The organism is Shimazuella sp. NTD250 (assembly GCF_059510375.1).
Window position 1 is genome coordinate 1 of record NZ_JCAJZS010000005.1, and the last position, 56,930, is coordinate 56,930.

Sequence of the window (56,930 nt, forward strand, 5' to 3'; positions counted from 1 at the left end):
AATAAGGCGTGAAATCATGAAATGAACAGAAGAAAAGCCTTTTTACCGGTTATGATATGGGCATAGTGGTATATTAGGGTATCATTCTAGGTTATTTAGTTTTTTTGATTTTCAAATATCATTGTCCAAGTATTCGTTTGTTTTAACCTCCGAATTAGGAGCAATAAAAAGAGATTAGGAGATGTATAAATATGAGCTCTTCGAAAAAAAGAGAGCAATATGCCATACGATGTTATCAGGATAAAGATATGGCAGCTTGCCTTTCGCTATTCGACAGTAATGTGCCTACATATTTTGCTTCTATGGAACGTAAAGATTTTGTAGCATTTCTTAATGATTTGAAATTCCCGTATTTTGTTATGGAAAATAGGAAAGGTAAAATTGTCGCTTGTGGTGGTTATGCAGTTGATAGAAAAGATCGAACTATTGCTATACTTTGTTGGGGAATGGTTCATCAGGAGCTTCACCACGGTGGACTCGGCCGACAACTTCTTGTTGATCGTTTGAGGCGAATTGTAGCAGAGCAACAATTTTCTGTTGTGATGATTGAGACATCGCAACATAGCTGCGGATTTTTCGAACGATTTGGGTTTACTGTGAAGGAGATCGACCAAGACGGATTCGCACCGAACATAGATCTTGTTAAAATGGAACTTAAGCTTGTCGACGAAGTAACCTTAAAAAGGTAGAAGCACTTATACAAAATTTTCATTATTTTATTAATGGGGTATTTGTACGGTATGCCAAACTAACTTCTGATAACGTTCTATTATAATTGGTATTAATTGAGGTAAACCATATCTTCCAGTTATAAATTTTCCGATCTGAATGAAGGAGAAGCACAGGACTTTCTTTCTCTAGAAAGAATAGTAAGAATGCAATAAAATTTCATTGAAAGTGCACAGGAGGAGTAATTATGTCAGATTGGTTTAAAGCAAAAGAAGATATTAAACCTTCTAATCCGAAATCAAATTGGGCAAAAGGACCAAAAGGAGATTACGATGGTGTTCCACGACAGTATCTAGAAGCTAAGCCTGACAAAGGTTTAGAACCACCACGAAAGAATCCATGGGATAAATAAACTATCAAGACACGATCTTCTAATCGTGTCTTGATTCAATCTTTAGACAGCTATCCTTACTATTTATCGTATTCTAGAAGAGAAGTAAGGAAAAAAGTCGAGGTGTTTTAAGTATGGTGTATGTAGCGCTGCTTCGAGGGATTAATGTTGGTGGGAAAAATAAAATTGATATGAAAATGCTTAAGAAAGCTTTTGAAGAAGTGGGTATGACCTCTGTTTTAACTTATATCAATTCTGGTAACATTATTTTCACAGCAGAAGAGGTATCAAAAACCAAAATAACACACATTTTAGAGGAAGCCATACATACAAACTTTGGTCTATCTATCAAAGTTTTGGTTCTCCATTTAGATGATATGAAAAGAATCATGCAAGCTCTTCCGGACTCTTGGAAGAACGACCAACTGATGAAAAGTGATGTACTGTTTTTATGGGAAGATATGGATGATGAATCTGTGATAAAACACCTGACTATCAAACCTAAAATTGATACCGTCATATATGTTCTAGGAGCAATTCTATGGTCCATTGACAAAAAGAATGTTACCAAAAGTGGTATGAGCAAAATCATTGGAACCAAGTTATATAAGAGAATGACAGTAAGGAATGTAAATACAACTCGCAAAATTTATGAACTAATGCTAGCTAAAGAGCTCGAAGGAGAACAATGAAATACGCTATAGGAAAAGCGTATTTCTACTTAAGTTGTCGATACGGTTCATTAACAAGATTTATAGATTTGTGATTGATCAAGTCTATTCTATTAACGTTTGTGTGTTAATAAGGAAAAACACTACCATAGGGAGTTTAATACTTTACTGCGTTCAGCATTATTGAGCTTTGTTTGAATAAAATACTTTGTTGTAAAGCAAACTTAAAGCTTGATCAATTTCATCCAAATCTTTTTGGGAGGCGCCTTTTAAGCGATTTAATAACTTAGATTCCACTTTTTGGAAGACTTCCTCCATGAGCACTTCCCCTTTTTGAGACAGACAGATATATTGTTTTCGTCGATCTTCTGATACAGATGTTTTTTTGCATAATTTTTTTTCCTCTATTTTTTTTAATTCACGACTTGTATTTGGCATAGACATCTGAAGGCAATCACTAAGTTGACTAAGCGTTACGGGAGAGCTAGCTGCTATATATTCGAGCATTTTGAATTGAACAGGGGTGAGCTCGTCAGGCTTAACATCTTTTGTGATTTCATCGGTTACTTGATGAACAGATATTAAAAAATCCACAAATCTATAAGTAAATAATTTTTTATCCATCGTTTCACCTCACTCCACAGAATAGCAGAGTGATTATCAAAAGACAATTATCATTTGACAACTAAATGTGGAGATGCTACGATTTATTTATCAAATGACAAGTAATGAGGTGAAGAAATGAAAACACTAGTGATATTTACTCACCCTAATCACCAAAGTCTTTGTTATTCATTTTTGCAAAAAGTCATCCAAGGAAGCAGTGAAAATCCGAATATAACAGAAATAAAAGTGCTGGATTTGTATGAGGAAAAGTTTAATCCCGTTTTGATTTTTAATGAGAAAAAAAGGCGAAGGGATATGCATAAAGATCCGCAACTAGAAAAGTATCGGGAACAAATAATTTGGGCCGAAAAAATTGTATTCATATACCCGATTTGGTGGGGAAGGCCTCCAGCTATGCTTTTAGGATACATAGATCAGATGTTTGCTTCGAATTTTGCTTATAAAGATAAAGGAGGGCTTCTCCCGGAAGGACTATTAAAAGGAAAGTCTGTTGTATGTATTTCTACTATGTTAGGACCAACATACTATCCTTTGTTTTGGCTAAATAATGCACATAAAGTGTTGATGAAGAAAGCTTTGTTTCGTTTTGTTGGTATAAAAAAAGTCAAGTTTTTTGAATTCGGAAATATGGAGAGTCCAAAAGGAAAACAAAAAGAAAAATTAAATAAAATACACCATTATTTTAAGACAACTGCCTGTTAAAAATCACACCGATGTAACTTTAATCATTAATAACCGAAGATTACTAGAGTGTAAGAATTCTTATCATATTTTAGTCCAAAGCAAAACTAGAATCCATTTTCAAAGGAAAAATCAATGCTTAATATAAATGATTACGTAAAAGATATGATGGTATATATCCCCAAAGGAGAAACACGTTTACGAGATTATCGAAACGAGCAAAAGTGGATTAGTTCCAATTATAAATTTGCAATGCCTGGTATTCGGAAAAATTTAAAAGAAGTTATATGGGATGTAGCGATAGAGCCATTCTATCTTGCCAAATATACAGTAACGGAAGAACTTTATGCAGCAATTATGGGAAAAGAGTTAATCAAAAATGCAGAAGTTCGGAAACCAGTTGTTCGTGTTTCGTGGTACGATGCAGTGAGTTTTTGTAATTTACTCTCTGATGCTTTGGGTTATGATAAGTTTTATGATTCTGACAATAAAAGCAATGAGATTATTTGTAATAGTGGTGCGAACGGTTTCCGTTTACCGACAGATGCTGAATGGCAATATGCATGTAAAGCAAATTCAAAAGGATATCGATATGGTGATATAGATGAAATAGCTTGGTATAAAGGTAATTCGAGTGAAAGACGCCATGAAGTAGGCGAGAAAATGCCTAATGAATGGGGCCTGAACGATATGATCGGGAATGTTTGGGAATGGTGTTGGGATTTATATGACCTAGAGACTTTTGGTAATTATCGGATCATTCGAGGAGGGAGTTGGGCTGAAGAAGAGCGAGGTTGTGGAGCCACTTGTCGTCGAAAGAGTATGCCTGATTTTTATACCGATGATATTGGATTTAGAATTGCTAGATCTTGAAAGCCAAATACATGCTTCCAACGGAACTGATACTTTTAATGAACTACACTCTATTTTTCCTAGTCTCTCTTTGTAGGGCGAAATCCTCAACAATTAAGTTAATTGCTCTATCATCATAATTAACTACCCCAAGTAGTAATAATTGACAAACTATTGTTTATGATATAGAGTAAATACATTATTTTGAACGGAAGGGTGAACCGACTAAATGATTAACTAATCCTATTTCGAAAGCAATTAATTGAAGGTTTAACTAGCAGTTTTTTTGGCTGAATTCCTTCAATCATGTTTTCAGAATAGGATTGGTATTCTATAGTTGAACCCAAAAATTGCTGTTATTTGGTGTTTTTCTATTATGCCTCCTATTCTGAAATGGAATAGGGGCTTTTTTTGTCCCTCAAATTAAGGGAATGGGAATGATGGTATGTTATTGATGGAAGCAATTCAACTGAAACATTATATAAAAGATCGTTTATTATTTGAGGTAGAATATTTACAGATTCGTACAAAGGATAGAATTGGGCTAGTAGGTTCAAATGGGAGTGGAAAGACTACATTATTAAATATATTAGCCCAAAAAATAGATCCTGAAGAAGGAAAAGTGAATACACAAGCGCAGTGTGATCTTTTACCACAATTTAAAAATACAGCTACTATAAAGAGTGGTGGCGAAGTTACTCAAGAATATATCAATAAAGCAATTAGTAAGGCTCCAGAAATTTTATTGGCGGATGAACCAACTACAAACTTAGACACCGTACACATCGAATGGCTGGAGAAAAAATTAATGCAATGGAAAGGTGCCTTTGTCGTAGTTTCGCATGATCGTGCATTTTTGGATAATATCTGCACGATAATATGGGAAGTGAATGATAAACAGGTAAAAGTATATAAAGGAAACTTCCGTAACTATGAAGATCAAAAGAAACTGGAGATTCAACAAAAGCAATTGGCATATGAAAAATACGAAACAAAGAAAAAACAGCTAGAAGAAGCATTAAAATCAAAGGAGCAAAGAGCGGAAAGAGCAACAAAAGCTCCCAAAAAAGTAAGTTCTATAGAAGCAAAAAAAACAAAACCATATTTTGCAAAAAAACAAAAGAAATTGCAAAAGACTGCCAGTGCAATAGAAACTCGCCTCGAAAAGTTGGAAAAAGTAGAAAAACCAAAAAAAGATATCCCATTAAGAATGGATATACCAAATGAAGATGTATTTCGTGATCGTGTCATTATTCGTGTAGAGGATGTGATCGGTCGTGTTTCTGGTCGACTCCTTTGGGAGAAAACAAATTTCCATATTCGTGGGGGAGAAAAACTTGCAATCATTGGGGCGAACGGAACAGGAAAAACAACACTTGTAAAAAAGATGATTCATCAAGAGGAAGGCATATTCCTATCTCCATCTGTCAAAATCGGATATTTTAGTCAGAATTTAAATATTGTAGACAAACATCAGTCTATTCTCGAGAACGTCAGCTCCACTTCACATCGAGATGAGTCCTTTATTCGAACTGTACTCGCGCGACTGCATTTCTATCGAAATGATGTACATAAGACGGTAGAAGTATTGAGTGGTGGAGAAAGTGTTAAGGTAGCATTAGCAAAATTATTTTTAAGTCCTATCAACACACTTGTTTTAGATGAACCTACAAATTTTCTGGATATCGAAGCTACTAGTGCTTTAGAATCATTGTTAAAAGAATACAATGGTAGTGTGATTTTTGTTTCGCATGATCGTCGTTTTATCGAAAATCTTGCGACTAGAATATTAGCGATTGAATATAAAAGCATCACTTTGTTCGATGGTAGTTATAAACAGTACAAGGAACAATCGCAATCTAAAAACCAACATAACGATGAAGATCAAAAGCTTTTACTCGAAACAAAAATCACAGAAGTTTTGAGTAGATTAAGTATGGAACCCTCCGCAGAATTAGAAAAAGAATTCCAACTGCTTCTCCAAGAAAAACGAAATTTGAGGAAATGACGAGAATTAATCGTACTTTCGATTTGGCTGGAAACAAAAGAAGATAACAGATGCAGAAGCCTTGAAAAAATAGAAATGAAGTGAAACTCTTTTTACAGAAAGTACTTCGCCCTCATCTGGTATTCGAATTACCAACGTTGAACGAAAAGATTCATAATTAAGGTTGTTCATTTGGGATAACAGACAAACATTCCTATTAACAAATTTAATTGTCTAAGGAGGAATTTTAGTGGCAAAAGCTTCTTTTGCTCTTGAACCTAGTCCAATCTATGTATCGGATGAGTTACTATCTGATCTTCAAAAACGTTTAAAGTATACCAGATGGCCGCTTGATACTGGTAATGATGACTGGTTTTATGGCGTTAATAGGAATTATCTAGAGGAATTAGTAGACTATTGGATAAATCAGTTTGATTGGCGGAAATCCGAAAGTGCGATCAATGCTTACGAGCACTATAAAGTAAATGTGAACGGAGTTCCTGTGCACTTTATGCGTAAACCAGGCACGGGTCCCAATCCCGTACCATTGATTTTATCCCATGGTTGGCCATGGACTTTTTGGCATTGGTCCAAAGTCATTGATCCACTTGCGAACCCTGGTGCATTTGGAAGTGATCCAGCTGAAGCATTTGACGTGATTGTTCCCTCACTTCCTGGCTACGGATTTTCGTCGCCACTTCCTAGCAACCCAGACATGAACTTTTGGAAAATCGCCGATCTCTGGCATACCCTTATGACTGATATTCTTGGTTATGATAAATATGCAGCAGGAGGATGTGATGTAGGAGCGCTTGTAACGGGGCAACTGGGACACAAATATAGTGATAGTCTCTACGCAATACACATCGGATCTGCCCTTAAATTGAATTTTTTTAATGAGGATGATGGATGGAATTTTGCTAGAGGCCGTATCCTTCCGGACAACATTTCTCAAAAAATGAAAGAGAAGATTTTGGAGCTTGATCGTAAATTTGCATCCCATCTAGCCGTACATGTTCTTGATCCTAGCACACTTGCCTATGGATTGAGTGACTCCCCAGTTGGAATGCTTGCATGGATTTTGGAGAGATGGATCAAATGGAGTAATAATAACGGAAACGTTGAGAATGTTTTTTCGAAGGACGACATCCTCACCCATGCAAGCATCTTTTGGGTAAACAATACCATTGAAACGTCCATACGAGTCTATGCGAATAATAATCGCTATCCATGGACACCTGCTCATAATCGCTGGCCTGTTATTGAGGCACCCACTGGTATAACTTTCGTGGGTTATGAAAATCCGCCTGGTATCACGACTGAAAATCGCGTACAGAATTTTCTCGACAGCGATCGTGCTCCCTGGTATAACCATGTCAACATTACAACTCACGAACATGGTGGACACTTTATCCCTTGGAAAATTCCAGATAAGTGGGTTGAGGACTTACGACGAACTTTTCGTGGACGTCGGTGAGTCCTAGTGTCAGTTTTAACTAATCAACAGACAACTTTAGTGGAAAAAAAACCAGACTCCATGTTGCCATGTCCTTTCATGATGTTCGGGTTTTCGAGAGATTATGAGACTATAATAAAGCCCTTCTATAGGATAGTTTACCATGAATTTAGACTATTGTTATAAAGGATCGGAGATATGGTAACCAGATGAACGGACAATAGGTTTTGATAGTAAGGGTGAAGTGTGGGTTTAATTCGGATTTTTAATTGCGAAAAATTTGATTAATATTTGTTGATTTCCTGCTATTACCCCTCAAATCTAACAAAGTATATGTAAAGATACCGATGGAACTCATTTATTTGTTGAGAAAAGGATGGGGGTTTCATCTAGCGATCGTCTCCAGATCAGATGATCCTTTCCTGGACCCCAAAAGTCCTTGAGCGCAATATTTGGTGTTCCAAATTTATTCTTCCAAATTTTCTGTGCATGTGAATATCCACTATCCAAACAAAATTCTTGGATTCCTCTACTGAGTAATGTAAGTAACATCGAATGAAAAAGAGTACTGCCGATACCTTTTCTCTGATAATTTGGGTGTACGAATACAGTTGCGATTTCTATTAGTTTTTCCCATGATTCATCTGTGTGTTTTGTGATTATGTTGTTAGGAGAGCCGCATTCGACGGTGCCGACAATTTTACTAGAGGTTTGATCGATTGCAATTAAAAAATAACAGATTTCTCCATTACTAGAGAGATCCAATTGTAAGTGATGTTGTTTGCTTCGCACCTCTGTTGCGATATCCTCATCCCAATCAGATAATCCCTCTTTGGTAAATGTATCATGAATGACTTCATCAAAAAATGAATGTAACTCTTTTACATCATTCAAATGTGGTCTTCGAATCTCTACTTTTTGCATATTTTTCTCCCTCTAAAAAAGCGAACCGTGAGAACGGCTCGCTTTTTGTGTGTATGGATACGTCCTAGCATGTTTAAAATGACGTCTTTTGCCATTGTTTCGTTACTTCTCTTATCCTATCAAGTTGTTCCCAATATGCTCGAAGTGCCGCTTCACCTTCATGTGTGATCTGAATAGTGGTTTGCGGGATTTTTTTTCGGATGTAGTTTTTATTGATGAGAAGGTACTCTGCTCTTTCCAATTTGGAGAGATGACTAGATAGATTTCCTTTGGTTAAGCCTGTGAGTTCTTGGAGAAATAAGAACTCTGCCATGGAGCAAGCTTCCAAAGCACTCATAATGGCTAAACGGGCAGGCTCATGAATGAGTTTATTTAATTTGGCCATCTCTTGAAAAGGCATCATCGCAATTCTACCTCCTTAAACTAGTTTGCAGATCAAATCGGAAAAAAATACCGGTTCTTTGGTATAATTAATTATCCTTATTTTTCATCTTCATCTACAAATTTAATGCGGGATAGATGATCATGCATCTGACCACGTATTCCTTGCAAATATATTTCTCTTAATTCTTTTTGTTCTTGTATTTCATCTTCAGACAAGCCAATATCCTTTTTTTTGTTTGCTAGGTAATTAATACGTGCAATTAATTCAGGTGTTATCACGAATATACACTCCTTCAGTTAGAGTGTAACAGAAGTACAGCAGGAAGGGAACGAAAAAATGAATGCCATTATTTATACCCGAGTGAGTACCAAAAAAGATACACAAGAGTCTAGCTTAGCTCGACAACAAGAGGAACTTAAGAGTTGGGCCCAAGAATTAAAGATGAATGTTCTTCAAGTTATTGAAGAGCAGCATAGTGGATATGATTTGAATAGAGAAGGATTATATCAGATGTTAGAGATAATGAAAAAGAGCAAAGTAGATGCTATTCTAGTACAAGACGATACACGTCTGGGTAGAGGAGAAGCAAAGCTTGCAGTTATCCATCAATTACATCGAGCAGGCTGTCGAATATATTGCAAGCTTCACGGAGGAGAATTAGCGCTTGATGCTGGTGAATCTACTGTATTACATATCATATCAAAAGTAGAAGAGTTGCAGCGTAAAATGATGAATCAAAAAATTAGTTGGGGAATGAAGCGAGCTGTAAAGGAAAAAGGATATAATCCAGCTAAAAACCTTAAAAATCAAGGTCTAGGCGGTAGAGAGAAAAAAGAGATTCCAATCGAACAGATTGTAGCTTTAAAGCAAAAAAAGCTTACATACGAAGAGATTTCCGCTACATTAAAAGGTTTTGGCTATGAAGTTTCCAGGGCAACTGTACATAGAAGATATAAAGAATGGTTAGCTGAACAGGAGGAATTACAGAATGGATGACAATATTTATCAGACATTTACAGAAGCATTTGGACCTCCTAGTTTTGAACAAAAGGTCCAAAATCATATGCGTTATTATCTTAATCGGTATTCAGATGAGATCATTCAAGATCGATTAGGAAGTATTTTTGGAGTAAAAAGAGGGTTATCTCGAGAGCCAAAAGTTCTTTTCGCTAGTCATTTAGATGAAGTAGGCTTCATGGTTGTTCAAATATCGAAAAAAGGATTTATTCGATTTCAAACATTGGGAGGCTGGAGTCCGACTGTTTTGCCGGCGCAACGCGTAGAGATTATGACACAATCTGGAAAATGCATTACAGGGGTAATAGGTTCTGTTCCACCTCATCTCTTATCAGAAGAGAAAAAAGGAAAAGGGATAGATATGGAATCGATGTTTATTGATATTGGAGCACGTTCTGATGAAGAGGTAAAAGAGTGGGGAGTCTCTATAGGTAATCCTATTGTTCCAATTAGTCCGTATACTCCTTTATTGGGAGGAAGACGGATACTTGCTAAAGCATGGGATAATCGTTTTGGCTGCGGATTGATTATTGAATTATTGCGGGCTCTAAATGGCACAAGATTACCAAATACACTATATGCAGGTGCAACAGTACAAGAAGAAGCAGGTCTAAGGGGGGCTGTTACTTCAGCGAATTTGATTAGACCCGATGTATTTTTCGCAGTTGATGTTGGTCCAGCAGGGGACACACCAGGAATTTCAGATGCATTTGGAGAAATTGGAAAGGGTGTATTGATTCGTATCCTTGATCGATCCATGATTACGCATCCGCAAGTTCGTGATTTTTTACTCGATATTGCAGAATCTGAACAAATTCCTTACCAATTTTTTATTTCCAAAGGAGCAACAGACGCAGGAGTAGTTCATTTGTCTGGTGAAGGAGTTCCTTCAGCTGCGATTGGTATATGTGGTAGATATATTCATTCTCATGCAACGATTGTAGATCGAGAAGACATAGAAGCAGCAGAAGTATTTGCAAAGGCAATAGCAAAAAAGTTAGATAAAAGCACAATAGATTCATTTCTTCGATATTAGTTAAAGCCGTTCCTCTCTGGGAGGAACGCAAAGTTATTTAGATCATTACCCGACATTTAGGACATTGGTTTATAGGCTGGTAATTAATATTGATTTCGTGCCAACGTTTGCAATTCGAGCAATATTTTCTAATTTCTCTTGGGCTAAATGGTTTGTAGTTGGGATCGACCTCTCCATGATTCGGCATTTACCCACCACTCCTTTTATTGAATTATTCTCACTCCCTATTATTATAATGAAAAAGAAAGCACAGGCAAAGGAAGAAAGGTTGATCAATTATGAAAGTCTTGGTTATTAACGGTAGTTCTCGAAAAAAAGGGAACTCTGAGTATTTGACAGAAGTGTTATTAAAAGATATCCCTCACTCCACATTATTTTTGAGGGATCATCGTATTAATCCCATTATTGATCAGAGACATGAGGAAAACGGATTCGATGCAGTTGATGATGAGTATGATCAAGTTTTAAAACAAGTCTTAGAACAGGATATCCTACTTTTTGCAACGCCTCTTTATTGGTATGGAATGTCTGGTCTCATGAAAAATTTTGTTGATCGTTGGTCACAGAGTTTGCGTGATAAAACAATGGATTTCCGTGGAGAAATGGCTAAAAAGCAAGCATTTGTATTAATTGTTGGGGGAGACCGCATACATATCAAAGCGTTACCTTTGGTTCAACAATTTCAATACATTTTTGATTTTATGAACATGTCTATGATTGGATATTTGATTGGGCAAGGTACAAAACCAGAAGAAGTTCAAAATGACCGGCGTGCACTTGAGAATGCAGCTACATGGAATAGAAAAATTCAAGAGATGTTGTGAAAAATTGAAAGAGTAGCTGTGAAGCTACTCTTTCAATTTTGGAAACTCATTTTCTTTATTTGTTTTTATATCCATTCATGAGAAAAAAATAAGAGGATTAGGTTATTTGCTTGGCAGTTCAGCATATCCGGTTATGAGCAAACAAGTATCCGTCTTTGGATACCATGGTATCAACGGCACAGTCGGTTTTGCTGATCCTGATCATGATCTTTCCTTTGCATTAACAAAAAATTCTCTAGAATGGAATCCCAAAGAAGATCCTATCGAACTACGAATTGCAAGATTGTAAGAACTGCCTTATGGATTTGGGAGGATTTGCATATTCTTCCGAAAAGGTATCTGAAGAAGTACATTCTAAACTTTCTTAGATAGTACTTCTTCAAATTATACTTAGTTGCAAAAAATGATATGCTTATTATCCTAATCCCAATATTCAGTTGTTCATTTGCAATTCTAATTCCAATCTTCTTAATAGAAGTTCTTGTTGGATTTCTTTATTTTTTTCATGTTTGATTAAATGATAGAGGATTTTGTGTTCTAATCTCTTGAGGTCATAGGTCTTAGTTAGTTCCCAAGTCCTGCGATAAACCTGCATGGCTTTTTCTAAGTTGTTTTCGATAAGTATTTTACCTTGTAAAAACAAAGCTTTTGTTAGTTTGTACATATCTTTGTGTTGTTCTGCATTGTTTATTGCTCTTTGGATTTCCGTCTCTGCTTTTTTGTACAAACCAATTTTTGCATAAAGCCTAGCGAGGCTTATATGTGCTTCTGTAATGATGGTTTTGGATTCTAGATTATTTTTAGACAGCAATGCTATCTCGTAGGCTTTTTCGCTGAAATCATATAGATCTCTTACATAGGCAATATCACCTAATTGAACCCACAACTCAAACCCAATGTCAACGAGAGAATTAGAAGTAGTTATTTCAATTGCTTCTTCTAGTATATTTGTTGCTTCATCATATCTACCTCTATACTTTAGCAGGACTGCCATCAGCTTGTAGACTCTTGTCTTGGTTGAAACATTTTCTATTCTGAATCTATTCTCCCAAATCTCATCAAGGGTATAGCCCGATTCCTTTATTCTTCCAAGCTTAAGAAGGAAATGAGCTTTATTGTATATTAAATCATCCTTTACATATTTTCTTTTTCCATTTAGATGAAATGCTTTTTTTCCTTCTTCGGAATATTCCAGTGCAAGGTTAAAATTATTTTCTTTATCTGCGATCAAGCTTAAATCTAAATAAGCAGAAGCTAGGATATTTAAATGCATGTCGATATAGTCGTGATCTTTAGCGTTTATTACTTCATTGTAATGCTGACTTGCCTTTTCTAATTTTCCTCGTTGCAAATAATATTTTCCTTTTAGGTAAATAATGGTTGTCTGAGAATGAAGATAGTTAGCTGCTTCTTTGAAACGTGCTAAAGAATAGACATTTTGTCTAATCATGGATTCAATACCATGAAAAACAAGATCTTGTGTTGCTTGATCTTGCTTTAGTTTTTTAAGCATGCTTGGTATATCCTTAGTTTGAATGTTTAGAATGGAAAATAGCTGTTCTAATTTTTCTTTTCCAAGCGTGCTTTGTCCCCGTTCAAACTTTGATAGCGTACTGGATGAAGCTACTGCTGATAAATCTTTGAGGTTTAATCCTAATTCCTGTCTAGTTTTGCGTACTAGATAACCGATAAAGTAATCCGATATTTCCATAAATATTCCTCACTAATGTAAATCTAATCATTTTCACATTAAAATTGTAAAAGTTAATTTTTCGCAGGATAGTTAACAAAAGAATCTTTCTACTAATTGATCATACATTTATAATTGAAGTTGTTTCATTTACATTATATAGTGACAATTAAGTAGGTGGCACGTCATATTATATCAGATATTTTGGTAGAATTTGGAGTAAGATTATAAATTTTCTGTTCATACATTTTTAATAACTATACTTTAGAACACAAATACTTAAAAGGAATTGTACTGTAAAAAACAGATAGACTGTTTAAATATATTTTTGTGAATAGATAATAACTCGGGAAAGTAGAAGGAGAGTGCACTATGCAGGAAAGATATAAGAAATGGGTAGAAATCTGGAATTCTGCACATGAGAAAATTCTTCCTGTGTTACCGAAGGAGAATATTTATCCACTTACCATTCAACATCCTGCAACTGTTAAGGAAGTAGAACAAATAGAAGAACAGCTGGGCTATGCATTACCTGCGACTTTTCGACATACACTTCTTCATTTTTCTAAGGGAGTTGATCTTTATTGGAATATGTATGAAGAGGTAGAAGATACGATTCCTGAAGAGTTTGAAGGTATAAGTTCAGGAACCATTCGCTGGGGTATCGATGATTTTAATTTAGAGGATTTAGAATCTCGTGCTGAAAAAATGGATGCCAGAGGAAATGACTATAATGAATATCAATCAGCTATGGAAATAATCTGGCGTGTAACTGGTTCGGGTAATCCAGATGATTATGAAAAATCCACCAAGGAATCTGAGGAAAATTGGAAAAATAGTAAACAATATCGTTCTTCCTTACATAATAAATTAAAGTTTATGTCCGTGGATAATGGAGATGTTATTGCATTTGATTTGCTTACAGAAGGGGAACCACCTGTTGTGTACTGGGATCACGAAACAGAAGAGGTGACTTATCTCTCAGATTCCTTTCATGTCTTTATTGATCAAATAACTTCGCTTTATTGCATTGGCAATGAAAGCTGGCAATATGGTCCTTTCCTAACAGATGAAGGTATAGATGGGGAAGGGGAAACTGCGGAAAAGTGGAGGAAATGGTTTCAATTTTTTGTATCTAAAACAAATGATTGATGTTTGTAGTCTGAAAAATGTGAAGGTAACAAAGAATAACAGGCCCATAACAATTTATTCACTTTTCACTCAAATGTATACCCTTCTGAAGCTAGGGATGTCAGGTAACACACTCCTGTCAACCAACATCCCAACCTACTCTGTTGAAAGCTTTATATTCAATTACAGGCTACATTCATTTATTAACTGGCTAACTCTTGATTTATTTTCTTCGCTTTTGAACGCGGTAGTGTTAAAGAAACGATTAATCCAACTAGCATTCCTATTGCTGTTAAGTAAAAAGTAGTTCGTCCTCCTGAGGCTAGAGCGGATATTAATGCTTCTCCAGCCTTTCCCTGAGTCCCAATATTAGCAATCGCAATTAAGATAGCCATACCTACAGCATTTCCGATGTTTAAAGCAGTTCAAGCCATTGCGGAAGCAACTCTCATTGAAGCAACAATCCACATACAGGTCCAAGTGATCCCTTGACCGATTCTTGAAATGATAAGACCAGGTAAGATTGACCAATAACTACTATCTTGATAACCGCCAATTGACAGCAATATGGTTCCTACGATTCCAATAATAAACCCAATCAATCAAAGTAAATAGCTTGTTTTTTAGCTAATGATTTCACTATAGATCTCTAAGGTCTATAGGCTTTTTTTGTCGAATAAAAAGAGAAACACAAAACAGGGGAAAGAAGGAAGAAATCAACTCGACTAATTGCAATGGCAGACTTAGTTCCTGAAGATCATTGGTCCGAAATGACACGTACATGTCCTTCAGAACCTTTGCCTTATTTCGGTAGTCGGTAGATTTTTGATGTTTAATTTTAGCAAAAAAAGGAAATATTTCATTTGAAAAGTGTTTTGTTCATTCGTAGGGAGGTGTTGGGTTGTCCTCTAAAAAATTACTGTGGTTAGCTGGACTTGGTTTTTTATTTGATTCGATGGATGTTGGTATACTGTCCTTTATCATCGCAGCAATAAAATCAGAATGGAGTTTAAGTGCCAATGAGATCGGTTGGATTGGTAGTATTAATTCTATTGGAATGGCAATCGGAGCATTTGTTTTTGGATTATTAGCGGATCGAATTGGTCGAAAAGCAGTTTTTATGATTACCTTGCTTTTATTTTCTGTAGCTAGTGGATTAACAGCACTTACCACAACTTTGTGGTCGTTTTTGGTTTTTCGTTTTTTTATAGGACTAGGCTTAGGTGGAGAGCTACCGGTTGCAACTACCTTGGTATCTGAATCAGTATCGCTAGAAAAAAGAGGGAGAATGGTAGTACTTCTGGAAAGCTTTTGGGCAGTGGGTTGGCTGGTAGCAGCAGTCATTTCTTACTTTGTGATTCCTAAATATGGGTGGCAAGTGGCAATGATTCTAACTGCACTGCCCGCTTTTTATGTATTTTACTTACGGAGTCAATTGACTGATGAATCTACTATCACCTCACCAAAAAGACTAGGTATTTGGGAAAGCATTCGTAAAGTTTGGGCGAATCCATATCGAAAACAAACAATAGTGTTATGGGTATTGTGGTTTTGTGTCGTTTTCTCTTACTATGGATTGTTTTTGTGGTTACCAAGTGTATTGGTATTAAAGGGTTTCACATTAATTAAAAGTTTTCAGTATGTCTTGATCATGACACTAGCACAGCTTCCAGGATATTTAACAGTTGCTTTGCTAATTGAAAAAATTGGTAGAAAACCAGTATTAGTTGCGTTTTTAATTGGTACAGCAGTTAGTGCATATTTTTTTGGAAACGCAGATACACAATATACATTGCTTATTTCCGGAGTTTTCTTATCTTACTTCCATTTAGGGGTATGGGGTGCAACATATGCATATACACCAGAACAGTACCCAGATGACATTCGAGCGACAGGTGCTGGAATGGCTGCATCTTTTGGTCGAATTGGAGGTGTTTTAGGTCCCTTGCTGATTGGTTATTTAGTAGCTGAAAATACAAGTGTTTCTAACATATTCATTCTTTTTAGTATTGCAATCATTGTCTCAGTGTTGACGGTTTTCACATGGGGGAAAGAAAGTAAACCAGAATCAATCAGTAGTAAATAGTACCAAATGTATTTTATTGACTGTAAACCAAATGATTTTATATAATCCGATATGCAACCAAATGGTTTTATTTCTAGGAGGATAATCATGACAAAAACTACACTACCTGCTATAACAAAATCTGTCTTATATGATGCACCAATTGAAAAAGTTTGGGATGTAGTATCTACTGCTGAAGGTCTAGCTTCTTGGTTTATGCCAAATGATTTTCAAGCTATCGCAGGACATACATTTTATTTACAATCCCCATTTGGTCCATCACCATGTAGAGTTTTAGAAATTGATCCACCTAACAAACTAACTTTTGCTTGGGATGAAGATGGATGGGTGGTTTCATTTGAATTAAAAGAGGTATCAGGAAAGACGGAATTCACCTTAACTCATGATGGATGGAAAGGTGCAGATGAGATTGTTCCAAAAGCTAACCAAAAGCATTCCGTTATCCGTAAAACGATGGGTGAAGGTTGGGATGCACTCGTTGAGTCCAATCTTCGTAAAGTAGTAGAAGAATAATGTCAGTAGCATCAAAGTATGATGTTTTTCAAGCAATTGCAGATCCCACGAGAAGAAAACTTTTGCAGATTCTCTCCAAACAAGAAATGCCCATTGCAGAAATAAGTAAGCATTTTCCCATGAGTAGAACAGCAGTTTCGAAACACCTTACTATCTTATCAGAAGCTCAATTGGTTAAGGGCGAAAAAAAGGGAAGAGAAAAGAGATATACGTTACATGTTGAACCATTGGTGGAGTTGACGAATTGGTTATCTTATTTTGATCAGTTTTGGGATAACAAATTAAATATGCTCAAATATATAGTAGAGAAAAAAGAAGACTGATTTTGGTCTTCTTTTTTTATATGAAATCCTATGGATATACAGTTTTTACAACAAAATTTATTCCTCCACTCTATCGAAATCTTGCTATCCTATTGTTAAGTTCTTACAAACAGATATACGAAACAGTATAATGGGATTGACTAGGAGGTATCCTTATGAATCAAGCTATTTTTGAATCCGTTTATGATACCGTTGTGCAGCGAGATACCAAATATGATGGAATTTATTATACGGCAATTAAAACAACAAGGATTGTTTGTAGACCATCCTGTAAATCCAGAACTCCAAAGAAAGAAAATGTACTATTGTTCCAAAGTGTGGAAGATGCAATAAAAGCAGGCTTTCGCCCTTGTAAAAGATGCAGACCTGAACAACTAGGTAATTTAGGGCCAGATGCCTGCATTGCTTATGATGTGAAACGAATTATTTTAGAATCCTATGCAAAATCCGTTACCTTAGAATACTTATCCCGAAAAATGGTTATCAGTCCTTATCACTTGCAACGAGTTTTCAAACATGTGACTGGAATGACTCCAGCTAAGTTTCTTCAAGAAACAAGAATAAAAAAAGCAAAGCAGCTTTTGCAGAAAAGTGACTTCTCTATAATAAAGATTTCAAAGTTAGTAGGATTTCAAAGCCCGTCGCACTTTTCTATGGTTTTCAAAAGATATACAGACATGTCACCTAACCATTATCGAGAACTCGCAAAGAAAGAAGGGGAAAGTATTGTATTCTAACTCTAAAAAAACAAATGTATATTGGGGAGAAGTAGTCACTCCCTTTTTCCAAAACCGCAAGTTTTATCTAGCAGCAACGGAGAAAGGGTTGTGCAGGGTTCTATGGCCAAGCGAATCATTGGATGATCTAGAAGCTTGGGTTAATAAAATTATTCCTGATGCCAATTTGCAGGAAGGACAACAGGAGGTTTCAGAATATGTGCAACAATTAAAAGATTACTTCCATGGAAAGCGGAAAAACTTTAACCTTCCATTAGATTTGCGTGGTACGGCATTTCGGATCAAGGTATGGAAAGCTCTTGAACAAATTCCACATGGTGAAACTAGAAGTTATGCGGATATAGCTGAAGCTATTGGAAACTCGAAAGCTTTAAGGGCAGTAGGCACAGCCAATGGAACAAATCCCATACCGATTGTAGTACCTTGTCATCGGGTGATAGGAAAAAACAAAACGCTCACTGGATTTGGAGGAGGTCTAGAAATTAAAAAAAGATTACTTCATCTGGAGGGATACGATGACTATATCGACAAAGGGCATTTACGCTTCCAATTTTAGACAAGAGCAGGACTGTGTGTATATCCCACTACCAAAGGAATTTAGTTTTGATGAAGTACTTCGATATTTATCGCGATCATCAATCGAAGTACTCCATTATGTATTTGATAAAAAGGTTTTAAAATTATTAGATATAGAAGGACAATTGATTTTAATAGAAGTAAGCCAACCGAACTCTGAAGAATTGCAAATTCGTTTTGTGGATCAGCACCCAAAGACGGAACAAGAGTTTGTTCTCCTGGTGAACTATATAAAAGATTGGTTAGATTTAGATACACCGCTTCATTTGTTTTATGAACTAGCCACTGGAGATGCCATTTTAGAAAATCTAGTGACTCAATATAATGGACTTCGTATTGTCGGGATTCCTGATTTGTTTGAAGCTCTTAGTTGGGCTGTTATTGGACAGCAAATTAATCTTACATTTGCTTACACGTTAAAAAGAAGATTTGTGGAGAACTTTGGAACACCTTATGAGTGGAATGGGAGAAAGTATTGGAAGTTTCCGAGTCCTGGTGACATTAAGCACGATACAATTGAGCAGTTACGTAAGTTACAATTCACACAGAAAAAAGCTGAGTATATCGTCGGAATCGCAAAAGAGATAGAAGAAGGGAATTTGTCAAAAGAAAATCTACTACTTGATTTAAAGAAAGCAGAACAAAAATTATTATCGATTCGTGGGATTGGCCCATGGACTGCTCATTATGCCATGATGCGTTGTTTTCGGAGCCCATCTGCTTTTCCAGTAGCAGATGTAGGTCTCCACAATGCCTTGAAAAATATTCTTCAACGAAAAGAAAAGCCGAAAATAAACGAGATTCATAGCCTTTTTATTCCTTGGAAAAACTGGGAGTCCTATGCCGTATTCTATCTTTGGAGAAGTTTAGATGATTTGTAGATCATTCTTTTTCTATTAGAAGCAGTATAGGTCTATAGAAGGGTTCGTTTTATTGAAACAAAAAACAAGAGGGACGATAAGGTCCTCTTGTTTTTTGTTTTTTTACTCGCTAACCCCTACAGCGTCATATGCTTTACTTACTGATGTTACTTCTTTGGAGTTCGCTCCATAAAGGTCTTTAGCTGATTGAATAGCCGCATCACGCATATCGATAAATTGAGAAGTAGGTGTTAGATAATTTGTAAGTGCACGGTAGTAGATTGCTTTTGTTTTAGCTCTTCCAATACCCTCTACTGTAACACCGTATTGAGTTCCGCCGGCTGCGATCAAATAGGCAGCCTTGTTATTTATTCCGCTATTAATATGAACGCCACCATTATCTTGCCAGCCTAAGTATCGATCATCATAGTTGTCAGGTTGATTGTATTTGGTTGGGTCTGCCATGGAACGGAGGGCATCCCCAGGTTTATTTGGCGTATAGATATCTTCACCAAGTAACCAGTCATCGGAATCTACCATTACACCCATAATGTCTGAAATCGACTCATTTAATGCTCCAGGTTCATTTTGATATTCTAAATTGGCGGTATATTGAGTTACTGCATGAGTGAGTTCGTGTGCAATAACATCTAATCCTCCTGCTAGAGAAATAAATGTTTTTCCATCTCCATCACCATAAATCATTTTTTCTCCATCCCAAGCTGCATTATTCCATTTGTCACCCACATGAACATATGACTTGATAGCACTTCCTTTGCCATCAAAGCTGTTTCTACCGAAGCTGTTTTTGTAGAAATTATAGGTTACTTCTGCATATGCATGTGCATCCACTGATGAAGGATCTGAAAAAGTTTTGGTTTTACTAGAAACTAATTTACCTGTAATAACAGGTGAGTTTTCATTTTCATGTTCTGCATCATAAGTGGAAATGTTGCGAATTTGATCTTTGAGATAGTATAAATTACCGTCCTTTGTGATCTCAAAGGTTTTTTTATCTCCTTTTACACCATTTCCTTCTCCATTGATTTCGTGAAGAATATTGATTTTATCCAAAACTTTCCCACTTTTTGCATCAATGAAATATTGCCAAATTGTTGGTTGAGGAGATAAGTAAGCAAGCTTGATCACATAGGCATAAGTAAATGATTTACGGTAAGGAAAAACTACTAGTTGGGAAGTAGGTTGGTACAAATATTGTTTTACTGGCTTGGTTTGTTTTTTTGCGATGGAGATTGCTGTAGAAGTGGAGATATGCTTGATATGTTGAAAAGCTGGAAGGTTAATATTTGGAATTACTTGACCCATGTAGTTAGTAACGATATTTGCACGATTGAAATGTACGGTTTGTTCTGATCCATATACCGGAATACCTAAATGTACTTGTTGCAAACGATAATGAGACATTCCTAAATTATCTGTATTTTTGCTCTCTAATTGAAAGTTATCTTGGGCTTGATTGGCAAATTTCAAGAGATTTTTTCTTGCATTTAAGTAATCCCATATCAATTCATTAGGAGCTATTGTTCGTTTGGATGATGACCAATTTTCCTCTATAAAGGAAGCTGTTTTATAAACTGGATGATAACGGACACTTAGATTTTCCTTTGCAGTTGCAAAATCAGACCAGGAAGTAAGTGTCAAAGTAGCAGCTAGACAAGCAGATAGTGAAGCAGAAAACCAGCGAATTTTCATTCATTCAACTCCTGATAAATTGTATTTTTTTTACAGATAAAGTATAATCGATTTTAAAAAAGATTTCCAATGATTTTATTTCGCATGTTTATATTTATAAAAATAAGAAAAAAGATGCTAGCTTCCACTAGCATCTTAATGGGGTGTATTCATTTTACACTGATTCAGTTGTTTTACTTTCCGCTGCAGGCTTGGATGCTTTAAATCCAATAAATAATGCTAAAAGGGCCGCTAAGAAGTGTACGACTTCAATGGTTGGAGTAACGGATACTAGACCGAAGATGTCTGTGGTGAATAAACCAAGTACCGCAACAGCTGCATAAACGATGCCGAAGATGATGGAAACAGTTTTGCTCCATTGGAAACTCCCGCTAACGGCTAAGAAGATAACTCCAGTGAGTAGATGAATGATGTTATGCATCGCTGTTAAATGAAGTAAATCGTGGATAGGACCAGTTGTCGGTAAAAAGAAACCAGCAACTCCTAACAAAAGAAATATTACCCCAAAAACACGCAAAAATCCTTGTACCATACAACAGACACCTCACTTAAATAATAGATAATAAAATCAAACACAGTTAGATTTTACCATATAATATACGCTGTTAACAAATTTTTTATAATATTCTATTTATTAATGTTTTTAATAAATGAAGAAATAGATTCAGTTTATTCTATAGTAAGGGAGCCGTGGTACATTCCCATCCCGCATGTAAAGGTTATTTTTCCTAATTTATCTGGAGTAAAGGATATAACATTATCACCCTTTTTTAATTCTTTGTTTATTCCCAAATCTCGAATCAAAAGATAAGAAAGACAGCCAGATTCAGTTGTTTTTTTGAAATGAAGTTTTGTAAGGACTCCAACTTTGAGCGAAATGCTAGAAGGCGAGTATCCATTCTCGTTCACTTGTACGGTTGCTTCTTGATATCCTTTTTTTTGAATGCCTTTTATTTCTTGGGTTGCAAGCAGAGGTGTTTCTGCACTGGATTGGATAATGGCAAGAATCGTTAAGACCAAACAAATAGGAAGAAACACATACCATGTAAGATTAATTTTTTTGAAGCAGAAGAAGGTATGCTTTGTTGAATTAGTTGGTAAACAAGGATGATTATAAATACATAGAGCAAAAGAAAAAAACCGATAAACACATTAGGATGACTATTTGTTACCATCAATCCAGTCATCGGACCCATTAATCCTCCCATGATCCCAGCTAACACTCCATCTAACTGTGCCAATATTCCAAATGGGAAACCTATGATATATCCAGTAAATATTCCAACTACCATCATGTAAATAGTGGTAATGGTTGGATCGCTCACAACTCTTAACGATATGGTTATTCCGATAGTAAGAGCAACCATCATCGCTACAGTCATCGCAATCATCATCCCATTCATAGGAGGTATGTATTTTCTCCATATATACACTTGGTAGCCAATAAAAGCAGCAATTATCAATACAATACATATAATTAAAGCGATAATCATTTATCTACCTCCATTTTTATTTATCTATTTCATTTCGACCATTCAGTTGGATAAACCTATTTGTATATACAAGTATTGGAAAATGTATAGGCGTTACACAACGGCCTCTAAATGTTACAATACAGTTAACAAATAAATACATTTCTCCAAAGGGGGATCTCCATGCCGAAATTTATTTGTGTACAATGTGGAACCCAGTATGCTGACTCTGTAACGGAACCTCTTAAATGCTTGGTCTGCGAAGACGAAAGGCAGTATGTAAGGTGGGATGGACAAGCATGGACTACACTTGCTGTCATGCAAAATGACGGATTTGAAGTGGTTCCTTATGAGGAAGAACCTGGTTTATGGGGATTGGAATTAAATCGTTCCTTCGGAATAGGACAACGAGCTTTGTTGGTTCCAGGTGATAAAGGGAATATTTTATGGGACTGTATTCCTTATATTAACGATCGTGCCATTCAAATAGTAGAAGATTTAGGTGGGCTAGAAGCTATTGCTATTTCTCATCCTCACTATTATTCTACCATGGTAGAATGGGCAGATGCTTTTAATGTTCCGATTTATTTGCATGCATCCGATGTGGATTGGATCATGCGCCCCAGTGATAAAATCTCCCTTTGGGAAGGAGAAACTTTTCCGCTAACCCCTGATTTGGATTTGATCCATCTTGGTGGGCACTTTGATGGAGCTACAGTACTTTTATGGAAACAAGGCGCAGAAGGAAGAGGAAGTTTATTAACCGGAGATGTTATACAAGTTAACAGTGACCGCCATTATCTTAGTTTTATGTACAGTTATCCTAATCATATTCCTCTTTCCTGTAATACCATAAAAAGAATTGTAACCAAGTTAGAAACATATGAATTTGATCGAATCCATGGGGCTTGGAGAGAAAGATTTATTTGGGAAAATGCAAAAGAGAGATTAAAAGCCTCAGCTAAACGATATAAAAAATACTTAGAAGCCTAACTCCACAAGTGCTCCTGATAAGGGGGCACTTGTCTATTTTTATAGTTGATTGCTTTTGTTCATGTTCTATTCATAAATTCCCTTTATAGTAGCCAATAGAACGAGCGAAAGGAACGATAATATGGAAAATGTAAGTGTTTCGGCAAATGCGTATATACCTCCTCGAAGTAATCGCATTTTAGTAATGATCGGACTGATGTTAGGTTTGATTTTTTCTGAGCTGGATGAAACGGTTGTTAATACAGCATTGCCAACCATTATTCGTGATTTAGGAGGGTTGCCCTTATATGGTTGGGTTGCTGGCGTGTATATGCTATCCATGTCAGCGTTTATGCCCATTCTTGGTAAGTTGTCCGATTTATTTGGTCGAAGAAAGATTTATCTACTAGCGATGCTTTTGTTTATAAGTGGTTCAATCATATGCGGTTTATCGCATTCGATGACGTTATTATTAATAGGCCGAGGCATTCAAGGGATGGGGGCAGGGGGGTTAATGCCGCTTGCGATGACAATCTCAAGTGATTTATTTCCGATTGAACAGAGGGCAAAGCTCCAAGGGTTCATGGGACCGATTATGTTTATCCCGATGTTGTTAGGCCCGATGATGGGAGGATTCTTTGTTGATCAAATGAATTGGAATTGGATATTTTTTATCAATATTCCGGTAGGTGTTTTAGCAGCTGTATTACTTTTGATTGGTTTAAAAGAAACCACGCAAACAAAAAAAGTAATTATCGATTGGGCTGGGGCGTTTTTGCTTATGGCTTCGATAGTGACATTGTTAATTACACCTGTATTGGTTGAAAATCAAGGATTTACTTGGGGTTCTCCAGTTATACTCGGCTTGATTTTCCTTGGGATCGTCTTAATTGGTATATTTATTTGGGTAGAATCAAAAGTGAAAGAACCAATTATCCCATTGCATTTATTTAAAAACAGAAATATCTTAGTGTTGTCATTAATTGTGTTTGCCGTTGGCGTAGGGCTGATGGGATCTTTTTCATCATTCCCTTATTATGCACAACATGTACTAGGGTTAACACCCACGAATGCTGGTTACTTATCACTACCATTAATGGTAGGTGCAGTCGTTTCGTCTATCATTTGTGGTTTCTTATTGACAAAAGTTCGATATCGTGAATTGATGGCAATAGGATTCATTTTACCTGTTGTTGGTTTTTACTTATTTACTCATATTAATATTTCCACTACTGTAGTTCATATTATTCTTTTCTTCTTGATTACCGGCCTAGGTTTGGGAGTCTTATTTGGTGGAGATAATTTAATTGTTCAAGAATCAGTAGAAGAGAAATATAAAGGAGTAGCATTAGCGACTGTTCCCTTGTTTCAGACCATTGGCGCGACAGTAGGGGTAAGTGTATTTGGGACTTTGTTATCCTCGTCTCTGACAACTCATTTAGATGGCATTGGACATGGTTTAACGAATATAGGCAACATTGCCTCTGGGCAAATTCCATCTAACTTGTCTCCTGATATACTGATCCTGATCAAGACAGCAATCATTGGCGCATTCCAGCATATTTATCTATATGCATTCATTCTCTCTATACTTGTATTTGTTTTGTGTTGGTTCTTAAAGAAAGAAGTACTATTGTCTGAAAAGAAATCGATAAATGAATAGTGAGTATATACAACAGCCGAGTGACTAGTACTGGGCTGTTTATGCTTTTGAATACAATTGTATTTGATTTACCAAAAAGAGGGAGTGGTTGATTTCTCTTGAATAAAAAACATCCAAACATATGATTCTATGAATTTACAAATAGTCAAGAGTGCTAATCACTACTAGGCTAATGCGCTTAATTTATTCTTATTAGATTTCGTTTTTTTCTTTTATTTCTCAATACTATAGTTAACTTTTTCTAAAGAGATGAAATAGGAGGGTTACATGGACATCGAGATGAGTCCAATCTCCTTTGTTTTCTCCCGAATTAACGTTACAAAATGTTAATTTTGTAACGTTGTAGCTCGTGGAATAGATACTGATCCGATTTTTTTGTTATTATTTGCTTTTGTCCTATTATTATTGATGCTTTTTCATCCGAAAGAAGTTCATAACCATGTGTTTCAATATCTGAAATAAATCGATCAAAGATAACAACCTTACATCCTCTCTATTCTTGGCGGAAGAGTGTTTTCCGCTTGATAAAAAACAACCCTAGTAAGAACCTAAGGTTGTTTCGTTTACATCTCATAGTAGATATTTTGCCAGATTTCTAGCTAATCGCAGTTGCATTCATCTTTTCCAGTTTTGGGACATTTCGAACGAATCATCTCATTCACCCCCTGAGTGGGAAATGGAAACACTCAGATGATTTCTCATCTTTTTTATTATACAAAAAAATAAAAATCGCATATACCTATGTTTTTGAAAAAAATCAAAATTAGCTCTTCCTATGCTTTTTTACCTTTCTTGTGGTAAAATGTTGAATGATTTATTTGCATGGAAAGGGAGAAAAATCATGAGTACACTCACAACAACAGAGAAATACCAAGTGTTGTTATATTATAAATATGTTCATATCGAAGATCACGAGACATTCACTAAACGGCATCTAGCTTTTTGTAAAGAATTGAACCTAAAAGGCAGAGTGTTGATCGCTTACGAAGGGATAAATGGTACTGTCTCTGGCACTAAAGAAGATACAGACAAATATATGGATTTCATGCATCAGCATCCTCTATTTCACGATATGAAATTTAAGATTGATGAACATGATGATCATGCTTTTAAAAAGCTTTCAGTCAGACTTCGTAAAGAAGTAGTAACTTGGAGATTGGATCAAGAAGTTGATCCGAGTGAAATCACAGGGAAACATTTGTCCCCGAAAGAGTTTAATGAGCATTTGAAACGTGATGATGTGATCATCATTGACGGAAGAAATGAATTTGAGTATGATCTTGGTCATTTCCGTGGTGCCATCCGACCTGATGTAAACACAACGAGAGAGCTTCCGGAATGGGTTCGCGATAACCTCAATGAATACAAAGATAAAAAAATCATAACCTATTGCACAGGTGGAATTAGGTGCGAAAAACTGACTAGTTTTCTCATTTCTGAAGGCTTTGAGGATGTATCTCAACTGGATGGAGGCATTATTACGTATGGCAAAGATCCTGAAGTAAAAGGAGAATTATTCGATGGGAAATGCTATGTATTTGATGAGCGGATTTCTGTTCCGGTCAATCAGGTAGCACCTACTGTCATCGGAAAATGTTATCACTGTGATCAACCAGCCGAAACATATATCAATTGCGCTAATGATTTTTGCCATCGACAACACATCGTCTGCCCTACTTGTCAAGATGAACACCAACATTTTTGCTCAAAAAAATGCGAAGAGTTAGTTGTTGAAAAGCAAAAAGCTTGAGTTTCATTATCCTGCTTGTAGCGGGGTATTTTTTATAATAAAACTTGACAAATCTCATTATTTGTGTTATAATTTTTATTCGTTGATTCGGATAATACTCTGGAGTAAAATAGTTATATCATTTACTTTGGAGGTAATACAATGTCCAAACTGATTCCACTAAAGTTAACTACTACCATGATGGGTAAAAGTAATACCATCTTCCCTGCTCTTTTGCAAGAAGATAATTTTTCGGTATTGATTGATACAGGGTATCCAGGCCAACTTTCTCTCCTTCAACAAGCACTAGAGAAAGTTGGTTCATCTTTGTCATTTGTTGAAAAAATTATCCTTACTCACCAAGATATAGATCACATTGGTAATGTGTCCAATCTCCTTAACATATCCTCTCATCCTATAGAAGTAATCGCTCCTTTATTAGAAAAACCATATATACAAGGAGAAAAAACATTACAGAAGCTTACACCAGAAGCCATTGCAATAGCGATAAAGAATCTCCCTTCAGATGTTTCTTTACAATGGAAACAAGCGTTTCAACATACATTAGAAAATCCCCCTACCGCAAAAGTAGATAAAACCGTAATAGGCGGGGATGAGCTTCCGTTTTTTGGATAAAGTTATAGATACACCAGGACATACGATTGGCCATACAAGCTATTATCATAAGGTTAGTAAAACGCTAATTGCAGGAGATGCTCTGGCAGTAGAGAACAATGAACTAGTTATCCCATCCCCATTACTCACTTTCAATATGGAAAAAGCAATAAAGTCTATCGGCCGCTTGACTCACTATGATATTGAAACTGTCCTATGTTACCATGGCGGAATATTCGATCTAGACGCTAATGATCGTATACTTGAGTTGTACCATTGTCATAAAAATAAATTGCTTTAATGCTGGTTTTCGATACTCCACATTTTTTCTTTATACCAACTTTTGGCGTGTCGCATAAATAAAACTGCATGTTTTACCATTTCTAATGCTTCGTAGATGGATGTTTCTTTTGGATAATAAGTATTCGCATGGTTATAAAATGCCCTAGCACTCTCTTTAAGTTGCTGTTTCGGAAGACAGTGGATTGCCATGTTTTTTGGCATATTCCATATTTGGATAGCATTTTTATGTTCTATAGCTAATATTTGATATATCAAAGGTGAAACCCTTGTGCATAGAAGTCGAATTAGGTGAGTTAACCGATCTTTGCCATGATCCAATAGTGAAGAAAGATACTCGGGTGTCTCTGTTAGCTTTATCAAGGATTCGTGAGCAGATTGTTTTAGTTGTTCGTTAGTTGCTTCTGGAACTGGTAGTCTCCCTGCTACTATTTTATATGTACCAGCTACTGGCCCAACGTAATCTCTTGGCAATTTTTTTGATAACGCTTTACATTGAATGTATCGAAATGGAGAGGTATTTATATTAGCCAGATCTTGATGGATTTTCAGATATAAATCTAGAGGAAGCATCCCATTTTCCTCAAAAATCTTATCTTCTAAGAACAATTGAAAATCAATATCGCTAGATCCTTTGATAAATCCACCTTTCATCGCTGAGCCATGAACAATAAGACCAATAAAATTGTTACTGGTGTGAGTTCGGTATACTCCCACTACCTGATTAGCGATTTTTTCCACTTCTTTTATCAAACTCTATGCCTCCCTTCTATAATTCAACAGTGACCAAACATATAATTTCTTCTAGCCAAAGGAAGCAGTTTCTTATTGTTAAAAATAAACCGCCTATCATTGGGCGGCTTTGTTTTTATTCTATTATTTTGCAAATAACCTATTTACGTAATTCAAATCTCCTTTGTGGGAACATTTCTACTGCTACTATAACACAGTATGTATATAATAGAAAATTCAAACGATGGACATGGATTTATTTGCAGGTATCTTTTTATTTTCGATAGACTATAGTTACAAAAAGAGTTTAGATAAGGATGATGAGAGAATGTTTCACTCTCGAAGACTACCCTCAAATATTAATCGACTTATTAGTGATTTTCCAGAAGATGTGCAGGATTTCTTTTTAGAAATGATTAGTGCTGAGAGATCACCTTTAACAATCGCCAATTATGCTTACGATTTTTCTTTGTTTTTTCGTTTTTTAAAAGAAAAGAACAAAGACATAGAATCATTAGATGCTCTCACGATCAAAAGGTTTTTTCGTTACATAGAAAATGGATATGAACGTACAATCTATGTCCAAACAGGAAAAGGTGAATGGATAACCAGAAAGCATTTTCACGAGAATACAAGGAGTGGAAAACAGAGAAAAAGAGCTTCTCTTCGTTCGCTGTTTCGTTATATGGTGACTGCACAAGTTCTCGATAAAGACCCAATGCAAGCTTATGAAGATGCTAGCTTGAGAACGAGATCAAAACAAAAAGTGCCTGTCTTCTTAACGATGGAGGAAGTGACTCGTCTTCTTCAAGCTGTTCAAACTTATCACAATCGAAAGACTACTATATCTTGGATTAAAACAAGAGATGTTTCCATTTTATTGCTTTTATTAAACACTGGGATGCGAGTATCTGAGTTAGTCAACTTAGATATGAATAGTTTGCAAAAAGCTGGTGATTCCCTGAGGATTGTGATCATGGGGAAAGGCGGAAAAGAACGGATGTTAAAATTGAATGCAGTTGTAGTTAGTTCTTTAGAGCGATATTTACAAGAACGACCTTCATCTCATGATCCTGCCCTTTTTCTAAATAAAAATGCTAACCGATTGAGCAGAAAAGGCATCTCTGAACTTATTACCAAATATGTTCGTGAAGCGAAACTCCCCCCCAAAGCTGCCAATATATCTCCACACAAACTTCGTCACACGCTTGCAACCATGCTGCTGTCAAATGGAGAGAATTTAAGGGTAGTGCAAGAGATTTTAGGTCATTCTAGTATCCAGACAACACAAATCTATACCCATGTGATCAATACAGAAAAAGATGATGCATTGGATAAGTTAGCATCCATACAAGCAGACATTCTCTAGAACAACCGTTTGATTTTTTAACCTTGTTTCGCTATAATGATACAGACCGATACAATATGTTCGGAATTTTCCGGGAGAAAAGGAGATGAGAGTGTGAAAAGTAATAAACTTTCAGAAAGACAACAAGCTATTTTAAACTATATACAAAAAGAAGTTTATGATAAAGGATATCCTCCTTCTGTAAGAGAGATCGGAGAAGCAGTAGGTTTAGCATCTAGTTCTACTGTACATGGACATCTTAATCGTCTAGAAAAAAAGGGTTATATCCGACGTGATCCAACAAAACCAAGAGCAATCGAGATTTTGGATCAAAATTCTAACGTATTGAAGAAAGATACTGTAATGGTACCACTTATAGGCAAAGTAACAGCAGGTGAACCAATTACAGCTGTAGAGAATATCGAAGACTACTTCCCTCTTCCTACACGAATTGCTGGAGAAGATCAGACTACTTTTTTACTATCTGTTCAAGGTGATAGCATGATAAATGCTGGAATTATGGATGGAGATTATGTTGTTGTCCGCCAGCAGAATACAGCTGATAATGGAGAAATTGTGGTAGCCATGACAGGAGAAGGAGAAGCAACAGTAAAACGCTTTTTTAAAGAAGGAGATCATATTCGTTTGCAACCAGAGAATGATCGCCTGCAACCATTACGTCTACCTCAAGTTACCATACTTGGTAAAGTAGTGAGCCTAATTAGAGAAATTGTATAATGACGAAAAATGCGCTTGTTATAGGAGCGAGCGGGTTAGTTGGTACTTCTTTGACTCGTTTGCTCTTTGATGACAACACACACGATAAAATACATATTCTCGTTAGGAAATCAACAAATTGGAAACATGACAAATTAGTTGAGCATGTCATCGATTTTGAACAACTCCCCCGTTCTTCAGAAATATTTCAAGTTGACAGTATATTTTGTTGCCTTGGAACTACCATAAAAAAAGCAAAAACAAAAGAAGCTTTTTATCGTGTGGATCATGATTATGTCACGGATGTTGGAAAATTAGCTGCTAAAAATAACACAAAATTTCTCGTCATCAGCTCGATGGGTGCAAATCCGAAATCGATGTTTTTCTATAACAGAGTAAAAGGTGAAATGGAGCAAGACTTACAAAAACTAAAGATCCCATCTCTACATGTTTTCCGCCCTTCCCTACTTTTAGGAGATAGATCAGAATTTCGACTGGGCGAAAAATTAGCAACTCCTTTCAGCAAATGGTTTCTTAGAGGTCCATTGAAGAAATACAAACCAAACCAAGTACAATCCGTAGCTCGAGCTATGATTCATGTTTCAAAAGAAGAAACATCAGGTTTTTATATATATGATTCCACAAGAATAGAAAAAATCGCAAAAAAGAACTGACATAATAAGTCAGTTCTTTTTTGAATTTCTTATTCTGTTGTAATTTGCCATTGTACGTCATATTTATCGACTACCATTCCATAGGACTCGCTCCAAAAAGTCTTTTGTAATGGCATATAGACTTTACCATCTTGAGATAGCTTGTCAAAGATAACTTTTGACTCTTCTACACTATTGACGACAATAGCAATCGAAACACGAGAGCCTGTTTGCTGTTGTTGACCTGGGAAAGTATCAGAAAACATCAGATTAGTTTCTCCGACTGTTAATAACGCATGTAAAACGCGATCTTTTGCTTCAGGTGGTAAAGAGAATGATGGATCTTCAGGCATTTCTCCAAAGGTTTGAACAGAAATCACTTTTGCACCAATAGCATCTTGATAAAATTGGATTGCTTCCTTTGTGTTACCATCCAAAGTAATGTATGGATTCATACGTAAAGCCATTTTTATCCCTCTTCCTTTCATTTTTTAACACGCTAGATATGTTACCATAGGAAACAATCAAACACAAACAAACGTTTCTTTTGTATATTTGTATTATTTCAAACCTTTGTTACACTAAAAATGAGACGTTTACATAGGAGGGTTTTCTATGGATTCTTTAAAAAAAGTACTCATAACCGGAGCTAACACTGGAATGGGCTTAGCAACATCTATTGCACTTGCAAAAGAAGGACATCATATTATAATGGCTTGTCGAAATGAAGAACGTGGGAAACGAGCTATAGAAGAAGCACGCATCCAAAGTGGTTCGGATAAAATTGAATTCATGATTCTCGATTTAGCTTCGCTCACAAGTATACGTGCATTTTCAAAACACTTCCAAGAAAAATACGATACTTTGGATATATTAATCAACAATGCTGGGGTCATTACTACCAAGCGAAAAGTAACCGAAGATGGATTTGAATCCATGATAGGAATAAATCATCTCGGACATTTTTTGTTGACCCATTTACTCTTGGAGACATTAAAGCATTCAAAAAGTGGACGAATCGTAATCGTTTCTTCAGGAGCATACAAATACGGAGCAATTCAATTTGATGATATGCATATGGAGAAAAAATTTTCTAATTTTACAGGTTATGGAAAATCTAAACTTGCTAATATTTTATTTACCAAGGAACTAAGTGATCGACTAGAAGGTACGAAAATAACGGCCAATTGTTTACATCCGGGTGCTGTCTCTACCAATATAGGAGTGGATCGGGAAACGGGCTTCGGAAAAGGTATTCATACTCTACTGCGGCCGTTCTTTTTAACACCTTTGCAAGGAGCTCAAACAGCTATTTATTTGGCTAAAAGTCCAGAAGTTGAAGGAGTTTCTGGTGAATATTTTTATAAGAAAAAAATAAAGAAACTATCAGGTTCAGCTACAGATAGTGATTTAGCCAAACAACTTTGGCAGTGGAGTGAACAACAAGTCGGGATTCAGCCTATTGACAAGGTGAAATAATAGAAACATAAAGATACTTTTCGAGTTATTGTCGTCGTTATATCAGGGTGTTGAGGGGTCGTAATAGCCGGCGCCCTATTGGTTACCGATTTTCAAACTAACGAACCCACAACCTTGATCTAACGACAATGGTCCCGTACGATCTCTGAATTTGATTTTGGCTCCTGTTTTGAGTTTTGGCACTATTTTATCAGCCCTTTCTAATTTCTCCATTCATGCTATACTTTAACCAAACGGAAGAATAAGGAGTTTCTGTGCCTCAAATGCGAGCCAGTAACCGCCGTGTGGTAGATGCAGCCACTCGTAGTGCAACAACCCCCGGAACTGGAGGGTCTGCCCATTTGACCGACACTTCGAAGAAGTATAATCGGAGGTCGGAACCGGAGGACCCCTTCAACAGCTTGGGAAGTGACGCTTCGAAGGAACGACGGCAAGCGATCTCCCGTATGAGCAGCACCTGATCCCGTTTTCATGGTAGCTAAAGCTGCCCAGCCCGATCATTAGAATTTGTTTCTGATGGTCGGGCGTTGTTATTTTTGATCTGTTTTAAAGTATGATCTTATCACCTCTCATATAATTCTTACTGTTTCGTATAATCGAGAGAAACGGATTCGAGATTTGTCAACAACTGTCAATGACTTTGAAATGATGCGTGCAAATACAGTTGTCTATCACGGAAATAACCACCATTAGGTCCTTTTTCATCTATTGTAGCTAACCAAACAGCAGTATCTGCTCCTTCTTCCAGGGTATTAGGTGCATCAGAACCTCATTTAAAGCTTTTAATAGGTGATCTCATTCAGGACGATCTTTAATTCTGCTTTATAAATAACAACAGCCACTTGTTTTGAAGAACATTTTTCATATATAAATTTGTTTCTTGTGCTAAGGAAATAAATAGAAAAAAGCTGATCCTAGTTAGGATCAGCTTTTTTCAGTGCTATTTTGAAACAAGGGAAGAAGCATTAACGAAATGTTCAATTCGATTAAAAGCCTCTTTTAAGTTATCCATAGATGTTGCATAAGAGATACGTATATAGTCGTCTGCTCCAAATGCAGACCCTGGGACAACAGCTACTAATTCCTCTTTTAGGAGTGCTGTAGACCACTCGTCAACAGATGAATATTTGTTACCAAGAGCTTCTTTTACATGAATAAAAGCGTAGAATGCACCTGGCGGAGTAATACAACGGAATCCTTTAATGTTTTGAATTCGATTGATCACATAATCTCGCCTTTCTTTAAATGCTGCTTTCATTTGAACGACAGGTTCTTGAGGGCCTGTGAGAGCAGCGATGGCCGCATATTGAGATACAGAGGTAGGATTAGATGTACTATGACTTTGCAAATCAGTCATAGCTTGGATGATTTCTTGGGGACCTGCTGCATATCCAATACGCCATCCCGTCATAGCATAAGTTTTGGATACACCTGTAATGATAATGGTACGTTTGAAAAATGATTCTTCCAATGTAGCGATACTCACATGAGGTTTATTATCATAGATAAGATGTTCATAAATTTCATCAGACACGATCAACAAATCATGCTTTACAGCTATATTTCCTAACTCACGAAGTTCTTGAGAGCTATATATCATCCCGGTTGGGTTGGAGGGTGAATTAATGATAATTGCTTTTGTTTTATCAGAAATAGCTGCTTCTAACTGCTCAGCTGTAATCTTTAAATTGTTTTCTTCTTTAGACTCCACTACGATAGGCTTTCCACCAGCTAGTTTTACTTGTTCTATGTAACTTACCCAATATGGAGCAGGGATAATTACTTCGTCGTCTTCATTTAAAATGACTTGGAAAAGGTTATAGAGCCCTTCTTTTCCTCCAACTGTCACCATAACCTCTTTAGCTGAATACGTAAGTCCATTTTCAGTTGAAAATTTGTCGATAACCGCATCCTTGAGTTCTTTGATTCCGCCTGAAGCAGTGTACTTGGTAAAGCCTTTATCCATAGCTTCTTTTGCAGCAGAAAGGATGTGCTCAGGTGTATTAAAATCTGGTTCACCAGCACCTAATGCTACTACATTGTGGCCTTGTTGCTTTAATGCGTTTGCTGTTGCAGTGATAGCCAATGTAGGGGAGGGTGTTAGTTGCTTTACGCGATCAGAAAGTGTCATATTTTTCTCCTTTATCTCCAATTATCTGGTTTGTTTTCTTTATGATAACACCTTTACTGTTGGTCGACCAGTTGTTTTGCTTCTCTTGCAATCATTAACTCTTCATTGGTCGGAACTACTAAAACTTTCACTCTGGAATTTGGGGTGCTGATTTCTCTTGTTTTTTTGGAGCGAATATTGTTTTCGGAGTTATCTAACTCGATACCAAAAAAACTAAGCTCTCTGCATACCTCTTGCCTTACAAAGGAAGAGTTTTCTCCTACTCCAGCTGTAAAAAGTAGTATATCTACACCATTCATCGCTGCAATATAAGATCCAATTGTTTTACGAAGTTTGTACAAATACATATCTATTGCTAATTTTGCTTGTTCATTTCCTTCTTCCATTGCTTGAGTTACTTCGCGCATGTCACTAGACATTCCCGTAACTCCTAATAATCCACTGTGTTTATTCATCATGGATTGAATTTCGCTTAAAGTTAAGTCTTCTTTTGCGATCACATAAGGTACAATAGCAGGATCAATATCACCACAACGTGTCCCCATCATTAATCCTTCTAAAGGGGTCATCCCCATACTTGTATCAACAGATACTCCATGATTGATCGCAGTAACACTGGCACCATTACCAATATGTGCTGAAATAATTTTTAAGTCCACTAATGGTTTCTCTATAAATACAGCAGCTTGTTCAGACACATATTTATGAGAAGTTCCATGAAATCCATAACGGCGAATTTTGTGGCGAGTATACAATACATATGGCAAAGGGTATAAATAGACATGTTTTGGCATTGTTTGGTGAAAGGCAGTATCAAAGACAGCAACATGAATCGCTTCAGGTAACCGTTGCTCTGCAGCAGCAATCCCTAAAAGATTCGGGGGATTATGCAAAGGAGCTAAGTCAACAGTTTTACGAATAGCTTGTCTTACTTCACTTGTGATCACTGCTGATTCAGAAAAAAACTCTCCACCATGTACAACCCTGTGACCAACTGCAATCACTTCTTTTTCACTAGCAATTACACCATCTTTATTATCCATCAAAAGCCGGAGGACAAGATTTAAGCCCTCACGGTGATCTAAAATCTCTGCTGTTTTCAGCATCTCTTCTTTACCTGTCACTTGATAGGTGATGATAGCACTTTCTGTTCCGATCTTTTCTACCAAACCTTCAACAATTACAGATTCGTCTTCCATTTCAAATAATTCATATTTTATAGAAGAACTCCCACAATTTATAACTAGAATTTTCATTTCTTCCCGCTCCGTTTCTTGGTTCCTTCCATATTATTTATCATAGGCATACGATTGATACTATACTCTTTTTGGCTCTCCATAAGAGGAAAACAAGAACATGAAATTATTGAAAACGTAAAACAAATCGTCGTTGCCAAGGAGTCTCAACAGCGCGTGGAGAATAGTATTGCCGGACATAGTCAACTGCTAAGTGATTGGGTACACCATCAAGCACTGCAAGCCATGCAAGTGCAGTTCCGGTTCGTCCTTTTCCTCCTGAACAAGCGATTTCTAAACGCTCAACTTTAGCACGTTCCCATGCCTCTCGTAACGCTTCGGCAGCTGTAACACAGTTGAAAGGTAGCCGAAAGTCAGGCCAACGAATCCACCGGTTCTCCCATGCTACGGATGGTGGCTGATGTGACAATAGAAAGAGTGCAAATCTAGGTTTGTAACCCCGGCGAATGTGGACGTCTTAGTGCCCGTCCTCGGACGAGTCTTCCGGAAGGAAGTCGTAGCACACCTTCTGAAATGGGGTCCCGTGTATCGATCATAACGCTATCCTCCTACTGAAAATGACCATTTTAACATTATCTTATATGTATGTTTTCAGTAAATGGGATTCAAAACTAAATTCATCAGCAGTTACCATTATGTATAAAAACCAGCTATAGAAAGCTGGTTTTTGGTTACAATCGATTTCCATCTTTATCGTACTTAAAAAACCCTTCTTCGGTCTTAATCCCTAAATGACCTGCCCGAACCATCTTTTTTAATAAAGGAGCTGGGCGGAATTTGGTATCTCCAAACTCCCTGTACAAACGTTCCAATGCTGCTAACACAGAATTTAACCCAAATCTGTCAGCCATTTCAAATGGACCAAATGCAAAATGGTAGCCATGTTTCATGGCAAAATCAATTTCATTCGCTTCAGCAACGCCTTCCATCAATATATAAGTTGCTTCATTGATAAACAGAACAATCATTCTTGTGGTTACAAAACCCGGAGATTCAAAAACCTCTACTCCCGTTAACTGAAGTGTTGTCAACAACATTCGAAGGTCAGCTACGGTTTCTTCAGATGTTTTTAAACCTCGAACTACTTCCACCAAGGGGCGTTTGGTTACAGGATATACAAAATGTAGGCCAACAACTTTTTTCGGTCGATTGGTTACAGCTGCTATCTCAGTTAAGCTCAGTGTGGATGTATTACTTGCTAAAAGCACATCTTCCCGACAAAGCTCATCACATATTTGAAAAACAGCTTTTTTGGTGCTCATATCTTCAACGACAGATTCGATAACAAAATCTGCGTTTCTCAGAAGTTCTATATTTGAAGTAAATACAATTCGGGATAACGTTATTTTTTTCTCTGCGGTTGTAATCCCCCATTTTGATAACTTTTTATCTAGGCTCTGTTCAATTTTCCCTTTTGCATACTGGGCTAATTCTTCTGTCTTTTCTAATAACAAAACTTCATACCCCTTGGAAGCACACAATTCAGCAATTCCTTGTCCCATCGTACCTCCGCCAATAACAGCGATTTGTTGTATTTCATCTGCCAAAACAAGATGCTCCTTCCCTAGCTCACTAGTTCTCGTGCTAACAAATCCCGAAATTGATCTCCGTCCAATCTCTCTTCTATTAACAGGATGTTCAAGCATTCTTGGAGAAATGAATAGTGCTGCTTGGTGATACTTAAAGTCTGTTTATACAACTCATCCAAAATATGAGTAACTTCTTTGGATAATATGTCAGGATCGATCAAAGACATATCGATTATCCCCAAAGAAGAAAGTCCTGTATCAATCATCGTTTTACACAGTTGTATTGCTTGTTCATAATCGTTTTTTGCTCCAGTGGATCGATTTTGATACCATACTTCCTCGGCTGCTGTTCCAGCTAAGCAAATCATGACTTGCTTTTCAAGTTGAGCTTTCGTGTGTAAATAACGATCTTCTTTAGGATGATGTCGGACATATCCTAACGCTTGACCACGGGGGGTAAGCACCACTTGGGCGACAGAATTAGGTTCCAATAACTCAGCAACTAAAGCATGTCCCAATTCATGGATAGCAACCCTTTTTTTATCTTCCATAGAGGTAGAACGATCAATTTGTTCTCCCATTAGAACTTTATCTACAGCTTGGGAAAAATGAATCATTTTAATTTGCTTTGCCTCATCTCTCATCGCATATATTGCTGCTTCATTTACGACACTTGCCAAACCAGCACCAGAAAAGCCAAATGTCTCCCTTGCAATCTTATCAAGATCTACCTCATCATGTATTGGTTTACCCTTAACATGAAGCGATAAAATGTGTTTACGACCTGTCTTATCTGGCAAATCCACTGCTATATGTCGATCGAATCTTCCAGGGCGCGTTAATGCTAAGTCTAACAAATCTTTTCGGTTCGTTGCTGCAATTACAAAAACTGGGATGTCATTCTTCTTTATTCCATCCATTTCCGTTAATAATTGATTGAGCGTTTGGTCATACTCTTTATGTTGAGAGCCTTCCCGTTTAGCACCAATCACATCAATCTCATCAATAAAAATAACTGCTCTATTCTTCTTTTTGCTTTTTGCTGTTTTTCTAGCTCGAGCAAATAATTGACGTACACGATTTGCACCAACCCCCACGTACATCTCAACGAATTCACTACCAGATGCAGTAAGAAAAACGGCATCTGAATAATGAGCTGCTGCTTTGGCCATCAATGTTTTACCTGTTCCAGGCGGTCCAGTTAATAGGATTCCTTTTAGGGGTTGTATTCCATAATCTTTCATCTTTTCTTGTTGGATTAAAAAATCGAGTGCTTCCATTAACTCTTGTTTTGCCTTTGTTTGTCCTCCGATGTCTGTAAATTGGATATTTGGAACAGTGTTACGTTGGTCTTGTGAACTACCTTTATTCCAACGCGATCCGACTTTTGTTCCAGCACTGGAGTAGTACCAAATCGCTATACCAATACCTATGATTACTATCATAGGTAACATTGGCACACCCAAATAAGCAAGAAATAAAAAAGTTCCTAACCCTGCTCCGATGAATGGAATATACATACTATTTCACCACCTTTATTGGTAAAATTCGGACCCATGTTTTATTTTCGTCCTTTAGTGAAAGATAAACATACTGATCATCTATATATAATTGATAAGACAGACGATATTTAGAGGAAATTTGCTTAACAGTAGTTTGAATTAACGTGTACTTTCCGGTCTCTAGTCCTTCTTTTACTCCAAACACCATCTCATGCCATGCCATTTTCACTTTTTTTGATTGAGGATTGGTGAAAGTAATATACCATTTTCCTTTACCAAGATATTTATCCAGTTGTATGGTTACTTCTGGGAATTCATCTGAGAAATCGTAGGTTGGTTTCACGTTTAACTGCACTTCTATACCTTCAGTATCCATTTCTATTTTTGTGAGAGAAATATCTTTTTGAGCATTGATTACATCTCTTATAGGCTTTTCTATTTTAAAGTACTGATAACCTTGGTATCCTCCAAAAAGCACAATTAACGTGACAACCAAACTAATCATAATGACTTTTATTTGTTTTGTCATGATCGTCACGCACCTCCAGTTTTTCGGTATATCAGAAAAATACACTATGTAGTATATCATATGTTATATACATCCGTAGGAAGGAAAGATTGGAAACAAGAAAAAAGACCGGAAATACGGTCTTTCTAAAATGTGTAAGACATACCTTCTATTCGTAAGGTGATACTATAGATACACCGCAAGGGAGGGTATTAGATGTCTACTTGTTGGTTGTACGATTTGTTGGAAACTCATTTGTCTGAGGTACAATTAGGTAAGGTGGAATCTTTTATTCATGCGGAATCATGGGCCTCCCCCGCAGCCCGATACCGAAATTGGAACGAAGATGAAGATCCACCATTACGTTTTCGATTGGATATTGATGTAGAAACATAACTTTGGTTAGTCTTAGTTTTTCAAAAAATCTTCTACCTATTCCTTCGCCAGTTTTTACCTGTTTTTTATGTACGAATAAGTCCAGAAAATCAATGTTTATTGTGTCCTTTATTTTCGTCTCAATGTATAGTACTCCGCGGGCAAATGGCGGGCATCATTGGGGCAGATGAAAAGCCAGTATCCCTTATTAGACTGGCTTTTTTTGGTCTTTCGACATGCTTTTTACTGTGAGACCATTCTTGGTTGATCCTATATAACAATATGAGATATAAAAACCAGCAAACAGCGACTGAACACTCTTATCCACCTAAACTTCCTCTGTTTTTTCACTCTCGTAGAAAACAAATGGAAACTTTGTTTGCTTCTTTTGCGATGTATTTCGCCTTACTCATTTAAAGCCTAACTCTAATCGGCTATGAATTTGCTTTGGAAGCAATTCTTTTTGCTTCTTCTGTTCTCGTTTATTGAACGATTCTAAAAAATGGAACAGTACCAAATGAATCAATCAGATTTTCAATTAGCACCACAAATTATGTTATAATTATTCCAACTAATCTAGCAATTCTCTATACTTGGTAGGGATGGATCTAGATAGTAGAAAGAGAGAAAATGTCACCTACAGCATATGCATTCAGGGAATTCGTGCTGAAGATATATGAACTATGCAATCTTGCATGCACGTATTGCTTTGTCTACGAAAAAGCAGACAAGAGCTATCAGCGTCGCCCTGTGACTATGTCTGAAAAAGTCATCGCTGACACAGCCATGCGTATTGCAAAGCACGTACACACCCATCAGTTGGACAGCATCAGACTGGTCCTTCATGGTGGTGAGCCATTGATGGCTGGATGGAAGCTACTCATCAAGTGCGTGAGAAAAGTACGTGAGGCTGTTGGTGAGCAGTGTTCTGTTATTGTGGTTATCCAAACCAATGGGACACTACTCACTGAGCAAATTATTCGAAAACTGGCTTCAGAGAATATTGGTATTGGAGTCAGTTTAGACGGTGGATCTGATACATTCAACCGCCATCGAGTGAACCATGTTGGAAGATCTACATGGAAGAGGACAGCAATGGGTCTAGAGCTACTTAAGCAACACCCTGAGGTATACAACGGTATCCTTTGTGTGATCGACGTAGAAAACGATCCAGTCGAAGTCTATGAATCACTGCTCCGATTCAATCCACCCTCCATGGACTTTTTGCTGCCACTTGGCAATCACTCTGATCCGCCACCGGGATTGCCATCTACCTCTACTCTCTATGGGGACTGGCTTGTCAAACTGTTTGATCGATGGTTTGATGACAAAGCTGAGTACAGACCAGAGATCCGTTACTTTATGGAGATCATGTATCTGCTCCTGGGGGAACCCAGTACGATCGAGTCGCTGGGTCTCTCTCCATACGCAGGAATCGTTGTCGAAACAGATGGAACCATCCAACAGGTCGATGCACTCAAGTCAACCTACGAAGGTGCGCCTGAGACTGGACTGAATGTGCATCATCACGATTTTGACGAGGCTCTAGAACACCCAGGTGTCATTGCTCGTCAAATCGGCCTAAAAGCACTGGGACCTGAATGCCAGGTATGCTATTTGAAAACGGTGTGTGGTGGTGGCTATTACCCCCATCGTTACCAAGAAACAAACGGTTTTCTTAACCGGTCCGTCTACTGTCATGATTTGCAAAGAATCATCGTGCATATCTCGAACCGTCTTCAAGGTGAGATTGCACATATCCCCCTCTAATACATCAGAGAAATAGGTGTGAGAGGTAACAGACCCCCCTTGTATGTTCGTTCAAGGGGGGTAGTCATTTAACTATTTTATTACTAGTTTTGCTCTTATATATATCTTTTTCAATAAAATACAATCGCCCCCTCTCCAATTTCCGTTGGAGAGGGGGCGATTTCCTACCTAGTAGGAGTTCTAGTTCTTAGAGATCCCTCAACTTTCCTCACGGCCCCGACGGGACCTGCTCTGGAAAAGACTGAAGGTTCCTACTCGACCACAGCCGAGTCCTTCAGCGAGGAGGAGCAGAACAGGATGTTCGCTCTGCCTGAGAACCTCTCCGATCTCGGCGCGTGACGGCGCGTCCAGAGATGTCAGAGGTGATGACATCTGAATTTCCCTTCGAAGATTCGAAATCCTGGGAACCTTCTTGGTTCTAGGATTCTTACTTCCCACGCCAGATTTCTCCTTTTCTAATCTACTGGCTATGGGTTCTTATTTCATTATATATGGTTAGGAAACGAAAAACAAAACACTTTTGGTGATGCAAGTTTTATACTCAACTTCCCGAAAAATCCATCAAAAGAAAGCGCGGGAGCTGCCAAATATCTTCGTAAAGAGGGACCAGATTTATGAGTATATTCCGTCACTAGCGTACGGAGTTGGAAATCGAAGTGCGCCAAAGACAAATAAGAAATTGCCTTATGTACCAACAGAGGATGAGATGAAGAACTATTATGAAGCCATTATCAAGTTGAACAGACGTGGATTTTCAACGATGCCAGATTCGAGTGAATCAAGGTAAAGGAAAAAAGGATAGAATTGTCCCGTTTCCCTCTACATGCTGACAGCTTGGAGAAAAAAGGGGCCACTTATTTATTTGAGTCTTCTTGGAAGAAAAAAATTCGAATCATGGTGTTCGGAAGATCCTAAAAAAATATTCAGATCAGGTTCCCTAGTAAGGCAATGTCCGACTGGTGTGTTGCCCCCTTTTTTTGATCTGAAGATGTTCATTCTTACCAGATGATCGTTATAAGTAGTTCCAAAGGTTTTGTCATTCTTTTTTCCAGCCCTTATGTCTAATTGAAGAATAGATCAAAGCGTAGCTCCGCCATCTACTACAAGGGTGGAACCTGTAACAAACGAGGATTCATCGGATAATAACCACAAAATACCGTTGACAATTTCTTTTAACGAACCTATTCGTTTCATTGGAATCATATTGGTTAAATGAGTGAGACGAGTTTCATCTAGTTGTTCCGCTTTTTCTGTTTTGGTTGGCCCTGGGGCAATTGAATTAATCTTATATTCTGAGAAGCTACTTCCAAAGCTGCTGATTTGGTGAGCCCTTCGATTGCAAATTTTGATGCTGAATATGCTGTAGATGAAGCAAGAGCTTTAACCCCTGTGATGGAAGAGACATTAACGATTGCCCCAGCTTCGTTTTTCAACATGTGTTGAATTTCATATTTCATACATAGAAATGTACCAAGTACATTTGTTTGTAACACATTTTGAAAAACCTCCATTTTTGTCTCGATCAAAGCAGTAGGTAATTGAGCTATACCCGCATTATTTACTGCAAGATCAAGTTTTCCATGTCTATCAATAATGGATTGAATAACTTGTTTCACATTTTCTTCCTGACTAATATCTAATTTGACGAATTCTGCTTTGTTACCACTCATTTGAATCTCATTAACAACTTCTTGTCCCACTTTTTCTCGACGAGCTCCGATTACAACTGTGGCACCTTTTGCTGCTAAGGAGATAGCAGCTGCTTTTCCTATGCCACTTGTTCCACCAGTCACAAAAACTACTTTGTTTTTCATCTCTATCGTTCCTTTTACTATTATGAGTTGATTTTCGCTAAATTCGGCATAAATGGAGGCATTTTCATAGAGTTGTCACGTGTTATGACAAATTAGACAAGTCTGTTTTGTCGTTTGTATATATTGCTTCTATTTTCAAACTGACTCAATGATTGGTTTTCAAACACATCCTAGAGCAATTTCTTTTTATTTATTCCAAAATGTACAAATCGGCGATGAACATACCACCTATGCCTCTTTCATCACAATCGTATATGACAATTTTTGGAAATGAAATTTTTCTGCATTTCTTCTAAGTATTGAATGAGAACCGAAGAGTTTACAGAATAGTACACTCTCTTTCCTTTTCTATGTTCCTTAATTAAATTCACTTCGCGCAATTGTTTGAGATGGTAAGACAATTTTGATGGTGAAATATCTTTTAACTTTTTATGAATATCTAGGTAAGGGCAAATTGCCTGTGGATATTCTGGATGTGGCGGAGACTCACAAGTATCATCATGCCCTTTAGCAATTAAGTTCAGAACTTCCAAACGAATTGGATCACCTAGTGCCGCTGATTTTTTTGCAAATGCTAAAAAGTTATTTTCCATAAGAGAAGTATAACACAAACTAATTTACATTCCAAAAAAAATTGGCATATCATTTGATCATTCCAAAATAAGAAGAAGGTACTCTTATGACAACAACTTCAATGTCAGATATACCTGCAAACGATAATTTATCTATCAAACCAATTTTGGGACAATTGTTCGCAATCGTAATCGGGATGTTCATGGTGTTTTTAGATGGTACAGCCATGAATGTTATTATCCCTAACCTGTGCCATTCAAAACAACAATTTCTAGCACTAATCTTCTTTATCTAAATGTTTTCTTTAGGAGGAAAGAAGCTGATTTTCACTATCCTATAGGTAGTGTAAATCAGCTTCTTTGAGCTAGATATAAAGATAAGCTGGAGCATCGGCAGAGGGAATTTACTCGAACATATCACTGCGTTGCACCTTTACTGAGCAATTTCTAGAATTTCTTAGGAAACACGAAACACTCTGTTTTATCTGAAGATGTGCCAATCTTCATTATTTTTCTCAGTTCCAGAGTACCAGTTATATGAACGGTAACTATGTTTGCACCAGGAGTAAAATAATAGATTTAAATTTTTTCACTATATTCCGATTTCCTGTTTGACTGCTCCTTAACTCCTTTATTAAGAGATTGGAAACTATATGGGTTTTCCATATTTCGGTTTAAGGGATCATAAACGGGTAAAAAACTTTATTCTTTTTTCATTCTTCCCGCTTTTTTTGCTGCTTCTTTTAAAATGACTTCGATTTGAGCATTCACACTTCGCAAATCATCCTGAGCCCATTTTTCTAGTATTTCATATAGTTTTGGATCAATTCGAAGCGGAAATGCTTTTCGTTTACTCATTTACGACACAACCTCAGTAGATACTGCCTGTGTTAATAATAGGCTGTGTTCCCTTCTCAGAAACAATGGCTACCATCAGATTATTGACCATCTGTGCTTTTTTCTCTTCATCCAACTCGACAATTTCTTGTTCTTGAAGCTGATCAATCGCTGCTTTTACAAGCCCTACTGCCCCATCGACTATCACTTTACGAGCAGACAAAACGGCATTCGCTTGTTGTCTTTGCAGCATAGCAGAAGCTATTTCGGAAGAATAGGCCAAATGCATAATCCGCGCTTCAATAATATCGACACCGGCAACATCCATTCGCTTTTGTAAATCATGTACAAGAACCTCTGCTATTTCATCACTATTTTGTCTGAGGGTAAGGGTGTTTTCTCCTTCCTTTTCGTACGAATCATAGGCATATCTACTTGCAATATGACGAATTCCCGTTTCACTTTGGATTTGAATGAATTTTACATAGTTTTCAACATCAAACAACGCTTTTGCTGAATCATTTACTTTATAAACCACCACTGCGGCAATTTCAATTGGATTTCCTTCTAAATCATTTACCTTTAATCGTTCACTTGTAAAGTTGGTGACCCGTAACGATACGCTTCGTTTAAAAGTGAAAGGAATCGTTGCCCACAATCCTTGATCACGAATGACACCTTTATACGTACCAAAGAGCGTTAATACTTTTGCTTGGTTTGGCTGTACGATAGTTAAACTTGTGAAAATAATCAAACCTAAAATGAATACCACGATTCCGCTTGCTTCTCCTCCAAATGAAAAGGAATGGCTAACTAAGTTAACTCCACCAACAATACATACTAGTGCAATGATTAGTGCTGCATAACCATTGATTTTAAAAATTGATTTTTCCGTCATTCTGACCCCTCCGTGATATATAAATGATATCATTTATATATCATTATAAAGCGATTGTGAGACAAAGTAAATAGGGGCACCGGGGAGATACGTGTAAAAACAGGACATATTCTAGGGATCACCGTATCCAGAGAAGAAAAACACACACCAAGACATATTTTAGACACAACTTAGCCGACTACCTTACACGTGAAGAGACGAAAACGTCATGAAAATTAACTTTTACGTCATTAATTCGTTTAAAAACAAGAATTACTAAACCTTGAATTCAATATCTCGACTTCTCGCCATATTGTGCTATGATAATGATAGTTACTAATAACTAGCATTGATAAGTGGTGGAATGATGCAAAAATCAGAAACAAGCAACGCAGACCGCATTTTACAGACAGCCATACAACTGATGAAGGACAAAGGTTTTAAAGCAGTTACCATTAAAGAAATTGCACAAGGTGCACAAGTAAGCGAAATGACGATTTTCCGGCATTTTGAGACGAAAAAAAGGTTATTGGAAACCGCAATTGAAAAACACTCCATTGTTACGTCATTTCAAAATCTTTTTGAAACCCAAATTACGTGGGAGCTGGAAAAAGATTTGTATCTAATCGCTTCGACTTATTTGGATCAAATGGAAGCAAACCGTTCTATTTTCCTTATTTCTGTTCAAGAACGAACGACAATGCCAGAGTTAAGTCATCATGTCTCCCATAATCCAAAAAAACTAAAACAATCCTTAGCTCACTATTTTCAAGTGATGTGTGAAAAAAAGAAAGCAAAGATCGAAGACCCAGATAAACAAGCAATCTCTTTCTTAACTTTCTTATTTGGATATTTTGCTTCTCTCACATTCCTAGGAAACCAATTTATTACGTATTCAAAGGAAGATTTTATCCAACATTGTGTGCAAACCTATTGCCGTGGTATCACTTAATTTTTTTTGCTTAGAAATGTTAGTGACTAATAACTATCATTTATTCCTGCTGTCTATTGTCTCTATCATCCATTGGTAGATAGAAGAGGCGGAAACGCCAATCTCTTTCAGGAGTGATGTGTCATGACTGCAACACTTGTTTCCTATCTCGAAAAAAATCAAAATAGAGCCAAAATTTTTGCTGTTAGCCAATTTCTAGAAAATCATGTAACCGAAAACTGGGATGTTATCTTAACAGAGAAGAAAGCACAGTTGGACCATGCATTTGCAACCGTAGGTGAACCTTCGTATGGAACTTATTTAAACTTCCTCTACCAAAAAATCCATTCCCAGTTGAAAGATGCTGGGCTACGAGTTTCTACCCGACTGCCTGGTGATATGGAAATTTCGAGAGAATGGGGAACAAACCCAGAAGAAACAGATCAGTATCGCTGCATGTGGAGTACATTGTATGAACATGAAACTGATGAGCCACTTGGAATCATCGTCACTGTTTTGCCACATGATCATACACAGTTTCGCGTACCAACAAAACCGTCTGTCTTTGTTTTAGAAGAAACAACCAAAGATGAAGTTGTAGCAACTCTGTCCAAACGGTATGCAGCATTTGATTTTGCTAACCTTCCTGAATTCCATGTTTATATCGCTCAGTTAAGAGCCAATCAAAAGAATCAATAGTTTATCCTTCACCTCACTCTATCAGGTGGGTCATCGATTCAATATCCAAAAACTTTTCATGTGGGGTTCGGTCAAGTAAGCAAAGATCAAGTGATTATCAATCAACGTTTAAAAGAAGATAGATTTTCAATAAAACCTCCAACACAATTGCATACATGGACGTTTTATGTTGAAGCACCAAGTAATTTTACGGTTGAAGTCTATCATTAAGTAGATCGAAATAAGCGTTGACGAAAAAAATTCCTTCATAGACAACTTTAAAATGCGGTATTTCACATTATATTTCAATTATTCTTAAAATATAGCAGAGTTCAAAGCTGAAAAGGAGATCGACAAAATGAGTCCATCCTATTGGGCCTAGAACCAGCATCCGTGTCGCGAAACGCAATTTGGCCAATAAATGGAAAATGATTGAATTTCAAAGTGATATGTAGTGTCACAAAAAGGATTGATCCTTTTTGTGACAGTGAGTATGTTTAGTATATATCAATACTACATCTTTTTAAATTTCGGAGGGTTTCTTACTATGGAGAATTATAGTCATAATATTATGACTATAATTTGCTGGGGGTAACTAGTAGCAATCCTACATGCTTCTAGTTACCTTCCCAGCGACTTTGTTGTTCAGTTCATGAGTTCTCGAATCTTCTCCACCACAGTGGTGAGGTCCGACTCCGTCATGATTTGATCACGTGGGGAACCCCCGATTCCTTGTTTGCCACCGCCACCCTCGGGCCAGATGAGCCTAGCGACAGCACCGCAGTCGAAGCTACCATCTGCACATGAGATGATGATGGCACCCCGTGACGTGTTCAACGTCACGATCACGGGAATGATCTCCTCACGCTCCGGGCTGTAGTACGCTGCGTTGCAGAAAACCTGCTCGGTTTCGAAGACTCGAACCTTGTTGTCCTCTTCGACCAAGCATTCCTCCACGGCTTGCCACCGCTTCTGGTCCCACTCGATCCCTTGAGCAACAAGATCATGGTCACCTCCGATAATGCGGTTAAGCACCTCGATGTGCTCCATGACAAGCTCGGTCACATCCTCTTTGTGAGGAACGGTCGGCTTCCCCCACAGTTCTTCCGCGTACGCCCAATACGCGAGGAGCTGATAACGGGTAACATCGTTCAGCTCATGAAGGTGATGCGATCCGTTCGAAGTGATGAACCGCTCGGCTTCCCAGAACTCGGGAGCGTTCGGACGGATTCCGAGAAGATCCGAAACCCAGAACAGCGTTCCGAGATCGATGTGAGTGATCAGAATAGTTGTGTTGCTCTTCAGAATGGGCAGAGGACGGTTGTCATCCGGCAGACCCACTCCAAGCGTCGCCATCGTGCCGCGGACAACCTTGTCCGACCCACCGAAGGTGGCCTCGACCGTCACAGCAGCCGAGATGGCACGGGCAGCATACTCGTCAGTCGCACGAATGATCTTCACGATTCCCCCTATAGGAAAAGTCGTTGGGTGTTAATTATAGAATAGCATATTTTTAAATCTCTTGTTATTGTGAATATACAAAGCTGGACTAAATGTCGTGGAAAACTGGCATTCTGGTGGTGACTTTATCTTTTATGGAAAAGGGGGAGAAATCCAAAAAAATCAACCTCAAGAGCAGGAAATTGCCATCCTTAGTCTCCACTTACTGCAAAATTGCTTAGTATATATCAATACGCTTAAAATCCAACATGTCCTGCAAGAAAAAGAATGGGTGGACCAGATGGCAGCAGAAGACTATCGAGCTCTTACTCCTCTTATTTACAACCATATCAATCCATACGGTGAATTTCGAATGGATTTAGATCAACGACTGGCTTTATAAGAAATCGGAAAATGATTTGTTACTTTTCGATCTATTCTGTAGATTTAATTGCTATTTGTTGTGTTTTTAGTACAATTATTTGTCGCTAATCCTATCAAAGAAGCTGCTCTTCCTTACAAAGGCAGCTTCTGTGGACTTCGATACGCACTTCTTCTACATGGAGGTATTCACATAAAAAGATAGTTTTTACCGCTTTCCCCAACTCCTGTAAAGCTTTATAGGTAGGATGGGAGCTGTTTTTAGAAAATTGCTTTAAGATGGCCTCCGTGTCTGCTACGTTTAATCGTAAAGCAGTTGCATATTTTACTATTTCATCATACTGCCTACAAATTAAATCCCAATCAATTGCCTTTTGTACAAGAACAGGTTGCAAATGAGTATAATGGACTCCAATCTTAGGCCGGTACAATTTCTGGGAATGAATGTTTTTTAGTCGTGGCATGAGTTTAAAACCAAGCAGATAGCAAAAAGCAAAACCCACTTCACTTTGCCCATGTGTATCGACAAAATTTCGTTCGACTTCTTTGTCGGTGTTGTGATTCAGTAATCCATGGAGCATCGCGGCGACTTCAGAAGAATTGGGTGTGTTGACGGACGAATGAATACACATGGATTTTTCCTCCACATGCCAATAGACAGAAATTCCTGGTCCACGTTGGCGTGGGTTCCATTGGGTTCTTAGATTTTGATCATAGGCAGCCATATTTGTAGAATCGGATGAACAAGAAGTAGTTCCTTTCCCCAAAATTTCTTCCCGTCGATCTGCTAAAATGGCGTTTACGATGTGTTCAATTGCTGCCTTTACGTTATCTTTGTAGATATATTTTCGTTTGATGTATAGCAAGTCTTTATAGGTCACATCAGCATTACCAGAGGCTACTCTTTTTAACCCTGTATTGGTTCCTAGACCAAAAAGACATAGTAATAAGCGTTTTTGAATGGTTTTTGGATCTAGCCGCTCATGAGTTGCTAATGTTTGAAAGTGTTCCGTAAATCCAACTCTTAAATCGGTTTCTTTTAATATGTCGATGAAGTCGGTCATCCACCAACGGTTAGCGATCTCTCGTTTCAGATAAGCTAGTTGTTTTGGTGGTCGTACCCCTGAAAGAGCTGTCTTTTATAGAGGTATCAGCAATATTTTGTAATAAACTTACGTCAAGCGAATTTACATCGTAGAGCTGTAGTTCTACGATGTAAATTGAGTATATCGGATTAAGAGAAGGGAAAACAACCCATTATTCTTAGAAATTTCTATTTCAGTATGTCTAAGAGTAGACGAAAAGCTTATTTTTACTAAATCAGTTCCTTAGTGTAGATTTTCGCAACCCATGCTGACTTCTACACTTTAATAAATTCGGTAACCAGTGGGGAGCCTTTGAAGAGGGTAGTCCTTCATCTTGACTGATCGGAAAGTTTTACAGCGTTGCCGAGTCATCCGACCACTAAGTGAGGTCCTAACATTACTTCTTTTTATATATCAATCACAATTAACAAACAGCACCAATTACTCACATGAGTCTTTTGGTTTTCTCAGAACAGCGTACCAATCATTCGAACTTGGTGATGACAGTATCCGGATTTTCTTCGTATTCACCCTGATCAAGCAAATCAGTTGACCAACTATCTATGGACCAACTTTTTTTTATTTTGTCATAAACAAGTCGCAAGCCACCATCCAAGGTCTCTATTTCTCCGTCCGTCTCGTATTTGATATAAGCACTTAATTTAAAAACAAGCACAGGATCGGAAAATAAGGACTCATAGATCACAGGTTTTGAATTTTTAAAATCAATTCCTGTTTCAATTAACTTCTCATTATGATCAAAAAAAGATACACCTTCACACATATCGCCAATATCTCCTGACACAAGTGTAATAAGATCAGAGTTATCTTCCCGTTTTGACTGAACGCATTGTTTGGCGAATTTATTAAAAAAATCAGTCAGTTGCTTTTGCAACTGTGGATCTGCCTTTGGATAAATTACCATGGATTCAGGTTTTTCTACACGCTGTGTATCACTTTTCATTTGACCCCAAGGAAAGGTCCATTCTGCATGAATATTGGAGCCAATCTTAATATCCTCGGCAACAGAATTATCTGGAATAGTAATGAGTTTATTGTTTATATACAAAGTCGAATTGTAATCATCCAAAAAATCATCATATAAATCGAAATGGATAGAGTCGTTTGACGCAGTTTTTATAGTCTCTGTATTTTCTGTTGCATCACTGGGTGGATATAAAGAGTAATCAATATCCGAACTTGACGAAGTTTTTATAACCTCTAACTGTATGAGTAGCCCTAGTACACCAATCAAGAAAACAAACCAAAGCATACAACCTATCAAGAGATGTCTTTTTCTATCCAACTTTATAAGACTCAATATGTAGATGATAAAGATGATCGCAGCACCGCTGGCCCATCCAACGCCAAAATATATCCCAATAAACGCCTCCAACAGAATAAAAGCCGTAAGGGAAATCATTAACATAGTGAAACTCGGAGATTTATTTTCTCCTATAGGAGTTTGTTCCTGTGTATTACCATGGGGTTTCATCTCTTTACTACCCTTATTTTTTACATAGTGCTCTACAAACCAAGAACTAAGATCGGACGCCTGCATCAGCAGTATACTAGCTTCTTCGGTCGTACCTTCTCCTGCATGTGCCGCTCTATTGCCTGCTTTACGAATATTGTGAAAGATATTCAATATTTCTGCCGGTAATCGTTGTTCTTCCTCTAGTTTACTTAGTTTATCAACTTGATGATCCGTTTCTAAGACAATTATTTCTTCTAAATTGAGAATCTCATCTATCATCCTTTCTGCAAATACACGAAGTTTAAATAACGCCACACTCGGATCACTAGTCACGTATTGTTCTGCTTCTCGTCTGAATTTACCAAACGAATGATTGTTTTCTACATAACGCTCTACAAACCATGAACTAAGACAAGACGCCTGCTCCAGTAGTATACTAGCTTCTTCGCTTGTACCTTCTCCTGCATGTGCCGCTCTATTGCCTGCTTTACGGATATTGTGAAACATTAGCAATATTTCTGCGGGTAATAGTTGTTTTTCCTCTAGTTTACCCAGTTTATCAACTTGATTGTCCATTTCTAGGGGATCAATCCCCTCAAAACGAAGGATCTCATCTGTCATTTTTTCCGCATATAACCGGAGTTTAAATAACGCTACACTCGGATCACTAGTTACATATTGTTCCGCTTCCTGTCCTAGTTTACCAAGCGACTGCCATTTATCTGTCAATCGATCAAAATTACTGTTCATGTTGTCCACCGTTCGTGTTGTTCACCGCCTACATGTTGATTCTTAGCAAATTCAAATAATTTTAATAATACCACATTTGGTTATCTTTGTTATACTTTCAAATGAAATGAATTGGTTCGTATACAGAATAACTTTTAAGGAATTTCAGTTGTCAGTGAAAATGATGGAATACCACCAAGGTGTTACCTTGCATGATCCAGTAAAATGGGATGTTAGAGATTGTAAGAATGGCAAAGCAGTTTATATTGGCTGTTTCACTTACAAGGAAAATTGCATATGTGTTAGAGGATATTTCGAACATATGGGAAAGATCAGGGAAATCCCTTACCACAAGAAGATTCCATGCTGGACAATAAAGTTAAATGATGATGTCCAATATTTGCTGCTTATTATGAAGATATAAAAACCTCGAACAACTTCTAGATTTTTAGGGTTATACTTAAGCTATAAGTGCAAATTTAAAGGAGTTTATTTACATGAAGCAAAATGAAAAAAAGACAACTACTAATAGATCACTTGAATTCGGACTTAAAATGAAAATCCCTGTTGAAAATATGAGGTTATATTATTTGGCTCAACGGGCATATCTTCTGCATACAAAATTAAATATGCCATCTTTTCAAAAATCTATTTTTAATCTTTTAACACAGGAATTATTCAAAGATGTGACAAGTCAAATCGAACAAATGATAAATTTCTCTAAGCATCTTCCCTTTATTATGGAAAAAGACTTGAGCAAGATTAAATGGAAGATTTTTGACGCTGAACAAGAATACCGAATCTATTATTGTTTGTATAAGTTGACCGAACAAGCAGAAAAGCTCGATAATTTATTAGATGAAGTCACCTTTAAGCTCTATCATTCCTATCATCACTTTTATATAATCCAAAAATGGCTTGATTTCTATTTGGATGAAAAAAGACTTAAGGTTGCGTTCTTTGTCTCCACTTTTAGGAAAAAATACTTTTAGTTGTACTAGGTCTAAACAACGAAACCGACTTCCATAGTAAGAAGTCGGTAAATAAAAGCCAATATTTTTAGAGATATATTAATCTCAGTATTTTTTATCTGCAGATTCAGTTTTTATCCCAAATTGAAAATACTTGCTTAATAAAGCTGGAGCATCTGTTGGCAATTTTTTCATCATTAACTGCCTATTGAATTTCCCCTCGATATTGAAATGACAGATTAGACCATGATCAGAAGGATTGATATTAGTCATTTGCGAGGGTTTTTTATCATGATCCTGTAATTTCCACTTTATAAAGGATTGGGGTAATCTTCTATCGATGTATATTGCAATATCATCTCTTAGATCTTCACCAGGCAGAGATCCTTCTAATAAATATTCAAGTTTATTAGTGTGTTGAATCCCCTTTTTATCTGTATAAACGAGAGATTCAAGAAATTTCTGTGCGAGTTCATACCTGCAAAACGAATTTAACTCATCTGAGGTAGCCTTTCCTGCTTTAACAATCTCATGAGAAATATATTGCCTAGTGCAATCACAAACTTCTGTCTATTTATCAAATACGAAAACAATTATATACCCTCCTGAAAGTAGATACATCCATCTATATGGATGGAATAACATGACACCCGAAGATTTTAGGGGATTGTCTCCCTTGTTTTATCATCATGTGAATCCATATGGAACTTTCAAACTGAATATGGAGAAGCGGATACCAATTAAATTAAATGTTGCCTAGTCACAGGAATATATGAAGCCAAATGTCTTTCCATCAAAGAAGGTGCAAAAATGGAGACAGAAACTATAGAAAAGGACCAGTTTTATTATATCTATTGGATTGAATGTCCCCATCTCCAGATTCGAAATATTTGAATTGGTAACAGTTAGCTAGTATTTATGCAAGTTTGTGTTTATAACTTTGTCCAATCTTCCACTAGCATTCCATAAACCACAGTATCAACGTAATGGTCATAAATCCACTCGCCTTGCCGGATACACCCCTCTATTTGAAATCCTAATCGTTCAGGGATGGACCGGCTTTTCTTATTCTCCGTAGCTACTCGAATTTCTACACGATTTAATCCTAGATCATAAAAAGCATGATTAATTAAAGCCCGACAAGATTTTATCATAAGTCCATGACCTTGAAACCCTTTTCCTAACCAATAGCCGATACTGGTAAACCGGTTAGGCCAATTAATCTCACGCAAACAAATAAATCCAGCCAATTCTCCTTTATACCAAATACCCGCGTCAAATCCATTGTTTTCAGCGGATTTCTTCATTGTTGACTCAATAAATGATCGTCTATCCTCTACAGATTGAGTAGAATCCACCCATGGAAGCCACTCGCGTAAATGCTCTCTAGATTGATCAATCAAAGTAAACAAATTTTCTGCGTCACGTATTTCTAACTTTTTTAAAAAAACACCTTCATTTATTTTATGTGTAAACAAATAGATGATCCCCCTCATCAAGTAATAACATGTAGTTGGATTTATATTAACACTAAAATCTATTTAATTTTATAGTTTACACAAATTAACATTTTCTGCATCAAAATGTACCTCTTTGAAACATAACATCATTTATGTTTACTTTTTTTACCATTTCAGCTACGATATTTATCAATAAGGAAACATAATTTATCAGAAGAAGATCTTCTTCTCTCTTTGAACAATGTTTGATCTCAAATAGAAAATCTCCTAACACGATTTCCTCCTTTCTATCTTCTGCGAAAGCATACATATGGTGGTTTCAAGATCGATTTCAGAGGGTTCCACAGCAGTTGTTTATGGAGAATGTAGCAGATTATAAAGTTTTCCTTCAGCAAAGAGAAATTGCTCCGAGTACGTTTAACTCTCATCTGGCTGGTTTGCGTTCTTGGAATGAATATCTGATTCAAACAGGGAAACAAAATTACTTTGTGATCCAGAAAGAGGATTGGAAGAAGGTTCAACATGGGTATGCATCGCCAGCAGTGCATAGTGAAGCTGATGTACAACGATTTATTCAGATGGTGTTAGAATCGAAAAACAAACGTGATTATGCTCTGGTGAATTTACTGGCTTATACTGATCTGCGGATCAGCGAGTCTCTTTCATTGATGATCCATGATCTTCATTTGGAATCACAAGAGTTGCTAGTGAGAGATGGGAAGGGAAAGAAATCTAGAACCGTTTTTCTATCGGACAAGGTGGTTCGATTACTGCGAGAATACCTAAAACAAGAGAGATCCAAGTATCGACTGGCAGAAGTTAGTCCATATGTATTCCTTAGTAACCGTAGCCAACGACTCTCCAGAATCACTGTTTTCAAGTCTTTTAGCAAGTATAGCAAGTTATCTGATATGGAGACGGCTATTTCTCCACATGATCTACGACATTTCTTTTGTTCAAATGCATTAGAAAAAGGATTAAATGTCCATGAAGTGGCATCCATCGCTGGACATAGTAACATCCATACCACTTTGCTTTATACCAATCCTAGTCGGAAAGCGATGCTAGATAAGTTAAACCAGCTCTAAAGAAGGGCTGGTTCTTCGTTTTACATATTATGTAAACTATCTGACGGACTAGAGCAGGAACCCTGTCACTGGGCCTACATGAAATGGAAGTGGGAGAAAGCTTTTGATAGGTATCTTGGTAAAATTGCTGCTCTTGATTCCAAAGGGCAGATTTGACCATTCGCTCAATCCTGTCATTGGTAGGAGGTTCTATTTTTCTGCGTCTATATTCAGCATAGAAAGCTTCTTTCAATGGTTCAAACTCCCCAGCATAGTCCCATACTTTCTCCTGCAACCAATTTGTAACCTCTTTCTCATCTTGAAGTGTCCCTTCACGAAATTCATATAATTTCCGAATCTCTGTCCGAATCTCTGTCCGATGATTCGTCAACGTTCTGGAACTCCAAGAATAGTGATGAATCATCTCGGAAGGAATCTTCAGTTGCTTGGCGATAAAATCAATCACAGCTTTTGGAATGTCGCTAGATTTAGCTGGAAATCTGGCTTCATGCTGAAAAAACTTCATCAGAACAGCAAAACCAAGTCTTGAATTGGAATATTTGTTTTCTACCAACTGTTTCTCAGGCTCGATTAAAGTAAAATGCTCAATCAGTTCATCTAATTCCCATTGTCTTTTCATGATGTATCCTCTCAGAAGAAATTACGGCCTATCTTACATTTTCATCTGCTATCAAAGTTACTCTTTAATAA

At 37.1% G+C, this 56,930-nt stretch carries 61 protein-coding genes and 4 pseudogenes (1 of these 65 running past the window's edge); 37 read left to right on the forward strand and 28 right to left on the reverse strand.

The genetic code is table 11. The features are described 5' to 3' along the window. Positions 1-191: 191 nt before the first annotated feature. The 3 genes from AC5WOF_RS13335 (at position 192) to AC5WOF_RS13345 (ending at position 1,752) form a co-directional block, all read left to right on the forward strand. Positions 192-689: a GNAT family N-acetyltransferase gene (locus tag AC5WOF_RS13335; protein WP_496050439.1), complete on the forward strand. Its 498-nt coding sequence runs from the start codon at positions 192-194 to the stop codon at positions 687-689. A gap of 227 nt (positions 690-916) precedes the next feature. After that, positions 917-1,081, forward strand: a complete 165-nt coding sequence (locus AC5WOF_RS13340; protein WP_496050440.1) for a hypothetical protein — start codon at positions 917-919, stop codon at positions 1,079-1,081. Positions 1,082-1,194: 113 nt separating this feature from the next. After that, positions 1,195-1,752, forward strand: a complete 558-nt coding sequence (locus tag AC5WOF_RS13345; RefSeq protein WP_496050441.1) for a DUF1697 domain-containing protein — start codon at positions 1,195-1,197, stop codon at positions 1,750-1,752. Between the two features lie 159 nt (positions 1,753-1,911). Here the strand turns inward: AC5WOF_RS13345 and AC5WOF_RS13350 are convergent, their stop codons facing one another. After that, positions 1,912-2,355, reverse strand: a complete 444-nt coding sequence (locus tag AC5WOF_RS13350) for a MarR family winged helix-turn-helix transcriptional regulator (protein WP_496050442.1) — start codon at positions 2,353-2,355, stop codon at positions 1,912-1,914. A 117-nt stretch (positions 2,356-2,472) separates the two neighbouring features. Here AC5WOF_RS13350 and AC5WOF_RS13355 point away from each other — a divergent pair, with 117 nt between their 5' ends. The 4 genes from AC5WOF_RS13355 (at position 2,473) to AC5WOF_RS13370 (ending at position 7,355) form a co-directional block, all read left to right on the forward strand. Continuing rightward, entirely contained in the window at positions 2,473-3,060 is a 588-nt protein-coding gene (locus AC5WOF_RS13355) for an NAD(P)H-dependent oxidoreductase (RefSeq protein WP_496050443.1), read from the forward strand. Between the two features lie 114 nt (positions 3,061-3,174). Then, positions 3,175-3,912: a formylglycine-generating enzyme family protein gene (locus AC5WOF_RS13360; RefSeq protein WP_496050444.1), complete on the forward strand. Its 738-nt coding sequence runs from the start codon at positions 3,175-3,177 to the stop codon at positions 3,910-3,912. Between the two features lie 424 nt (positions 3,913-4,336). Next, positions 4,337-5,899, forward strand: a complete 1,563-nt coding sequence (locus tag AC5WOF_RS13365; RefSeq protein WP_496050445.1) for a Vga family ABC-F type ribosomal protection protein — start codon at positions 4,337-4,339, stop codon at positions 5,897-5,899. Positions 5,900-6,128: 229 nt separating this feature from the next. Further along, positions 6,129-7,355, forward strand: coding sequence for an epoxide hydrolase family protein (locus AC5WOF_RS13370; protein ID WP_496050446.1), 1,227 nt, complete (start codon positions 6,129-6,131; stop codon positions 7,353-7,355). Between the two features lie 333 nt (positions 7,356-7,688). Here AC5WOF_RS13370 and AC5WOF_RS13375 read toward each other — a convergent pair whose 3' ends face one another. From AC5WOF_RS13375 to AC5WOF_RS13385, 3 genes are all read right to left on the reverse strand, one after another. Next, entirely contained in the window at positions 7,689-8,258 is a 570-nt protein-coding gene (locus AC5WOF_RS13375) for a GNAT family N-acetyltransferase (RefSeq protein ID WP_496050447.1), read from the reverse strand. 73 nt (positions 8,259-8,331) lie between these two features. Further along, complete coding sequence (locus AC5WOF_RS13380) at positions 8,332-8,661, reverse strand: transcriptional regulator (protein WP_496050448.1); 330 nt, start codon at positions 8,659-8,661, stop codon at positions 8,332-8,334. 77 nt (positions 8,662-8,738) lie between these two features. Beyond that, positions 8,739-8,921: a DUF896 domain-containing protein gene (locus AC5WOF_RS13385; protein ID WP_496050449.1), complete on the reverse strand. Its 183-nt coding sequence runs from the start codon at positions 8,919-8,921 to the stop codon at positions 8,739-8,741. Positions 8,922-8,979: 58 nt separating this feature from the next. On the opposite strand from AC5WOF_RS13385, the gene AC5WOF_RS13390 reads away from it, so the two are divergent. The 4 genes from AC5WOF_RS13390 (at position 8,980) to AC5WOF_RS13405 (ending at position 11,809) form a co-directional block, all read left to right on the forward strand. Continuing rightward, positions 8,980-9,639, forward strand: coding sequence for a YneB family resolvase-like protein (locus AC5WOF_RS13390; RefSeq protein WP_496050450.1), 660 nt, complete (start codon positions 8,980-8,982; stop codon positions 9,637-9,639). After that, on the forward strand, positions 9,632-10,696 hold the full coding sequence (locus AC5WOF_RS13395; protein WP_496050451.1) for a M42 family metallopeptidase: 1,065 nt from the start codon (positions 9,632-9,634) through the stop codon (positions 10,694-10,696). Before AC5WOF_RS13390 ends, AC5WOF_RS13395 begins: the two co-directional genes overlap by 8 nt. Before the next feature lie 278 nt (positions 10,697-10,974). Beyond that, a complete protein-coding gene (locus AC5WOF_RS13400; RefSeq protein WP_496050452.1) occupies positions 10,975-11,520 on the forward strand; it encodes a flavodoxin family protein in 546 nt (181 codons plus the stop codon). 106 nt (positions 11,521-11,626) lie between these two features. Beyond that, positions 11,627-11,809, forward strand: coding sequence for a hypothetical protein (locus tag AC5WOF_RS13405; protein ID WP_496050453.1), 183 nt, complete (start codon positions 11,627-11,629; stop codon positions 11,807-11,809). A 144-nt stretch (positions 11,810-11,953) separates the two neighbouring features. Here the strand turns inward: AC5WOF_RS13405 and AC5WOF_RS13410 are convergent, their stop codons facing one another. Continuing rightward, entirely contained in the window at positions 11,954-13,231 is a 1,278-nt protein-coding gene (locus AC5WOF_RS13410) for a helix-turn-helix domain-containing protein (RefSeq protein ID WP_496050454.1), read from the reverse strand. Between the two features lie 351 nt (positions 13,232-13,582). Here AC5WOF_RS13410 and AC5WOF_RS13415 point away from each other — a divergent pair, with 351 nt between their 5' ends. Further along, positions 13,583-14,362, forward strand: coding sequence for an SMI1/KNR4 family protein (locus AC5WOF_RS13415; protein WP_496050455.1), 780 nt, complete (start codon positions 13,583-13,585; stop codon positions 14,360-14,362). 182 nt (positions 14,363-14,544) lie between these two features. Here AC5WOF_RS13415 and AC5WOF_RS13420 read toward each other — a convergent pair whose 3' ends face one another. Continuing rightward, positions 14,545-14,736, reverse strand: coding sequence for a hypothetical protein (locus AC5WOF_RS13420; protein ID WP_496050456.1), 192 nt, complete (start codon positions 14,734-14,736; stop codon positions 14,545-14,547). Between the two features lie 506 nt (positions 14,737-15,242). Here AC5WOF_RS13420 and AC5WOF_RS13425 point away from each other — a divergent pair. The 6 genes from AC5WOF_RS13425 to AC5WOF_RS13450 all read left to right on the forward strand — a co-directional run bounded on the left by AC5WOF_RS13425 (position 15,243) and on the right by AC5WOF_RS13450 (position 19,457). Further along, positions 15,243-16,427: an MFS transporter gene (locus AC5WOF_RS13425; protein ID WP_496050457.1), complete on the forward strand. Its 1,185-nt coding sequence runs from the start codon at positions 15,243-15,245 to the stop codon at positions 16,425-16,427. 87 nt (positions 16,428-16,514) lie between these two features. Continuing rightward, entirely contained in the window at positions 16,515-16,940 is a 426-nt protein-coding gene (locus AC5WOF_RS13430) for an SRPBCC family protein (RefSeq protein WP_496050458.1), read from the forward strand. Continuing rightward, on the forward strand, positions 16,937-17,263 hold the full coding sequence (locus AC5WOF_RS13435; RefSeq protein ID WP_496050732.1) for an ArsR/SmtB family transcription factor: 327 nt from the start codon (positions 16,937-16,939) through the stop codon (positions 17,261-17,263). The genes AC5WOF_RS13430 and AC5WOF_RS13435 overlap by 4 nt, the downstream gene beginning before the upstream one ends. A gap of 155 nt (positions 17,264-17,418) precedes the next feature. Then, positions 17,419-18,000, forward strand: a complete 582-nt coding sequence (locus tag AC5WOF_RS13440) for a bifunctional transcriptional activator/DNA repair enzyme AdaA (RefSeq protein ID WP_496050459.1) — start codon at positions 17,419-17,421, stop codon at positions 17,998-18,000. Further along, complete coding sequence (locus tag AC5WOF_RS13445) at positions 17,990-18,556, forward strand: methylated-DNA--[protein]-cysteine S-methyltransferase (RefSeq protein ID WP_496050460.1); 567 nt, start codon at positions 17,990-17,992, stop codon at positions 18,554-18,556. Before AC5WOF_RS13440 ends, AC5WOF_RS13445 begins: the two co-directional genes overlap by 11 nt. Continuing rightward, positions 18,516-19,457 (forward strand): DNA-3-methyladenine glycosylase family protein, encoded by a 942-nt coding sequence (locus tag AC5WOF_RS13450; protein ID WP_496050461.1) that lies wholly within the window; start codon positions 18,516-18,518, stop codon positions 19,455-19,457. The genes AC5WOF_RS13445 and AC5WOF_RS13450 overlap by 41 nt, the downstream gene beginning before the upstream one ends. A 102-nt stretch (positions 19,458-19,559) precedes the next feature. Here the strand turns inward: AC5WOF_RS13450 and AC5WOF_RS13455 are convergent, their stop codons facing one another. From AC5WOF_RS13455 to AC5WOF_RS13470, 4 genes are all read right to left on the reverse strand, one after another. Beyond that, on the reverse strand, positions 19,560-21,149 hold the full coding sequence (locus tag AC5WOF_RS13455; protein ID WP_496050462.1) for a M4 family metallopeptidase: 1,590 nt from the start codon (positions 21,147-21,149) through the stop codon (positions 19,560-19,562). A gap of 154 nt (positions 21,150-21,303) precedes the next feature. Next, complete coding sequence (locus tag AC5WOF_RS13460; RefSeq protein ID WP_496050463.1) at positions 21,304-21,681, reverse strand: DUF4383 domain-containing protein; 378 nt, start codon at positions 21,679-21,681, stop codon at positions 21,304-21,306. Between the two features lie 137 nt (positions 21,682-21,818). Then, entirely contained in the window at positions 21,819-22,169 is a 351-nt protein-coding gene (locus AC5WOF_RS13465) for a cupredoxin domain-containing protein (RefSeq protein WP_496050464.1), read from the reverse strand. Further along, positions 22,160-22,642: a hypothetical protein gene (locus AC5WOF_RS13470; protein WP_496050465.1), complete on the reverse strand. Its 483-nt coding sequence runs from the start codon at positions 22,640-22,642 to the stop codon at positions 22,160-22,162. The genes AC5WOF_RS13465 and AC5WOF_RS13470 overlap by 10 nt, the downstream gene beginning before the upstream one ends. A 162-nt stretch (positions 22,643-22,804) precedes the next feature. Here AC5WOF_RS13470 and AC5WOF_RS13475 point away from each other — a divergent pair, with 162 nt between their 5' ends. The 5 genes from AC5WOF_RS13475 to AC5WOF_RS13495 all read left to right on the forward strand — a co-directional run bounded on the left by AC5WOF_RS13475 (position 22,805) and on the right by AC5WOF_RS13495 (position 27,901). Beyond that, positions 22,805-23,614, forward strand: a complete 810-nt coding sequence (locus AC5WOF_RS13475) for an MBL fold metallo-hydrolase (protein ID WP_496050466.1) — start codon at positions 22,805-22,807, stop codon at positions 23,612-23,614. Between the two features lie 121 nt (positions 23,615-23,735). After that, positions 23,736-25,256, forward strand: coding sequence for an MDR family MFS transporter (locus AC5WOF_RS13480; RefSeq protein WP_496050467.1), 1,521 nt, complete (start codon positions 23,736-23,738; stop codon positions 25,254-25,256). A gap of 841 nt (positions 25,257-26,097) precedes the next feature. Next, positions 26,098-27,006 carry an oxygen-dependent tRNA uridine(34) hydroxylase TrhO gene (gene trhO, locus AC5WOF_RS13485; RefSeq protein ID WP_496050468.1) on the forward strand — a complete coding sequence of 303 codons (909 nt, stop codon included), beginning with the start codon at positions 26,098-26,100 and terminating at the stop codon, positions 27,004-27,006. Between the two features lie 141 nt (positions 27,007-27,147). Continuing rightward, positions 27,148-27,621 (forward strand): MBL fold metallo-hydrolase, encoded by a 474-nt coding sequence (locus tag AC5WOF_RS13490; protein ID WP_496050469.1) that lies wholly within the window; start codon positions 27,148-27,150, stop codon positions 27,619-27,621. Beyond that, entirely contained in the window at positions 27,614-27,901 is a 288-nt protein-coding gene (locus AC5WOF_RS13495; protein WP_496050470.1) for an MBL fold metallo-hydrolase, read from the forward strand. Before AC5WOF_RS13490 ends, AC5WOF_RS13495 begins: the two co-directional genes overlap by 8 nt. Here the strand turns inward: AC5WOF_RS13495 and AC5WOF_RS13500 are convergent. Further along, complete coding sequence (locus AC5WOF_RS13500) at positions 27,898-28,653, reverse strand: hypothetical protein (protein WP_496050471.1); 756 nt, start codon at positions 28,651-28,653, stop codon at positions 27,898-27,900. The genes AC5WOF_RS13495 and AC5WOF_RS13500 overlap by 4 nt on opposite strands. A 307-nt stretch (positions 28,654-28,960) precedes the next feature. On the opposite strand from AC5WOF_RS13500, the gene AC5WOF_RS13505 reads away from it, so the two are divergent. The 3 genes from AC5WOF_RS13505 to AC5WOF_RS13515 all read left to right on the forward strand — a co-directional run bounded on the left by AC5WOF_RS13505 (position 28,961) and on the right by AC5WOF_RS13515 (position 31,371). Beyond that, on the forward strand, positions 28,961-30,001 hold the full coding sequence (locus AC5WOF_RS13505) for a tyrosine-type recombinase/integrase (RefSeq protein ID WP_496050472.1): 1,041 nt from the start codon (positions 28,961-28,963) through the stop codon (positions 29,999-30,001). A gap of 93 nt (positions 30,002-30,094) precedes the next feature. Then, a complete protein-coding gene (lexA, locus tag AC5WOF_RS13510; protein ID WP_496050473.1) occupies positions 30,095-30,718 on the forward strand; it encodes a transcriptional repressor LexA in 624 nt (207 codons plus the stop codon). Continuing rightward, positions 30,718-31,371 carry an oxidoreductase gene (locus AC5WOF_RS13515; RefSeq protein ID WP_496050474.1) on the forward strand — a complete coding sequence of 218 codons (654 nt, stop codon included), beginning with the start codon at positions 30,718-30,720 and terminating at the stop codon, positions 31,369-31,371. Before lexA ends, AC5WOF_RS13515 begins: the two co-directional genes overlap by 1 nt. A gap of 29 nt (positions 31,372-31,400) precedes the next feature. On the opposite strand, the gene AC5WOF_RS13520 is transcribed toward AC5WOF_RS13515, so the two are convergent. After that, complete coding sequence (locus AC5WOF_RS13520) at positions 31,401-31,817, reverse strand: VOC family protein (protein WP_496050475.1); 417 nt, start codon at positions 31,815-31,817, stop codon at positions 31,401-31,403. A gap of 148 nt (positions 31,818-31,965) precedes the next feature. Between AC5WOF_RS13520 and AC5WOF_RS13525 the strand changes: the two genes are divergently transcribed. Further along, entirely contained in the window at positions 31,966-32,829 is an 864-nt protein-coding gene (locus tag AC5WOF_RS13525) for an SDR family oxidoreductase (protein ID WP_496050476.1), read from the forward strand. A 254-nt stretch (positions 32,830-33,083) separates the two neighbouring features. Further along, positions 33,084-33,290, forward strand: a complete 207-nt coding sequence (locus AC5WOF_RS13530) for a hypothetical protein (protein ID WP_496050477.1) — start codon at positions 33,084-33,086, stop codon at positions 33,288-33,290. Between the two features lie 479 nt (positions 33,291-33,769). Here the strand turns inward: AC5WOF_RS13530 and AC5WOF_RS13535 are convergent, their stop codons facing one another. From AC5WOF_RS13535 to AC5WOF_RS13560, 6 genes are all read right to left on the reverse strand, one after another. Next, the gene (locus AC5WOF_RS13535; RefSeq protein WP_496050478.1) at positions 33,770-34,960 is read right to left on the reverse strand and encodes a pyridoxal phosphate-dependent aminotransferase; all 1,191 of its coding nucleotides are present in this window, start codon (positions 34,958-34,960) and stop codon (positions 33,770-33,772) included. Positions 34,961-35,013: 53 nt separating this feature from the next. Beyond that, positions 35,014-36,216 (reverse strand): acetate/propionate family kinase, encoded by a 1,203-nt coding sequence (locus tag AC5WOF_RS13540; RefSeq protein WP_496050479.1) that lies wholly within the window; start codon positions 36,214-36,216, stop codon positions 35,014-35,016. A gap of 106 nt (positions 36,217-36,322) precedes the next feature. Then, entirely contained in the window at positions 36,323-36,625 is a 303-nt protein-coding gene (locus tag AC5WOF_RS13545; protein WP_496050480.1) for a protein-tyrosine phosphatase family protein, read from the reverse strand. A gap of 262 nt (positions 36,626-36,887) precedes the next feature. Then, a complete protein-coding gene (locus AC5WOF_RS13550; RefSeq protein ID WP_496050481.1) occupies positions 36,888-37,763 on the reverse strand; it encodes a 3-hydroxyacyl-CoA dehydrogenase family protein in 876 nt (291 codons plus the stop codon). Between the two features lie 17 nt (positions 37,764-37,780). After that, positions 37,781-39,265: an AAA family ATPase gene (locus AC5WOF_RS13555; RefSeq protein WP_496050482.1), complete on the reverse strand. Its 1,485-nt coding sequence runs from the start codon at positions 39,263-39,265 to the stop codon at positions 37,781-37,783. A gap of 1 nt (position 39,266) precedes the next feature. Beyond that, on the reverse strand, positions 39,267-39,776 hold the full coding sequence (locus tag AC5WOF_RS13560; RefSeq protein WP_496050483.1) for a hypothetical protein: 510 nt from the start codon (positions 39,774-39,776) through the stop codon (positions 39,267-39,269). A gap of 195 nt (positions 39,777-39,971) precedes the next feature. Between AC5WOF_RS13560 and AC5WOF_RS13565 the strand changes: the two genes are divergently transcribed. Further along, the gene (locus AC5WOF_RS13565; protein ID WP_496050484.1) at positions 39,972-40,151 is read left to right on the forward strand and encodes a hypothetical protein; all 180 of its coding nucleotides are present in this window, start codon (positions 39,972-39,974) and stop codon (positions 40,149-40,151) included. Positions 40,152-40,760: 609 nt separating this feature from the next. Then, positions 40,761-41,900 (forward strand): FxsB family cyclophane-forming radical SAM/SPASM peptide maturase, encoded by a 1,140-nt coding sequence (locus AC5WOF_RS13570; protein ID WP_496050485.1) that lies wholly within the window; start codon positions 40,761-40,763, stop codon positions 41,898-41,900. Positions 41,901-42,977: 1,077 nt separating this feature from the next. Here the strand turns inward: AC5WOF_RS13570 and AC5WOF_RS13575 are convergent. Beyond that, positions 42,978-43,714: pseudogene (locus AC5WOF_RS13575) on the reverse strand (SDR family NAD(P)-dependent oxidoreductase). A gap of 242 nt (positions 43,715-43,956) precedes the next feature. Further along, entirely contained in the window at positions 43,957-44,307 is a 351-nt protein-coding gene (locus AC5WOF_RS13580) for an ArsR/SmtB family transcription factor (RefSeq protein WP_496050486.1), read from the reverse strand. Positions 44,308-44,393: 86 nt separating this feature from the next. Here AC5WOF_RS13580 and AC5WOF_RS13585 point away from each other — a divergent pair, with 86 nt between their 5' ends. After that, positions 44,394-44,582 (forward strand): hypothetical protein, encoded by a 189-nt coding sequence (locus AC5WOF_RS13585; RefSeq protein ID WP_496050487.1) that lies wholly within the window; start codon positions 44,394-44,396, stop codon positions 44,580-44,582. 406 nt (positions 44,583-44,988) lie between these two features. On the opposite strand, the gene AC5WOF_RS13590 is transcribed toward AC5WOF_RS13585, so the two are convergent. After that, the gene (locus AC5WOF_RS13590; protein ID WP_496050488.1) at positions 44,989-45,144 is read right to left on the reverse strand and encodes a type II toxin-antitoxin system antitoxin; all 156 of its coding nucleotides are present in this window, start codon (positions 45,142-45,144) and stop codon (positions 44,989-44,991) included. Positions 45,145-45,157: 13 nt separating this feature from the next. Beyond that, complete coding sequence (locus AC5WOF_RS13595) at positions 45,158-46,021, reverse strand: SPFH domain-containing protein (protein WP_496050489.1); 864 nt, start codon at positions 46,019-46,021, stop codon at positions 45,158-45,160. Between the two features lie 346 nt (positions 46,022-46,367). On the opposite strand from AC5WOF_RS13595, the gene AC5WOF_RS13600 reads away from it, so the two are divergent. The 3 genes and pseudogenes from AC5WOF_RS13600 to AC5WOF_RS13610 all read left to right on the forward strand — a co-directional run. Beyond that, complete coding sequence (locus AC5WOF_RS13600; RefSeq protein ID WP_496050490.1) at positions 46,368-46,952, forward strand: TetR/AcrR family transcriptional regulator; 585 nt, start codon at positions 46,368-46,370, stop codon at positions 46,950-46,952. 123 nt (positions 46,953-47,075) lie between these two features. Further along, entirely contained in the window at positions 47,076-47,630 is a 555-nt protein-coding gene (locus tag AC5WOF_RS13605; RefSeq protein ID WP_496050491.1) for a DUF6022 family protein, read from the forward strand. A gap of 12 nt (positions 47,631-47,642) precedes the next feature. Further along, positions 47,643-47,840: pseudogene (locus tag AC5WOF_RS13610) on the forward strand (VOC family protein); the annotation flags it as partial. Positions 47,841-48,254: 414 nt separating this feature from the next. Here the strand turns inward: AC5WOF_RS13610 and AC5WOF_RS13615 are convergent. Beyond that, on the reverse strand, positions 48,255-49,070 hold the full coding sequence (locus AC5WOF_RS13615; protein WP_496050492.1) for a hypothetical protein: 816 nt from the start codon (positions 49,068-49,070) through the stop codon (positions 48,255-48,257). An 82-nt stretch (positions 49,071-49,152) separates the two neighbouring features. On the opposite strand from AC5WOF_RS13615, the pseudogene AC5WOF_RS13620 reads away from it, so the two are divergent. Next, positions 49,153-49,452, forward strand: a pseudogene (locus AC5WOF_RS13620) (Tn3 family transposase); the annotation flags it as partial. Between the two features lie 94 nt (positions 49,453-49,546). Here AC5WOF_RS13620 and AC5WOF_RS13625 read toward each other — a convergent pair. Further along, a pseudogene (locus tag AC5WOF_RS13625) lies at positions 49,547-50,542 on the reverse strand (Tn3 family transposase); the annotation flags it as partial. A gap of 457 nt (positions 50,543-50,999) precedes the next feature. Further along, positions 51,000-52,742: a DUF4145 domain-containing protein gene (locus tag AC5WOF_RS13630; protein ID WP_496050493.1), complete on the reverse strand. Its 1,743-nt coding sequence runs from the start codon at positions 52,740-52,742 to the stop codon at positions 51,000-51,002. Positions 52,743-53,218: 476 nt separating this feature from the next. Here AC5WOF_RS13630 and AC5WOF_RS13635 point away from each other — a divergent pair, with 476 nt between their 5' ends. Further along, a complete protein-coding gene (locus AC5WOF_RS13635) occupies positions 53,219-53,713 on the forward strand; it encodes a hypothetical protein (protein ID WP_496050494.1) in 495 nt (164 codons plus the stop codon). A 911-nt stretch (positions 53,714-54,624) separates the two neighbouring features. Here the strand turns inward: AC5WOF_RS13635 and AC5WOF_RS13640 are convergent. Next, positions 54,625-55,170: a GNAT family N-acetyltransferase gene (locus AC5WOF_RS13640; RefSeq protein ID WP_496050495.1), complete on the reverse strand. Its 546-nt coding sequence runs from the start codon at positions 55,168-55,170 to the stop codon at positions 54,625-54,627. 338 nt (positions 55,171-55,508) lie between these two features. Here AC5WOF_RS13640 and AC5WOF_RS13645 point away from each other — a divergent pair, with 338 nt between their 5' ends. Next, the gene (locus AC5WOF_RS13645; RefSeq protein WP_496050496.1) at positions 55,509-56,240 is read left to right on the forward strand and encodes a tyrosine-type recombinase/integrase; all 732 of its coding nucleotides are present in this window, start codon (positions 55,509-55,511) and stop codon (positions 56,238-56,240) included. Here the strand turns inward: AC5WOF_RS13645 and AC5WOF_RS13650 are convergent. Further along, entirely contained in the window at positions 56,200-56,859 is a 660-nt protein-coding gene (locus AC5WOF_RS13650) for a DUF4158 domain-containing protein (protein ID WP_496050497.1), read from the reverse strand. The genes AC5WOF_RS13645 and AC5WOF_RS13650 overlap by 41 nt on opposite strands. Positions 56,860-56,916: 57 nt before the next feature. Further along, a protein-coding gene (locus tag AC5WOF_RS13655; RefSeq protein WP_496050733.1) for a recombinase family protein crosses the window boundary here: on the reverse strand, positions 56,917-56,930 show its final stretch. 538 nt of this gene lie beyond the right edge of the window; 14 of the gene's 552 nt are visible here — the last part of the coding sequence; its start codon lies off the right edge, out of view; it ends in the stop codon at positions 56,917-56,919.

Excerpts from the sequence above, each read along its gene's own strand:
- AC5WOF_RS13335 (WP_496050439.1), top strand. The coding sequence starts at position 192 with ATGAGCTCTTCGAAAAAAAGAGAGCAATATGCCATACGATGTTATCAG.
- AC5WOF_RS13340 (WP_496050440.1), top strand. The coding sequence starts at position 917 with ATGTCAGATTGGTTTAAAGCAAAAGAAGATATTAAACCTTCTAATCCG.
- AC5WOF_RS13345 (WP_496050441.1), top strand. The coding sequence starts at position 1,195 with ATGGTGTATGTAGCGCTGCTTCGAGGGATTAATGTTGGTGGGAAAAAT.
- AC5WOF_RS13350 (WP_496050442.1), bottom strand. The coding sequence starts at position 2,355 with ATGGATAAAAAATTATTTACTTATAGATTTGTGGATTTTTTAATATCT.
- AC5WOF_RS13355 (WP_496050443.1), top strand. The coding sequence starts at position 2,473 with ATGAAAACACTAGTGATATTTACTCACCCTAATCACCAAAGTCTTTGT.
- AC5WOF_RS13360 (WP_496050444.1), top strand. The coding sequence starts at position 3,175 with ATGCTTAATATAAATGATTACGTAAAAGATATGATGGTATATATCCCC.
- AC5WOF_RS13365 (WP_496050445.1), top strand. The coding sequence starts at position 4,337 with ATGTTATTGATGGAAGCAATTCAACTGAAACATTATATAAAAGATCGT.
- AC5WOF_RS13375 (WP_496050447.1), bottom strand. The coding sequence starts at position 8,258 with ATGCAAAAAGTAGAGATTCGAAGACCACATTTGAATGATGTAAAAGAG.
- AC5WOF_RS13380 (WP_496050448.1), bottom strand. The coding sequence starts at position 8,661 with ATGATGCCTTTTCAAGAGATGGCCAAATTAAATAAACTCATTCATGAG.
- AC5WOF_RS13390 (WP_496050450.1), top strand. The coding sequence starts at position 8,980 with ATGAATGCCATTATTTATACCCGAGTGAGTACCAAAAAAGATACACAA.
- AC5WOF_RS13395 (WP_496050451.1), top strand. The coding sequence starts at position 9,632 with ATGGATGACAATATTTATCAGACATTTACAGAAGCATTTGGACCTCCT.
- AC5WOF_RS13400 (WP_496050452.1), top strand. The coding sequence starts at position 10,975 with ATGAAAGTCTTGGTTATTAACGGTAGTTCTCGAAAAAAAGGGAACTCT.
- AC5WOF_RS13410 (WP_496050454.1), bottom strand. The coding sequence starts at position 13,231 with ATGGAAATATCGGATTACTTTATCGGTTATCTAGTACGCAAAACTAGA.
- AC5WOF_RS13415 (WP_496050455.1), top strand. The coding sequence starts at position 13,583 with ATGCAGGAAAGATATAAGAAATGGGTAGAAATCTGGAATTCTGCACAT.
- AC5WOF_RS13420 (WP_496050456.1), bottom strand. The coding sequence starts at position 14,736 with ATGGCTATCTTAATTGCGATTGCTAATATTGGGACTCAGGGAAAGGCT.
- AC5WOF_RS13430 (WP_496050458.1), top strand. The coding sequence starts at position 16,515 with ATGACAAAAACTACACTACCTGCTATAACAAAATCTGTCTTATATGAT.
- AC5WOF_RS13440 (WP_496050459.1), top strand. The coding sequence starts at position 17,419 with ATGAATCAAGCTATTTTTGAATCCGTTTATGATACCGTTGTGCAGCGA.
- AC5WOF_RS13450 (WP_496050461.1), top strand. The coding sequence starts at position 18,516 with ATGACTATATCGACAAAGGGCATTTACGCTTCCAATTTTAGACAAGAG.
- AC5WOF_RS13455 (WP_496050462.1), bottom strand. The coding sequence starts at position 21,149 with ATGAAAATTCGCTGGTTTTCTGCTTCACTATCTGCTTGTCTAGCTGCT.
- AC5WOF_RS13460 (WP_496050463.1), bottom strand. The coding sequence starts at position 21,681 with ATGGTACAAGGATTTTTGCGTGTTTTTGGGGTAATATTTCTTTTGTTA.
- AC5WOF_RS13470 (WP_496050465.1), bottom strand. The coding sequence starts at position 22,642 with ATGATTATCGCTTTAATTATATGTATTGTATTGATAATTGCTGCTTTT.
- AC5WOF_RS13475 (WP_496050466.1), top strand. The coding sequence starts at position 22,805 with ATGCCGAAATTTATTTGTGTACAATGTGGAACCCAGTATGCTGACTCT.
- AC5WOF_RS13480 (WP_496050467.1), top strand. The coding sequence starts at position 23,736 with ATGGAAAATGTAAGTGTTTCGGCAAATGCGTATATACCTCCTCGAAGT.
- trhO (WP_496050468.1), top strand. The coding sequence starts at position 26,098 with ATGAGTACACTCACAACAACAGAGAAATACCAAGTGTTGTTATATTAT.
- AC5WOF_RS13490 (WP_496050469.1), top strand. The coding sequence starts at position 27,148 with ATGTCCAAACTGATTCCACTAAAGTTAACTACTACCATGATGGGTAAA.
- AC5WOF_RS13505 (WP_496050472.1), top strand. The coding sequence starts at position 28,961 with ATGTTTCACTCTCGAAGACTACCCTCAAATATTAATCGACTTATTAGT.
- AC5WOF_RS13515 (WP_496050474.1), top strand. The coding sequence starts at position 30,718 with ATGACGAAAAATGCGCTTGTTATAGGAGCGAGCGGGTTAGTTGGTACT.
- AC5WOF_RS13520 (WP_496050475.1), bottom strand. The coding sequence starts at position 31,817 with ATGGCTTTACGTATGAATCCATACATTACTTTGGATGGTAACACAAAG.
- AC5WOF_RS13525 (WP_496050476.1), top strand. The coding sequence starts at position 31,966 with ATGGATTCTTTAAAAAAAGTACTCATAACCGGAGCTAACACTGGAATG.
- AC5WOF_RS13535 (WP_496050478.1), bottom strand. The coding sequence starts at position 34,960 with ATGACACTTTCTGATCGCGTAAAGCAACTAACACCCTCCCCTACATTG.
- AC5WOF_RS13540 (WP_496050479.1), bottom strand. The coding sequence starts at position 36,216 with ATGAAAATTCTAGTTATAAATTGTGGGAGTTCTTCTATAAAATATGAA.
- AC5WOF_RS13555 (WP_496050482.1), bottom strand. The coding sequence starts at position 39,265 with ATGTATATTCCATTCATCGGAGCAGGGTTAGGAACTTTTTTATTTCTT.
- AC5WOF_RS13560 (WP_496050483.1), bottom strand. The coding sequence starts at position 39,776 with ATGACAAAACAAATAAAAGTCATTATGATTAGTTTGGTTGTCACGTTA.
- AC5WOF_RS13565 (WP_496050484.1), top strand. The coding sequence starts at position 39,972 with ATGTCTACTTGTTGGTTGTACGATTTGTTGGAAACTCATTTGTCTGAG.
- AC5WOF_RS13570 (WP_496050485.1), top strand. The coding sequence starts at position 40,761 with ATGTCACCTACAGCATATGCATTCAGGGAATTCGTGCTGAAGATATAT.
- AC5WOF_RS13580 (WP_496050486.1), bottom strand. The coding sequence starts at position 44,307 with ATGGAAAATAACTTTTTAGCATTTGCAAAAAAATCAGCGGCACTAGGT.
- AC5WOF_RS13585 (WP_496050487.1), top strand. The coding sequence starts at position 44,394 with ATGACAACAACTTCAATGTCAGATATACCTGCAAACGATAATTTATCT.
- AC5WOF_RS13590 (WP_496050488.1), bottom strand. The coding sequence starts at position 45,144 with ATGAGTAAACGAAAAGCATTTCCGCTTCGAATTGATCCAAAACTATAT.
- AC5WOF_RS13595 (WP_496050489.1), bottom strand. The coding sequence starts at position 46,021 with ATGACGGAAAAATCAATTTTTAAAATCAATGGTTATGCAGCACTAATC.
- AC5WOF_RS13600 (WP_496050490.1), top strand. The coding sequence starts at position 46,368 with ATGCAAAAATCAGAAACAAGCAACGCAGACCGCATTTTACAGACAGCC.
- AC5WOF_RS13605 (WP_496050491.1), top strand. The coding sequence starts at position 47,076 with ATGACTGCAACACTTGTTTCCTATCTCGAAAAAAATCAAAATAGAGCC.
- AC5WOF_RS13630 (WP_496050493.1), bottom strand. The coding sequence starts at position 52,742 with ATGAACAGTAATTTTGATCGATTGACAGATAAATGGCAGTCGCTTGGT.
- AC5WOF_RS13635 (WP_496050494.1), top strand. The coding sequence starts at position 53,219 with ATGAAGCAAAATGAAAAAAAGACAACTACTAATAGATCACTTGAATTC.
- AC5WOF_RS13645 (WP_496050496.1), top strand. The coding sequence starts at position 55,509 with ATGGAGAATGTAGCAGATTATAAAGTTTTCCTTCAGCAAAGAGAAATT.
- AC5WOF_RS13650 (WP_496050497.1), bottom strand. The coding sequence starts at position 56,859 with ATGAAAAGACAATGGGAATTAGATGAACTGATTGAGCATTTTACTTTA.